Source organism: Arthrobacter sp. Leaf141, assembly GCF_001424565.1.
Classification (GTDB): Bacteria; Actinomycetota; Actinomycetes; order Actinomycetales; family Micrococcaceae; genus Arthrobacter.
Genome location: NZ_LMOL01000005.1, coordinates 872,187 through 929,857, shown reverse-complemented (window position 1 = coordinate 929,857; position 57,671 = coordinate 872,187). Strand labels below are relative to the sequence as shown.

48 protein-coding genes and 3 tRNA genes (1 of these 51 only partly in view) are annotated in these 57,671 nt (G+C 66.6%); 12 read left to right on the top strand and 39 right to left on the bottom strand.

Features of this window, described 5'->3' with window-relative positions; translation table 11 throughout:
* The 12 genes in view from ASF72_RS06790 to ASF72_RS06735 are tightly spaced (at most 32 nt apart) and all read right to left on the bottom strand, a layout consistent with a single transcriptional unit that may run on beyond the window.
* Positions 1–66, bottom strand: the 5' end (the start) of a protein-coding gene (locus ASF72_RS06790) for a hypothetical protein (protein WP_157370904.1). Its footprint begins 1,389 nt before the window's first position; the window shows 66 of its 1,455 coding nt (coding positions 1–66); it begins with the start codon at positions 64–66; its stop codon lies beyond the left edge, outside the window.
* Positions 63–989, bottom strand: coding sequence for a hypothetical protein (locus ASF72_RS06785; protein WP_050687008.1), 927 nt, complete (start codon positions 987–989; stop codon positions 63–65). Before ASF72_RS06785 ends, ASF72_RS06790 begins: the two co-directional genes overlap by 4 nt.
* A 23-nt stretch (positions 990–1,012) precedes the next feature.
* Positions 1,013–3,283, bottom strand: a complete 2,271-nt coding sequence (locus ASF72_RS06780; protein WP_056597358.1) for a glycosyltransferase family 2 protein — start codon at positions 3,281–3,283, stop codon at positions 1,013–1,015.
* A gap of 32 nt (positions 3,284–3,315) precedes the next feature.
* On the bottom strand, positions 3,316–5,178 hold the full coding sequence (locus ASF72_RS06775; protein WP_056597356.1) for a glycosyltransferase: 1,863 nt from the start codon (positions 5,176–5,178) through the stop codon (positions 3,316–3,318).
* On the bottom strand, positions 5,175–6,011 hold the full coding sequence (locus ASF72_RS06770) for a hypothetical protein (RefSeq protein ID WP_157370903.1): 837 nt from the start codon (positions 6,009–6,011) through the stop codon (positions 5,175–5,177). The genes ASF72_RS06775 and ASF72_RS06770 overlap by 4 nt, the downstream gene beginning before the upstream one ends.
* Positions 6,004–7,311: a UDP-N-acetyl-D-mannosamine dehydrogenase gene (gene wecC / locus ASF72_RS06765; RefSeq protein WP_056597353.1), complete on the bottom strand. Its 1,308-nt coding sequence runs from the start codon at positions 7,309–7,311 to the stop codon at positions 6,004–6,006. The genes ASF72_RS06770 and wecC overlap by 8 nt, the downstream gene beginning before the upstream one ends.
* 7 nt (positions 7,312–7,318) lie before the next feature.
* Positions 7,319–9,241: a glycosyltransferase gene (locus ASF72_RS06760; protein WP_056597351.1), complete on the bottom strand. Its 1,923-nt coding sequence runs from the start codon at positions 9,239–9,241 to the stop codon at positions 7,319–7,321.
* Positions 9,242–9,243: 2 nt separating this feature from the next.
* Positions 9,244–10,134, bottom strand: coding sequence for an ABC transporter ATP-binding protein (locus tag ASF72_RS06755; protein ID WP_050686996.1), 891 nt, complete (start codon positions 10,132–10,134; stop codon positions 9,244–9,246).
* The gene (locus ASF72_RS06750) at positions 10,121–10,999 is read right to left on the bottom strand and encodes an ABC transporter permease (protein WP_050686994.1); all 879 of its coding nucleotides are present in this window, start codon (positions 10,997–10,999) and stop codon (positions 10,121–10,123) included. Before ASF72_RS06750 ends, ASF72_RS06755 begins: the two co-directional genes overlap by 14 nt.
* Complete coding sequence (locus tag ASF72_RS06745) at positions 10,996–12,735, bottom strand: glycosyltransferase family 4 protein (RefSeq protein ID WP_056597349.1); 1,740 nt, start codon at positions 12,733–12,735, stop codon at positions 10,996–10,998. Before ASF72_RS06745 ends, ASF72_RS06750 begins: the two co-directional genes overlap by 4 nt.
* Positions 12,736–12,738: 3 nt before the next feature.
* Positions 12,739–13,992: a glycosyltransferase family 4 protein gene (locus ASF72_RS06740; RefSeq protein ID WP_050686992.1), complete on the bottom strand. Its 1,254-nt coding sequence runs from the start codon at positions 13,990–13,992 to the stop codon at positions 12,739–12,741.
* A 3-nt stretch (positions 13,993–13,995) separates the two neighbouring features.
* A complete protein-coding gene (locus tag ASF72_RS06735) occupies positions 13,996–14,400 on the bottom strand; it encodes a hypothetical protein (RefSeq protein ID WP_056597347.1) in 405 nt (134 codons plus the stop codon).
* A gap of 522 nt (positions 14,401–14,922) precedes the next feature.
* Here ASF72_RS06735 and ASF72_RS06730 point away from each other — a divergent pair.
* Complete coding sequence (locus ASF72_RS06730; RefSeq protein WP_050687237.1) at positions 14,923–15,423, top strand: DUF3515 domain-containing protein; 501 nt, start codon at positions 14,923–14,925, stop codon at positions 15,421–15,423.
* Positions 15,424–15,436: 13 nt separating this feature from the next.
* Here ASF72_RS06730 and ASF72_RS06725 read toward each other — a convergent pair whose 3' ends face one another.
* From ASF72_RS06725 to leuC, 6 genes are all read right to left on the bottom strand, one after another.
* Positions 15,437–16,585 (bottom strand): D-alanine--D-alanine ligase family protein, encoded by a 1,149-nt coding sequence (locus ASF72_RS06725; protein ID WP_056597345.1) that lies wholly within the window; start codon positions 16,583–16,585, stop codon positions 15,437–15,439.
* A 1-nt stretch (position 16,586) separates the two neighbouring features.
* Positions 16,587–17,621: an NAD(P)H-dependent glycerol-3-phosphate dehydrogenase gene (locus ASF72_RS06720; protein ID WP_056597501.1), complete on the bottom strand. Its 1,035-nt coding sequence runs from the start codon at positions 17,619–17,621 to the stop codon at positions 16,587–16,589.
* Between the two features lie 14 nt (positions 17,622–17,635).
* On the bottom strand, positions 17,636–18,409 hold the full coding sequence (locus ASF72_RS06715) for a lysophospholipid acyltransferase family protein (RefSeq protein WP_056597343.1): 774 nt from the start codon (positions 18,407–18,409) through the stop codon (positions 17,636–17,638).
* 10 nt (positions 18,410–18,419) lie between these two features.
* On the bottom strand, positions 18,420–19,745 hold the full coding sequence (murA, locus tag ASF72_RS06710; RefSeq protein ID WP_050687242.1) for a UDP-N-acetylglucosamine 1-carboxyvinyltransferase: 1,326 nt from the start codon (positions 19,743–19,745) through the stop codon (positions 18,420–18,422).
* A 191-nt stretch (positions 19,746–19,936) separates the two neighbouring features.
* Positions 19,937–20,542, bottom strand: a complete 606-nt coding sequence (gene leuD / locus ASF72_RS06705; RefSeq protein WP_050687244.1) for a 3-isopropylmalate dehydratase small subunit — start codon at positions 20,540–20,542, stop codon at positions 19,937–19,939.
* Between the two features lie 8 nt (positions 20,543–20,550).
* Positions 20,551–22,005: a 3-isopropylmalate dehydratase large subunit gene (gene leuC / locus ASF72_RS06700; protein ID WP_056597499.1), complete on the bottom strand. Its 1,455-nt coding sequence runs from the start codon at positions 22,003–22,005 to the stop codon at positions 20,551–20,553.
* Positions 22,006–22,118: 113 nt separating this feature from the next.
* On the opposite strand from leuC, the gene ASF72_RS06695 reads away from it, so the two are divergent.
* Both ASF72_RS06695 and ASF72_RS06690 read left to right on the top strand, forming a co-directional pair.
* On the top strand, positions 22,119–22,838 hold the full coding sequence (locus ASF72_RS06695) for an IclR family transcriptional regulator (protein WP_050687245.1): 720 nt from the start codon (positions 22,119–22,121) through the stop codon (positions 22,836–22,838).
* Positions 22,839–22,879: 41 nt separating this feature from the next.
* Complete coding sequence (locus ASF72_RS06690; RefSeq protein WP_056597341.1) at positions 22,880–23,431, top strand: DUF1697 domain-containing protein; 552 nt, start codon at positions 22,880–22,882, stop codon at positions 23,429–23,431.
* Between the two features lie 41 nt (positions 23,432–23,472).
* Here the strand turns inward: ASF72_RS06690 and ASF72_RS06685 are convergent, their stop codons facing one another.
* The 9 genes from ASF72_RS06685 to ASF72_RS06645 all read right to left on the bottom strand — a co-directional run bounded on the left by ASF72_RS06685 (position 23,473) and on the right by ASF72_RS06645 (position 31,593).
* Positions 23,473–25,089 (bottom strand): GTPase, encoded by a 1,617-nt coding sequence (locus ASF72_RS06685; RefSeq protein ID WP_056597339.1) that lies wholly within the window; start codon positions 25,087–25,089, stop codon positions 23,473–23,475.
* Entirely contained in the window at positions 25,086–26,852 is a 1,767-nt protein-coding gene (locus tag ASF72_RS06680) for a dynamin family protein (protein ID WP_056597337.1), read from the bottom strand. The genes ASF72_RS06685 and ASF72_RS06680 overlap by 4 nt, the downstream gene beginning before the upstream one ends.
* Positions 26,853–26,919: 67 nt before the next feature.
* A tRNA-Glu gene (locus tag ASF72_RS06675) sits at positions 26,920–26,992 on the bottom strand.
* Between the two features lie 127 nt (positions 26,993–27,119).
* Positions 27,120–27,191, bottom strand: a tRNA-Gln gene (locus ASF72_RS06670).
* A gap of 202 nt (positions 27,192–27,393) precedes the next feature.
* On the bottom strand, positions 27,394–28,131 hold the full coding sequence (locus tag ASF72_RS06665) for an HAD family hydrolase (protein WP_056597335.1): 738 nt from the start codon (positions 28,129–28,131) through the stop codon (positions 27,394–27,396).
* Entirely contained in the window at positions 28,131–29,645 is a 1,515-nt protein-coding gene (gene gltX, locus ASF72_RS06660) for a glutamate--tRNA ligase (RefSeq protein WP_050687256.1), read from the bottom strand. Before gltX ends, ASF72_RS06665 begins: the two co-directional genes overlap by 1 nt.
* 55 nt (positions 29,646–29,700) lie before the next feature.
* Positions 29,701–29,958, bottom strand: coding sequence for a hypothetical protein (locus ASF72_RS06655; protein ID WP_050687258.1), 258 nt, complete (start codon positions 29,956–29,958; stop codon positions 29,701–29,703).
* Positions 29,959–29,976: 18 nt separating this feature from the next.
* The gene (locus ASF72_RS06650) at positions 29,977–30,753 is read right to left on the bottom strand and encodes a fumarylacetoacetate hydrolase family protein (protein WP_050687260.1); all 777 of its coding nucleotides are present in this window, start codon (positions 30,751–30,753) and stop codon (positions 29,977–29,979) included.
* 39 nt (positions 30,754–30,792) lie between these two features.
* The gene (locus ASF72_RS06645; RefSeq protein WP_442854153.1) at positions 30,793–31,593 is read right to left on the bottom strand and encodes an MBL fold metallo-hydrolase; all 801 of its coding nucleotides are present in this window, start codon (positions 31,591–31,593) and stop codon (positions 30,793–30,795) included.
* 124 nt (positions 31,594–31,717) lie between these two features.
* Between ASF72_RS06645 and ASF72_RS06640 the strand changes: the two genes are divergently transcribed.
* Positions 31,718–32,314: a hypothetical protein gene (locus tag ASF72_RS06640; protein ID WP_056597332.1), complete on the top strand. Its 597-nt coding sequence runs from the start codon at positions 31,718–31,720 to the stop codon at positions 32,312–32,314.
* Between the two features lie 92 nt (positions 32,315–32,406).
* Here the strand turns inward: ASF72_RS06640 and ASF72_RS06635 are convergent, their stop codons facing one another.
* Positions 32,407–33,519, bottom strand: a complete 1,113-nt coding sequence (locus ASF72_RS06635) for a branched-chain amino acid aminotransferase (protein ID WP_056597330.1) — start codon at positions 33,517–33,519, stop codon at positions 32,407–32,409.
* A gap of 103 nt (positions 33,520–33,622) precedes the next feature.
* On the bottom strand, positions 33,623–34,675 hold the full coding sequence (locus ASF72_RS06630; protein ID WP_050687267.1) for a 3-isopropylmalate dehydrogenase: 1,053 nt from the start codon (positions 34,673–34,675) through the stop codon (positions 33,623–33,625).
* Between the two features lie 118 nt (positions 34,676–34,793).
* On the opposite strand from ASF72_RS06630, the gene ASF72_RS06625 reads away from it, so the two are divergent.
* From ASF72_RS06625 to ASF72_RS06610, 4 genes are all read left to right on the top strand, one after another.
* Positions 34,794–35,975, top strand: a complete 1,182-nt coding sequence (locus ASF72_RS06625; protein WP_056597497.1) for a sensor histidine kinase — start codon at positions 34,794–34,796, stop codon at positions 35,973–35,975.
* Positions 35,976–35,978: 3 nt separating this feature from the next.
* Positions 35,979–36,707, top strand: a complete 729-nt coding sequence (locus ASF72_RS06620) for a response regulator (RefSeq protein ID WP_197273608.1) — start codon at positions 35,979–35,981, stop codon at positions 36,705–36,707.
* Between the two features lie 167 nt (positions 36,708–36,874).
* Positions 36,875–37,651 (top strand): ABC transporter ATP-binding protein, encoded by a 777-nt coding sequence (locus tag ASF72_RS06615; RefSeq protein ID WP_050687269.1) that lies wholly within the window; start codon positions 36,875–36,877, stop codon positions 37,649–37,651.
* A 2-nt stretch (positions 37,652–37,653) separates the two neighbouring features.
* Positions 37,654–40,200 (top strand): ABC transporter permease, encoded by a 2,547-nt coding sequence (locus ASF72_RS06610; RefSeq protein WP_056597328.1) that lies wholly within the window; start codon positions 37,654–37,656, stop codon positions 40,198–40,200.
* A 72-nt stretch (positions 40,201–40,272) separates the two neighbouring features.
* Here ASF72_RS06610 and metG read toward each other — a convergent pair whose 3' ends face one another.
* The 9 genes from metG to ASF72_RS06565 form a co-directional block, all read right to left on the bottom strand.
* Positions 40,273–41,829: a methionine--tRNA ligase gene (gene metG, locus ASF72_RS06605; RefSeq protein ID WP_056597327.1), complete on the bottom strand. Its 1,557-nt coding sequence runs from the start codon at positions 41,827–41,829 to the stop codon at positions 40,273–40,275.
* A 34-nt stretch (positions 41,830–41,863) separates the two neighbouring features.
* Positions 41,864–42,619, bottom strand: coding sequence for an ABC transporter ATP-binding protein (locus ASF72_RS06600; protein ID WP_050687275.1), 756 nt, complete (start codon positions 42,617–42,619; stop codon positions 41,864–41,866).
* The gene (locus tag ASF72_RS06595) at positions 42,616–45,408 is read right to left on the bottom strand and encodes an FtsX-like permease family protein (protein WP_056597325.1); all 2,793 of its coding nucleotides are present in this window, start codon (positions 45,406–45,408) and stop codon (positions 42,616–42,618) included. Before ASF72_RS06595 ends, ASF72_RS06600 begins: the two co-directional genes overlap by 4 nt.
* 201 nt (positions 45,409–45,609) lie before the next feature.
* Positions 45,610–47,199, bottom strand: a complete 1,590-nt coding sequence (gene serA / locus ASF72_RS06590) for a phosphoglycerate dehydrogenase (protein WP_050687279.1) — start codon at positions 47,197–47,199, stop codon at positions 45,610–45,612.
* 129 nt (positions 47,200–47,328) lie between these two features.
* Complete coding sequence (gene ilvC / locus ASF72_RS06585) at positions 47,329–48,354, bottom strand: ketol-acid reductoisomerase (protein ID WP_050687281.1); 1,026 nt, start codon at positions 48,352–48,354, stop codon at positions 47,329–47,331.
* An 85-nt stretch (positions 48,355–48,439) separates the two neighbouring features.
* Positions 48,440–48,952: an acetolactate synthase small subunit gene (ilvN, locus tag ASF72_RS06580; protein WP_050687283.1), complete on the bottom strand. Its 513-nt coding sequence runs from the start codon at positions 48,950–48,952 to the stop codon at positions 48,440–48,442.
* A gap of 2 nt (positions 48,953–48,954) precedes the next feature.
* Complete coding sequence (locus ASF72_RS06575; RefSeq protein WP_050687286.1) at positions 48,955–50,862, bottom strand: acetolactate synthase large subunit; 1,908 nt, start codon at positions 50,860–50,862, stop codon at positions 48,955–48,957.
* 324 nt (positions 50,863–51,186) lie between these two features.
* Positions 51,187–52,908: a dihydroxy-acid dehydratase gene (gene ilvD, locus ASF72_RS06570; protein WP_056597323.1), complete on the bottom strand. Its 1,722-nt coding sequence runs from the start codon at positions 52,906–52,908 to the stop codon at positions 51,187–51,189.
* A gap of 93 nt (positions 52,909–53,001) precedes the next feature.
* Positions 53,002–53,976: a LysR family transcriptional regulator gene (locus ASF72_RS06565; protein ID WP_056597321.1), complete on the bottom strand. Its 975-nt coding sequence runs from the start codon at positions 53,974–53,976 to the stop codon at positions 53,002–53,004.
* A gap of 149 nt (positions 53,977–54,125) precedes the next feature.
* On the opposite strand from ASF72_RS06565, the gene ASF72_RS06560 reads away from it, so the two are divergent.
* The 3 genes from ASF72_RS06560 to ASF72_RS06550 all read left to right on the top strand — a co-directional run bounded on the left by ASF72_RS06560 (position 54,126) and on the right by ASF72_RS06550 (position 56,367).
* Positions 54,126–55,088, top strand: coding sequence for a sunset domain-containing protein (locus ASF72_RS06560; protein ID WP_056597319.1), 963 nt, complete (start codon positions 54,126–54,128; stop codon positions 55,086–55,088).
* A 10-nt stretch (positions 55,089–55,098) separates the two neighbouring features.
* Entirely contained in the window at positions 55,099–56,175 is a 1,077-nt protein-coding gene (locus tag ASF72_RS06555) for a PQQ-dependent sugar dehydrogenase (protein WP_442854155.1), read from the top strand.
* A gap of 116 nt (positions 56,176–56,291) precedes the next feature.
* Positions 56,292–56,367, top strand: a tRNA-Lys gene (locus ASF72_RS06550).
* A 170-nt stretch (positions 56,368–56,537) separates the two neighbouring features.
* On the opposite strand, the gene ASF72_RS06545 is transcribed toward ASF72_RS06550, so the two are convergent.
* Positions 56,538–56,990 (bottom strand): MarR family winged helix-turn-helix transcriptional regulator, encoded by a 453-nt coding sequence (locus ASF72_RS06545; RefSeq protein ID WP_056597317.1) that lies wholly within the window; start codon positions 56,988–56,990, stop codon positions 56,538–56,540.
* A gap of 96 nt (positions 56,991–57,086) precedes the next feature.
* Between ASF72_RS06545 and bcp the strand changes: the two genes are divergently transcribed.
* Positions 57,087–57,560 (top strand): thioredoxin-dependent thiol peroxidase, encoded by a 474-nt coding sequence (bcp, locus tag ASF72_RS06540; RefSeq protein ID WP_050685494.1) that lies wholly within the window; start codon positions 57,087–57,089, stop codon positions 57,558–57,560.
* Positions 57,561–57,671 lie beyond the last annotated feature (111 nt).

Sequence of the window (57,671 nt, the reverse complement as noted above, 5' to 3'; positions counted from 1 at the left end):
GCCGTTGCGGAAGTACACGCCGCCCTGGTTGCCAATGGCCCGTTCGTCAGATGTTGAAGACATCATCGATTTCCCAGGTCCTTTCCTTGAAGTGCTTCGGCCGGAATGATGGTGAGGTTCGTGCCAAAGAATTGCTGGTGTGCGTCGTCGATGTGCTTGAGGAAGCGGCCCCGGGACGGTGGGGCGTGCCCTTCCTCCTGGCGTTCAGCGTGGAAACTGATCCTGCCGTCGGCCGTGGATCCGCCGGTGTCCGGATCCACGCCCAAGGAAAGGGCAAAGGGTGCGTAGTGCGCCTCGAAGTGGAACCGGTCCCGGGTGTTCTGGACAAAGCGGACGTAGTTGGTATCCGCTGAGGCCTTATAAAGCTTACGCATGTTCACGCGTTCACCGAATTCCGCTTCGATGTCGTTGAGCGAGCCACGGTCCTTGAACGCAGCAGCCGTCAGGGCCCTTTTGTGGCTTGGGAGATACCCGGCGATGGACGTCTGCGGCGAAAACACCACAGCGGCCGAGCCGGCAATCTGCCGGGAGAGTGCCAGGGCGCCGAACCCGCCGGCACTGCTGCCGACGCACATCACCCGGGTGTATCCGCCGTTCCGGGCAATGGCCCGGACACTCTCGGCGTATTCGGAGATCAGGTCCTGCTGGGCGCTGCCGATGTACCAGCCGATCTCCAGCGAACCGCTCTGTTCCAGCGTGCTGTCGGAAAGGTACAGGCGGGCGCACTGCACCTGGTTCAGGGTCCGGCGCCACTCAAACCTGGGCACTTTGAACCGTCCCCGGTTCAGCGCCCCATGCAGGGAAACGATGAGGGTGCCGCTGTCGAACGGTTCGTAGAGCATCCGGCCGTGCAATCTTCCCGGTTCGCTGGGCTCAACAACAAGGTGCACAGGGTGGTCGGGGAGCTGCTCCGGGGCAGACTCGGGATGCCAGGAAAGGATCGGAGCGTTGTGCGCCTCATCCCAGGCGCCGGGGTCGTGGTCAGTCATTGGTGATTCCCCTGGTTGGTTGGTCATGCTGTCACAGCCGTTTGGTGGTCCGGGCGGAAAGCTTCGTCTTCGAACTCCGGCTCAGCGTACGGAACGAGTTCAAGGTCTGAGGCCCGCGCAAGGTTCTTCCCGATCGCTTCGTAGACTTCCTGCTCGGCTGCCGTCCACCGGACGGGCGCGCCGAAGATCTTCTCCACGTTGCGGGACACCACTCCGACTGAGTACCGCTGTTCCCGCTTTGCGCGGTTGTAGGGCGAGGCAGATGCGTGGACGACGACGGACTCCGCGGACTGCCCGCTGCGCAGCTCACGCGTGTATTCGAATGCCGTCGGGTCAAAAATGTGGACCACAGCGGAGGATACGGCGTCCGTGATTTCGACGCGGTGCAGGGTGCCCGCGTCGAATTCCTCCATGGTGGTTTTCGGGAAGGAAGCGTCGATGGAGAGGGTGTTGATGATGCTTGGCACGTGCATCACGCCCACCCGCTGGTTCTCCGCCCGGGCGTCCCGTACGGCGTTCCAAAGCCGGGCAGCCATGGGCTCCGGCGCGGCGAAATCGCCCACCACCAGGACCCCGAGGTCAAGGGTTCCGCCGCGGACGGGCAGAAACTTCGCCGGAGCGGGGAAACACCTGACGCCCGGTTCGAAGGTCATAAAGCCGCTGTGTTCGCCCTGTTCCACCTTCTCGTGCCAGTGCTCGTAGGCGGACCTGTAGGCTACCCGGTCCGGAGACCGGTAACCCAGCCTGAAATCGTCCATGGAGAGGTTGCTCGCGCCGACCAGTGAGAGGGTCAGGGGAACGTTGGTGACTTCCAGCGGTTCCTCACGGCTGACCAGCATCCTGTAGCGGAGGATGAATTCGGTGTCGGCTGCCTTCCGAACCGTGTCCCAGAAACCCAGCTTTTCCCGGATCACGTCCACGGGGAACATAGCCGAGACGTGCGCCGGTGTTACGTAGGCGCCCCGCCAGCCGCGGTAGTGGAACATCAGGTCCTGGTCCGCCCGTGCCCAGGGGGCGGAAACAAGGCGGTTGTCGGTCCGTTCGACGGCGGCAGCCACCAGCATCTCGATTTTCTGCGGGTGCTGCCAGTCGTCGCCGTCGAAGATGGTGAGGAACTGGCCGGTCGCGAGGGAATAGCCGATGTTGCGTGAGGTGTAGGCGCCGGAGTTGGGCGTATTGCGGATCACCTGGATCCGGCTGTCGGCTGTTTCCCATTTGTCCAGCCTCTGGGTGTACGGGTCGCCGGAACCGTCGTCCACGATGATGATTTCGAGGTTGCGGTAGCTCTGGTCAAGCGCCGACTGGATCGCGAGATCGGTGTACTCGTCCGGGCGGTAAACAGGCATAACCACGGTGACGAGGGGCCCGGTCTCCACTGCGTCCACGGCAGTGGCCGCGAGCCTGGCGAAAGCCGGTCCGGAGCCCGTGCGCAGCGCTATGGTGGCGAGTCCTGCGGATTCGTAGACCGCGTTGATCTCAGCCAGCCATTCCTCGCCGGTGTGGCTTTGGTGGCGGAACGGGTTCTTGGCGTTGGCACGGAACAGGTGCAGGTCGGTCGGGTTCAGCTTCTCCGCGTCGTACAGGCCCTGGAACTTGAGGGTCTGGTCGCCCCTGCCGGTCTGCGACAGTGCGTCCAGGTAGAACTCGCCGCGTTTTTTGCCCTTGAAGGGGGCTGCCCCAAGCTTTTGGTAGACAAACCGGTAAATGGTGACGGCGTTGAGCATGTCATCGGCCCGGAGATTCTGGCGGTAGCAAAGGTCGGCGATCAGGAGCAGCCGGATCTTGACGGTTGAGTCCAGGACCTTGGTGGCCTTTTTCTTTGCCGGTCCGCCCTGGCGGTACATTTCCAGCGCGGTTTCCAGGTCCTTCCAGTTCCACTGGCCGTTGGTCACCATCCTGACCAGGATGTCGCGGCCGTCGAGTGACCTGAGCTTGGTGAGCCGTTGCACCAGTTTTGCCGGCGTGAGTCTGGCGTCAGTGGCCCAGACGGAATCGGTGCCGAAAGAGGCTTTCGCCGGCGCCGGAGCCGGGGCCGGGACTGCCTGCAGGGCCAGGGCGCTCCGCCGGGCAGCAGTCCGCGCACCCTTCAGCAGCGCGTCCACCTTCAGCGCCGCTGCGGTGCCGCCGAGGAACAGGAGGATGAGCGCCGCAATGAGCACCACGGGGGCACGGAAATAGGCAGCGGCAATGCTCACCACAAACAGGAGGACGCCCGCAAGAACCGCCATCTTCTTCTGGCCGGAAAGCCTGCCGAAGCGGCGAATGAACTGCCGGACCGGAATCTTTGAGCCCAACGATTGATTGGTCTTTTGAGAAGTGATGTTGCTCATCCCCTGTTATCAGTACTGAAGTAGCTCGAAAAGTTTGCGCTGCGGCCAGCAAAGGCCTGCGGGCCGGCCTGAATCTGGGGCGGCGGAACAAACCCGTCCCACTGTTCGGCAACGCTTTGCAAAAAGGTGCTGTCGTCCGGGTTCCAGGTATGCCCGCCATGGCTGTCAACGGCGGAATGCCGGTGCATCAAATAGTTCTGCCCGTGGGACCGGTAGATGAGCCCGTCGGCTGCAAGGACGGCCTGCAGCAGGCAACGGTCAACGGCGCGGTGGACCGGGCGCCAGCCGCCCAGCCGGCGAAGGTCGTCGAGCCGCATTAGCATGGTGCCGCCGGCAACGTGGTCGGAGTACTGCTCCCCCAGCGGCGGCCGGCGGGTGGTGATGTCGAGTGCCTCCAGGTAGACGAATTCAACCTGTGCCCCCACCAGCTGGGCACCGCTGTACTCGGCGCTGCGCACGAGGTCCCGGATATGGTCCGGTCCGTACCAGTCGTCGTCGTCCATCTTTGTGAGGTAGTCACCCGCGGCAACCTTGGTTCCTGCATTCAGGACGTCGCCGAAGATCGTTTGGGAGGGCACCGACAGGACAGTCAGCTGGCCCTGGTAGCCGGCAATTGCCTGTTGGGCGGCGGGGTCGTACTGGTCGAAACCATGCAGGACCAGGACCACCTCGAGCTGTTGCCAGGACTGCCGGGCTATTTGCGCCAGGGCGGATCCCACCTTGTCGGGCCTTCTGGTGGCAAGGAGGACACTGACCGTCGGCTCGGCCGCCAGCGGAAGACCCAACCCTTGCAGGACGCGGTTCCAGCGCTGGCGCGGGGCGAATTCCTCGATGGCGGCGCGCCGGAGCTCGATCGATTTTGATTCCCGTTGCACGGGCGGGTCCGCGGGATCGAATGCGGCGATGCGGCGGACCAGCGTGTCACCGAGCATGGCTTCCACCCCGGCGGAGAGGTGCGATGCCAGCAAGGGAACACCGGCAACGCTCAGTTCCGCCACCCGTCGGGCCAGGGCCCGGTCCATGGCGGCGAATTGTGTTCCGTCGATGCTGACGTAGGCAGCGTTCCGGATTGAGGCCAGCTCGGGACCGGTGAGGGCCACTGCGTCCAGGGCTGCTCCTGCCGCGAGGTCAACGACCGGGCCGTCGGCGTAGGGGTTGAACCCTTGGGGGCTGATGACTGCAGTGTCGACCGGAGGCAGGTCGTGGGGGCGCGGGACCCAGGCCTGCGGGGTTGCCCGCCCTTTAATCCTCGGCAATGGCCTGGGCAGCTGCCCCACGATGACGTCCACGGCGAAGATGTCATCGTCGTCTGGATTAAGCATGTCAGGGGTTACCAGGCTTGCCAGGGTGTCCCCCGCGAGCCAGTTACGGTCGCCCGGTTCCAGCACACCGGCGCGGATTCCGCCCAGCACCGGCACGGGTCCGGCCGGGCCGGCTCCGGCCAGGGCAGCGGTGGCTGCGGCGTGGATGGGAACCCATTTTCCGCCTTCGATGACCGTAGCGAAGCCCAGGCCAGGCACAATCCGGCCGGCGGCCTGCGCCTTGGTTGCCAAATGCCTGCTGGTCCAGGCGGCGGCGTCCTGGTGGGGGGCGTGGCCTTCGATCACCAGGACAAACCGTTGGGCTTTGCCCTCGCTGCGGAGCAGTGGGAGCAGGCTGCGCGCTTCAGCCAGGGAGCGGGCCCGGACCAGGTAGGTGCCCCACCAGCGCCTGTCCAGGGGTACGTCATGGTGCCAGTTCCCGGCGTCGCCACTATCGCGCCGCTGCCAGGGCGTGGCGGCGTAGTCCAGCCCGAGTGCTGTCATGACGGGCGCGATGGGGGCAGTCCCGAAGCCGACGGCGACGCTGTCCAGCTTCATGAGTTGCGCGCCCGCCCGAGCATGGCTTTGGCCCGGGAGGTGATGTAGCCGGGACCCCGCCGGGCAACCGCTGCAAGCCGCGCAGCGCCCCGCTGCCGGGAGGTTCCGGCTTCCAGCCGACGGCTGTCAGCTTCCGCCCTGGCTACTTTGGCTTCAAGCTGCCTGATGCGCTCTTCGTAGTCCGCCCGGACAGCGGCGTCAGCGGCGTCCCGGACCAGGACGGTCAGGTCATGGCGGCCTGCAGCCCCTTTTCGCAGATGCAGGCGCGGCGCCGGTTGCCGGACGTCATGGACGCCAACGGAGCTTCCAGAAACCCACCGTTCTCCCCCGGCGGCGCGGACCGACTTTTCCGGATCTCCACCGGTGCTGGTCTTGTTGAGCACTGCGCTGTCCCAGAATTCGACGGAATCAGTCCGGCCGTCCACCAAGGCGCGGATCAGTTGGGCTCCTGTGGCCTGGGCTGCATCCACGAGTGCTTCGATGGAGAAGGTTCCCAACCTGGTGCCCGCGGGAAGAACCAGGGTGTAGGTCGGGTCATGCAGGCCCGTGAGGGGGCCGGGCTGCCAGCTGAACCTGGCGTCAGAACCGAGCCACGCCCGGGTACCGGCCATACCGGTCCCGGGCACCCCGACGATCGCCGCCGTAAAATCCTGGCAGGCAGATGCCAGGAGGGACGCGGCGGTTGCTGCCACGTCGAGTTCGGCTGCGGAGCCTGCAGGGATGACGACGCTGACCAGCCCGGACGCCGTACGGGGCCCGTGGACAGCCTTGAGTTGGATGCCGATGGCTGCCAAATCGGCGGTAACCGTGTCGGCTTTATTGTCCCTAACCAACGGAGTCCGCGCCCGCCAGGACGGGCTGCACCGGGACTGCAGCCTGCCTGTCGTTCCAGATTCCCTTGGTGTCGATGACCAGCTTGCCCTCGAGGTCCTGCGGTGTGACGGCGAGGAACTGGTCGTGGTCAACCAGCAGCAGGACAACGTCGGCCGTGGCCAATGCGTCAGGGAGGGAATGCATTGCGGTGATTCCGGTGTTTTCCAGTGCGGCAGGAAGATCTTCGACATGGGGATCCACCGGGAGGATGGTGGCCAGCGGCAGCCTGCGTGCGAGTTCCTGGACGATCGTCATGGACGGGGATTCCCGGACGTCGTCGATGTTGGCCTTGAAGGCCAGGCCGAGTACGGCCACCGTGGCGCTTTCCCGGTCGGTGAGGAGTCCGGTCACGCGGTCCACCACGTGGTGCGGCTTGGCGTCGTTGACCTCGCGGGCGGTGCGGATCAGGCCGGACTCCTGTGGTGCGGCGTCAACAATGAACCACGGATCCACGGCAATGCAGTGCCCACCCACGCCGGGGCCGGGGCGCAGCACATTGACCCGGGGGTGGTGGTTGGCGAGTTCGATGAGCCGCCATACATCGATGCCAAGTTTGTCGCAGATCACCGACAACTCGTTGGCAAACGCAATGTTCACGTCGCGGAAGGTGTTTTCCACCAGTTTGGTCATCTCGGCCGTGGTGGCGTCGGTGAGAAGGATCTCGCCCTGGCAGATGACTTCGTACAGCTTCTTGGCCAGTTGCGCGCCCTCATCTGTGAGGCCGCCGATGACACGGTCGTTCGTTGCCATCTCGATCATGATCCTGCCGGGAAGGACGCGTTCCGGTGAGTGCACCACGTGGACCTGGGCAGCGCCTTCTCCGGCGCCGGACCACAGGTCCGGCCGGACCCGGGCCAGGTGTGCGGCCAGCCGTTCGGTGGTGCCTGGCGGTGACGTCGATTCCAGGATGACCAGTTCGCCGCCGCGGAGTTTCGGGGCCAGTGCCTCCACGGCGCTAGTGAGGTAGGACATGTCAGCCCCTTTGCCTTCGGCCAGGGGCGTGGGAACGGCAATGATGTAGGCGTTGGCGTGCGGAACCTCGGTCATGGCCACCAGGTTGCCCAGACTGACTGCGCCGGAGACAACAACGCCCATATCAGGCTCAACGAACGGGACTTCGCCGCGGTTTACAGCGTCAACGGTGGCCTGCTTAACGTCCACCCCGGCCACCAGTTTGCCTTTGGCGGCAAAGATGGCTGCGGTGGGCAGCCCGATGTAGCCAAGTCCGATCACTGCCAGGTCATAAACTGTCGTCTGCATGGTTCCCCTAAACTACGATGTGGTCTTCGGGCGGGCCGAAGAACTGAATCTTTGATGACGCCATCAGCTGGTCGTTGGTGATGGACCAGGTATGCGAGGCAGCGTCACGCCCGCGCATCTGGCAATAGTTGAACCGGTCCGCGGAGTAGATCCCGGCGCCGGCTTCCACCGCGTCGCGGAGGAACTGCGTATCCTCGCCGGTCTGCACCGGTTGGAACGGAAAACGGCGGAACGTGTCCAGGGCCGCGAAGATCGTGGGCCCGGAGACGGCGGTAACAAACCGGTGCTCCAGCTGCGGGTTGCGCAGGATGGTCGCATCGGGCCCGGCCAGGTGCATGTAATGTGCCCGCTTGCCCACAATTGCTGCTTCGGAATACATCATGGCGTGGGCGAGGTCCCCGAGGTACAGCGGCGCGTACAGGTCATCGTCGTCCCACTTGGTGGCCAGCTCGCCGTCCGCACCCTCGACCAGCGCATTCAGGCAGGCCCCCAGCGGGGTGCTTTCCGGCTTATGCAGGAGGACGGCATCCGCCAGGCCCGCCTCATTGCACCGTTCCCGGAAAAGCCGCTCATCGACGTCGAACCCGTGGGCCAGGTACACCAGCTGGACGTCCACTCCCTGCTGCGCCGCCACGCCGTTGATCACGTGCTCCAGCTGGTGGGGGCGGAAGCTGGATACCAGCGCCGAAATCCGGGGGCGGGGCGCAGGGACCGCCAGGTCCGCCCTGACGGCGGCAGCAATGGTGGCGGCGCGGTGGCTGAAGGTATGGCCGGACCAGATCCGGCGCTGCGCTTTATGCACCTGCCGCTGGGAATAGTCCGGGTTGGTGGCGATGGCCTTCAACAGTTGCACGGCCTCGTCGCGGGACGAAGCGACGGGGATTTCCCCGTCCGGGAAGAAAGCTCCGATCGCTTCGCTGGGGCTGGACACAACGCAGGTGCCCGCCGCCGTGATCTCGAAGATCCGCCTGGCGCACATGGACGGCGAGTCGGTGACGGAATTGACGTTCAGGAAAACCTTGTACGCCTTGTAGGCCGTGAGCATCTGCGGATAGCTGAGTGATCCCACCACGTGCTTCTTCAGGTCGCCGGGAAACTGGTACTGGGTTTCCTTGCCAAGCTGGCGGGAGAAGATTTCGAAGCCGGCCTTCGTCCCGGCGGCCACGTCTGCTGCGGCGCCGAGGAGGTAGTCCATCTGGCGGCGGCGGTCCTCGTACTTGTGTGCGAAGTACATTCCGGCGAAGGCGACGTTCCGGGCATGCCACCCGTGATGCGGACGAACCGGGTTGTGGATCCTCGGCTGGGCAGCGAATGGCAGCACGGACACGCGCTGGTGCCCCAGGTCCCTGTGGTAGTCGGGCAGCTTGTTGGCGTCAGTGGTGAAGACATGGTCAAAAAGCCGGGCAGCGGGGAGGAAGTCGTCATAGTGCGGCGGATCCTCCTTGTTCCAGAACACGGACGGTATGCCGGCGCTCCGGCATGCCGCAACAAATCCCACCAGGGCAGTCGAGGGGCCGTCAGTGCCGGTGATCTTGCCCCGCCACGAGCCGCCGTTTCCGGCCCACGCGGATTCGACGACAACAAAATCAAGCCGGTTATCACGGAGCTGGGACTCCCAGTCCTGCGGGCTGATGGCCAGCACCGACCATTCGGAGGCGAAGGCCGCAGCCGAAAAGTCATCCATGATGATGCCTACTTGCAGGTCTGGTCGCCGCGGTGCCTTAACGGCGGGCGGCGCCTCCCGGAAAACGAGCCGGCGTTTGCTGCCGAAACCGCGCCAGGCCCCTTCGGCTCCCCGGACGCCGGCAAGGCTTGCCTCATCCCGCTCCGGTGAGCTCCGGTGGAGGTAGCTCCTGGCCTGCTGCAGGCCGCCCCGGCGGGCGTGCCACAGTGCGCGGCGCCAGTAAGCCGCCTGGTCACGTAGTCCCATGGTTACCTGGACCGCTTCCAGCCGTTGGGAAGGAGCGTGGTCCGCATGGCAGGCAGGCTGGCCATGAGTTCGGCCCGGATCTTGCGGCCGTAGTCGGCGTTGCCTTCGTTGATGCGCCAGATGAAGCTTTTGTACTGTTTGGCAACTTCCTTGGGGGTGCCATCCATGATGAAGTCGCCCTTGTCGATCCAGAAAGCCCGGTTGCATGTGGACACGATGGTCTCGATGCTGTGGCTGACGATGAAGACGGTTCCTGCCTGGCTGGTGACCTGCTTCATCCGGGCCTTGGAACGCTCCTTGAACTGGGCGTCCCCGGTGTTGAGGGCTTCATCCACCAGCAGGATCTCAGGATCCACGGCCGCGGCGATGGCAAAGCGGAGCCTCGCTCCCATGCCGGAGGAGTAGGAATTCATGGGGTGGTAGATCTCATCTTCCAGCCCGGACATTTCAACAATGTCGTTGAACTTCGCGTCAATCTGCGCGTGGCTCATCCCCATGGCCAGGCAGCCCAGCCGGATGTTCTGGGCCCCCGAGATGGAGGAGATGAGGGCGGCGTTGACGCCCAGGAGGATGGGATTGCTGGCTGCATAGACCGTTCCGGCATCAGGGATGATGAGGCCCGCCAGGACCTTCATCAGGGTGCTCTTGCCGGACCCGTTGCGGCCGATCACCCCGATGGAGTCACCCTGGTTGGCCACAAAGGACACGTTCTTGAGCGCGGTGGTGCGGACCGGGCTGCTGGTGGCCTTGCCTTTGCGGAGGGCGCCGAGCATGGAGGTGCGGGACGTGGTCCTGCTCCCCGACTGCTGCTTGGTGCGATACACCACAGAAATGTCATCAACGACGACGGTGGGCTCGGCCAGGTGGATGCCGGGGTTTCTAGACGCGTCCATAGGATTCCTCTCCTCGCCAGAACACCAGGAGTCCGGCGGCTACTGCCACGGCGGCAAACAGCGCCAGCACCGTCCAGTCGCGCAGTGAAGGGCTGGTGGCGTACAGGACGGAGTTGCGGATGCTTTTGATGACCAGGTAAATCGGGTTGAAATCCATGATGGTTTTGATGACCGGGTAGTTATCGAACCGGTGGTCCGAGAAAAAGACCGCCGAGGCGTACATCCAGAGGCGCATCAGGAACGACAGCAGCATGCCGACGTCGGGGATCTTGAGGACCAGGGGTGCCAGCAGCATGCCGATACCGAGGTTGAACATGAACTGCAGGAAGATGGCCGGCAGCACCAGGAACCAGCGCCAGGTGATTTCTTCTGCCGGTGCCGTGAAGATCACGAAGAGCAGCATCACGATGGTGACCGGAACGTTGGACAGCAGTTCGCGTACGTTAATGGCGATGGGCAGCGAAGCCCGCGGGAACTGGAACGCCCGGATCATGGCCGTGTTGCCGGTCAGGGATTTGGCCCCGGCCACGATGGCCCTGGTGCTCATCTGGAAGGTGAAAACCCCGATGATCAGGTAGCCGATGAAGTTTTCGATGCCGCGGCTGGTGTTCAGCAGCAGCCCAAAGATCAGGTAGAACGTCAGGCCGGACAGGACAGGAGTCAGGACCAGCCAGGCGCTGCCGAGGAGGTTCTTTTCGTTGCCGCTCTGAACCCTTGCCCGGGCGTCGAAGAAAATGAAGCTTCGGCGGTCCCACAACTGCACCAGGTAGTCAAGGAAATCGGGGCGTTGCCCGATCCTGGTGAGCCGCTTGAGGTTGATGGGGACAGTGACCGCGGGCATCTCCGTCTTTTCTTCAATGCTCATCCGTTGGTGACTCCCAGTTTTTCCAGCTCTTTTGACAGGGCGGCAGCGTTGGCTGCCCACGTTCGTTCGTTCAGGACCCGTTCGCGCCCGGCCCGACCCAGTTCCGCGGCCAGCCCGGGGTCATTCAGGAGGGTGCGCAGTCCGGCGGCCAGCGCCCCGGGGTTTCCGGGTTCCGTCAGAAGGCCTGTGACGCCGGGTTCCACGATCTCCCGCAGGGCGGGCAGGTCTGTGGCAACCACAGGCCTGGCACAGGCCATGGCCTCGACGGGCTTCAAGGGCGTAACGGAGCGGGTAACCTCAAGGTCCTTCCTGGGCACGGCGAAAATGTCGAGTGCCTGGTGATAGCGGACCGCAAGCTTCTGCGGGACCCGGCCGGTAAAGATGATGCGGTCCGCGAAGTCGCTTTGTTCCGCCTGCGCGCGGAGGGACGGAGTGGATACGCCGTCGCCAACGATGAGCAGATTAAGGTCAGGATGGTCCCCGGCCAGCAGCACAAAGGCCTGCATCAGCTCGTGGATCCCTTCATAGGGTACCAAGCTGGAGACTGTGCCCACGTATTGGCCGGCCACGGGGAGACCCAGCTCACGCCGGGCATCGGCCTGGCTGCGGGGTTCGTCAAGGAAATCCCCGCCGACTGCGTTCGGCATCAGCAGCACCTTCGCCGCCGGCACGCCTGCCGCCACGATGTTCGATTTCATGGCCTCGCCGAGGGTCAGCACCAGGCTGGCGGACAGCATGGCCTCCCGCTCGCGTTGGCTGAAAAGGCGGTACTTCTCGCTCTCCCGGGCTTCCGGCCCGCGGACAGAGGCCCAGGTATCAGCCAGCTGGCCCCGCACTTCGTAGACCCACGGAATACCCAGGGCATCAGCAACCGCACGGACCACCATGCCGTTAACGTAGTGCGTCGTGGTGTGCAGGACGCCGGGCCGGAACTCCAGTGCCACTTTCAGGAGTTCCTCGGCCTGCTGCTGCAGCCTGGCGTCCACCGTGGCGGCCATCCTGCCCGGCAGCAGCCGCCGGTATGTGATGCCCTCAACAACGTCTTGGCCCTTGGCCAGGACCTTGCCCACCTGGACGGGGTACCCCATCCGCGTGACGGCCAGCACTTCCTTGCCGCCGGCCTGCTGGGCCAGCAGGGTGGAATGCGACCTCTGCGCGTACCCGCTGGCCGTGTGGGGCAGCGAGTTTGTGAGCAGATGCAGCACCCTGCCCTCGACCGGCTGGAACGGCACGGAGGCCAGGACCGGGGCGGCGCCGCGCAGGACTGCCGCTTCGGCCTTCAACCGGCGCTGCTGCAGGGGTTCCGGTCCTGACGCTCCATCCCATACCGCCAGGGCGTCTGAAACAGCACCGTCGTGCCACAACCTGCGGGCCGCCGTCGCCCGGCCATTGCGTGCTGCGCACGCGCGGTCCATCAGGAGGTCCGCAAGGTCGGGCCGGTTGGCGGCGAGGGCAATTTCCGCCAATCTGCGGGCCTTCGGCCCCGGGACTGCCGCGGCGGCTGCCAAGCGGATGCGCCGGTCCATCTCCGCGTCGTTGCCGCTGACCAGCGCGAGGAAGGACACCAGGCCTGCTGTGGAGCCGACGGGCCACTTGCGGACCACTGCGCCGGCCAGGGGGCGTACGGCAGCAGGCAGGCGCCGGGACAGTTGCAGGAAGAGGACCATCGGGTCCTCGAGCAGGTGCTGCTGGATGGTTGCGGCAGTCAGCCGGGCATTACGTAATAGCTGGATCATGGATCAGGCGGACTTCTCCGAGACGAGGTCCCTGATGATTTCCATGTATTGGACCGAGAGAAGGTCGTAGTCCGCGTGCGTCTTCACCCATTGGCGGCTGTCGGAGTTGCGGATCAGCCGGCCGCGGTCCGCCGCCAGGCCGGACCACAGGGCAGCGAGGGCCTTGGGATCGCTGGCCACAATGTCACCTGCGTCGGCGTCTGAAATGATACGGGCCGCCTCCCCGCGGACCACAGCCGTCACGTGGCGGCCGATGGCCAGGACCTCATAGGTTTTGGAGGGGACGGTGGTCTCGAAGGACTTCCAGTCGTCCCGGAGCGATACCAGGCACGTGTCAGCCGAAGCATACCGGGCAAACATGTCATCGCCGGTGAGCGGGGCGTGGAAGGTTACCGGGGCACTAAGCTCCCGGGCGAGCTTTTCCAGGGCAGGCCGCTGGGTGCCGTGCCCCACGAGGTGCAGGTGCATGGACTCCCCCACCAGCGCCGCAGCACGGATGGCGACGTCCAGGCGCTGGCTTTCGCCGTGGTTGCCCAGATACAGCGCCTCGAAGACGGGGCGGTCCAGGGGCGGCGGGTCCAGGACAGGAATGGCTTCAAGGTGGATGCCGTTGGTCACGGTCGCGACGTTCCGTACACCGCGTGCGCGCAGCGTCGCCCCGAACCCCTCGGTGACGGTAACCACCAGGTCCGCGCGGTGCTGGACAAAGTCCACAACGTGCTCAATGACGCTCTTGACGTTGCCCTGGACCACCCTGGCGTCGCGGGCCAGGTCCGGCCAGGCATCGCGCATTTCCACCACCAGCGGGACGCGGCGCAGTTTCGCCAGCGCGTAACCCGCTGCCAGCGACGGCAGGCCGGGTGCGGTGACAATAACGACGTCGGGCTTGCGCACCATCATTCCGGCGGGCACCGAAAGTGCAGCGGAGTAGCACTGGTCCAGGAGCCTTGCGATGCGCGAGGTCCCGTGGCGGAGATAGGGCACGTGCATGATTTTTTCGGTGAACTGGCCGTTACGCAGGTGAAACGGCCGGCCTGACATCCACCGAGGCAGTTGGCGCCGGCCGAACGGGTAATGCGCCACGGGTGTAATGACGTCAACACCCCAGCCCGCGTGCGAGAACTCCTTGATCATGGCGGTCCACCGCCGCTGCGGCGGGCTCTGCTCAGGCCAGTATGAGTGCGTGATCAGGGTGACCTGCAGCTTGCCTGGTTCCGGCGGGCCGCTCCTGCCGGAGGCCGAAGGTTTTCCTCGCATCCCTTAGGACTTGCCCGGCTTTGGTGTTCCCATCACCCGTTTTGAACCCAGGAACCGGAAGTAGGCATAGCCAAGTCCCAGCAGGAAGACAACCACCGCAGCCTGGACGCCGACCGGGCTGCCCGTCGCTGCTGCAACGACGGCCTGGACTTTGGCTTCGATGACGGCGGTGGGCTGCTCAGCGCTGGCCACGGCCGCCGCTTTTACGGGCACGGCCGGCTCGGGCACCGCAGGCGGGGTGGGTTCCGGCGCGGGTTCCTCAACAACCGGGACCACCGCGGCGGGGGCGGGCTCCTCAATGGGAACCTCGGGTTCGAAAACCACTTCCGGGGCCGGGGCCGGCACCACGGGTTCGATCGGGACCGGAACGGGTGCCGGTGCCGGGGCCGGCTCAACAGGAACGGGCACCTCCGGAACGGGGATTACAGTTCCCGGATCGGTCGTGCCTGGATCCGTTGTACCCGGATCGGTCGTTCCTGGATCCGTTGTACCCGGATCGGTCGTTCCTGGATCCGTTGTACCCGGATCGGTCGTACCGGGATCAGATCCCCCTGGAACTTCGGGTTCTCCGGTAGGGTCACTGGGGCCTGGGGCCGTGGGGGCTCCAGTCGCCGGAGGCAGTGTCGGAAGCACGATGTCCGTGGCGAAAGCTCCGCTGACCGGACCAGCCAGGAGGATTGCAGAGACAGACAGCCCCGCAATTGCCCGCCCGGCATTTCTTTTCACGCCACAAAGACCCATCGGATTTCCTTCCCCCCAAGTTCATCGATCCGCTGCCGGATGCAGCTGCGAAGACCTTGCATATTCGTGGCGCCAACGGCACCCAACCTCGTCAGTCTACTGGAAGGTGACTCCCAGCAGCATATGTTATGTCTTTGGGCCCGGCCGGAACCCGAAAACCAAACGTAATTCCCCGGCTAGGCTTAATCAATGCCTGCCCCCCGCCGAATCCCGTTTCCCCGCACCGCGACAGCCTTTCTGTGCGCCATGGCGGCGCTCCCCCTGGCAGCCTGTGCCCCGGCCGTCGACGTCGCAGCCGCCGGTGACGCCGCAAATCCGGCCTGCGCACCGATGATGGTCGCGCTTCCGGATGCGATCGGCGATTCCCGGCTGCGCCAGACGAACAGCCAGGCCACCGCGGCCTGGGGCGATCCGTCACAGGTGATCCTCCGCTGCGGGGTCAACGTGCCCGGCCCCACCACTGACCGCTGCGTCACTGTGAACGGCATCGACTGGGTGATCCGGGAAGGTGACCCGGTCTGGACCCTCACCACGTATGGCCGCGAACCGGCCACGGAGATCCTGATGGATCCGGACAAAATCAGTTCCGCTACCGTACTGGCGGATCTTTCCACCGCCGCCGGCAAGGTCCCGGCCCAGCGCAATTGCGTGGGCCAGGAGGAACTGCAGAATTTGCCAAAGAGCCAGTAGGCCCCGGGGGCGGTTAGCGGAGGCCCGTTTTCCGGTTCAGGGCCAGGTGGATCAATTCATCGATCAGGTCGGCGTAGTCCAGCCCGGACGCGGCCCACATCTGCGGGTACATGCTTTTTGGCGTAAAACCGGGCATGGTGTTGATTTCGTTGATGATCAGCTCGCCCTGGCCGGTGTAGAAGAAGTCCACCCGGCTCAGGCCCTCGGCGCCCACCGAGTCGAACGCCGCTGCGGCGAGTTCCCGGACCCGGGCAATCGCCTCGGCGGGGATCTCCGCGGGACAGCTCAGCGCGGCCGCGTCATCCTCCACATATTTGGCGTTGAAGTCGTAGAACTCGTGCGTTCCGCCGGCCACGGAAATCTCGCCGGGCATGGACGTCCGCGGCGCGTCAGTTCCCCGTCCTTCCAGCACGGCGCACTCGATCTCCCGGCCAACAATCCCGGCCTCTATGACGAGCTTGAGGTCATGCCGGCGGGCTTCGTCGACGGCGGCATCCAGGTCCGCCAGTGAATCGACTTTGGAGATCCCCATGGAAGACCCGGCGCGTGCCGGTTTGACGAAAACGGGGAAACCAAGGCGGTCCACCTGCTTGCGCACGGCTTCGGGATCGGTCAGCCACTGCCGGTCGGTGACGGCGATGTAGGGGCCCACCTGGAGCCCGGCGGCTTCGAAGACCACCTTCATGTAGTGCTTGTCCATGCCCACGGCGGAGGCCAGGACACCGGCGCCCACGTAGCGGGTGTCCGAGAGTTCCAGCATGCCCTGGATGGTGCCGTCCTCCCCGAAGGGTCCGTGCAGCAGCGGGAAGACCACGTCCACTGTTCCCAGTTCCCGGGGCACCTCGTTGGGTGAGGCAACGATCAGCTGGTGTTCGCCGCCGATTTCAGCGAGGGTCACCGTCTCCAGCGACGCAGCGACTTCAGGCAGGGACTCGTCGGCCAGGGACCACTGCGCGGTATCCGTGGACGCCAGGACCCACTGCCCGGACTTGGCGATCCCGATGGGGATGACCTCGTATTTATCCTTGTTGATGGCGCCCAAAACGCCTGCCGCGGTGACGCAACTCACCGCGTGCTCACTGGACCGGCCGCCGAAGAGGACAGCAACCCGGGGTTTGGCCCGGCCCGCCGTTTCCCCTGCTGTCAGTTTGTCGTGGGACATGTCAGTAATCGCCTTCAGGTTTGAGTTCCCGGGACAGCAGCACCGGTCCCAGTTGGTCTACGGACAGCCTGCCCGCCAGGACAGCCACCACGGCGGCCGTGATGGGCATGTCAACGTTCAGTTTGGCGGCCAATTCGTGCACCGCCTGGCCGGATTTGATGCCTTCTGCGGTCTGGGTCATTTTCCGGCCCACCTCGTCAAGGGTCAGACCCTCGCCCAACAGCCGGCCGGCGGTGTGGTTCCGGGAGAGCGGGGATGAGCAGGTGGCAACGAGGTCACCCAGGCCTGCCAATCCGGCCATGGTCTGCGCATCGCCGCCCAGCGCCAAGGCAAGGCGGGACGTTTCCGCCAGTCCGCGGGTGATGACGGACGCCTTGGTGTTGTCGCCCATCTGCTTTCCTTCGCAGATCCCCACGGCCAGGGCGATCACGTTCTTGACGATCCCGCCGATCTCCACCCCCACCACGTCAGCCGTGGTGTAGGGCCGGAAATACGGCGCCGTACAGGTCCGTGCGATCCAGCCGGCCACAGCGGCGTCGGTGCAGGCCACCACCGACGCTGTTGGCTCCTCCCTGGCAATTTCCATCGCCAGGTTGGGGCCGGATACCACGGCGATGCGTTCGGGTGGCAGGCCGAGTTCAGCGCCGATGACCTCGCTCATCCGGGCGTCGGTGCCGAGTTCGAGGCCTTTCATGAGGGAGACCACCACTGCACCGGGCCCGATCATGCCCGCCCACTCCCGCAGCTGGGGCCGCAGCGACTGCGCCGGGACGGCGAGGACCACAAGGTCCGCGTCCCGGAGGACCTCCCGGACGTCAACGGATGCCGTGATGGTCGCGGGCAATTCGACGTCCTTGAGGTACTGCGGGTTCCGGGACCGGGAGTTGATCTGGTCCACCACTTCGGGGCGCCGTCCCCAGATGCGGATGCTCCGCTCTTCCCCGGACGCCGCAGCGGCATCAGCGAGGATCTTGGCGAAGGTTGTCCCCCAGGAGCCGGCACCCAGGACCGCTACGGAGCGGGCAGAGCCGGCCATCACACGTTCAGGGGTCACGGATTTTCCGTTCCTGCGCCGGACGGATCCTGGCCCCGGTCCTTGAACCTGCCGTGCCGGACCTGCTGCTGCTTGGCCGGATCCCAGCGCTCCGCCGGAGGCTCTTCGTCCCGGAGGGTGGCGAGCAGCTCCGTGATGGCGTCCATGATCGCCTCGGTGGCGCCGGAGAGGGTGGCTTTGTCCAGCGGCCGTCCTTCGAAGGCACTCAGGTCGACGGGGTCGCCCACCAGGACCCGCGAATGTTTCCGGGGAAAGAGGTGGAAGCGTTTGCCGTAGCGGGGGAAAACTTCGTGGGCGCCCCAGTGGGCAATGGGCACCACGGGGATGCCGCCCTCGAGGGCGAGCCGGGCGGCCCCGGTGTGGCCCTTCATCGGCCACAGGTCGGGGTCGCGGGTCAGGGTGCCTTCGGGGTAGATAACAATGGCCCCGCCCTCGGCGACAACTTCCTGGGCGACCTGCAGCGAGCGGTTCGCGCCCGCCGTCGAGCGTTCCACGGGAATCTGTTTGGTGGAATGCAGCAGCCAGCCCAGCGCCGGGACCTTGAAGAGCCCGGCCTTCGCGAGGAAGTGCGGCGCCCGCTTCCGGTTATAGAGCATATGCCCCACCACCAGCGGATCAATTTCCGTGCAGTGGTTGGGCGCGGCGATGAAGCCGCCCGCCGGCAGCTTCTCCGTCCCTTCCCATTTTTTGGCCATCATGACGTTCAGGAGGGGACGGACCACGCCGGCGATGAAAATGAATGTGGCTCTGCTGAGGGCCGGTTCCTTCACGGTGGCCCCGCTACTTGGTGGTGGTGATGTCGAAGTCGGCGCCCAGGCCGGCGAGCTTTTCGGTGAAACGCTCGTAGCCGCGGTTGATGATGTCGATGCCGGTGACACGCGAGGTGCCGGTGGCCGCCAGCGCCGCGATCAGGTGGCTGAAACCGCCACGGAGGTCCGGAACGTCGATATCTGTTCCTGTGAGCTGGGTGGGTCCGGAAATCACGGCGGAGTGCAGGAAGTTCCGCTGGCCGAAGCGGCAGGGCACGCTGCCCAGGCATTCGCGGTGCACCTGGATGCTGGCACCCATGCGGATCAGCGCATCGGTGAAGCCGAAGCGGTTTTCGTAAACGGTCTCATGCACAATCGAGACGCCTTCGGCCTGGGTCAGGGCCACCACCAGCGGCTGCTGCCAGTCGGTCATGAAGCCGGGGTGCACGTCGGTTTCCAGGACCAGCGGGTTCAGTTTTCCGCCCCGGTGGTAGAAACGGATGCCGTCCTCGCCGATGTCCATTCCGCCACCCACCTTGCGGTAGGTGTTCAGGAAGGTCATCATGTCCCGCTGCGATGCGCCTTCCACAAAAATGTCGCCGCGGGTGACCAGCGCCGCGGAAGCCCACGACGCCGATTCGTTGCGGTCCGAGAGTGCGCGGTGGTTGTAGCCGCCAAGGTCACGGACGCCCTCGATGCGGATGGTGCGGTCTGTCTGGACGCTGATGATGGCGCCCATTTTCTGCAGCACCGCTATGAGGTCGATGATTTCCGGCTCGGTGGCCGCACCGGAAAGCTCCGTGATGCCCTCCGCCCGGGTTGCGCTGAGCAGCACCTGCTCCGTGGCGCCGACGGAGGGGTACGGCAGGGAGATCTTGGCGCCGTGCAGGCCCTTGGGGGCGGAGATGTGGATGCCGCCGGGTCGCTTCTCCACGACGGCACCGAACTGGCGCAGGACGTCCAGGTGGTAGTCGATGGGCCGGTCGCCGATCTTGCAGCCGCCCAGGTCGGGAATGAAGGCCTCGCCGATCGCATGGATCAGGGGCCCGCAGAGCAGGATGGGAATCCTGGAGTCGCCGGCGTGGGCGTCAATGGCGGTGCTGGAAGCTGTCTTGGCAGCTTTGGGGTCCAGGGTCAGGTCGCCCGTCACCGGGTCCTTCGCGACCGTGACGCCGTGCAGCTGCAGGAGGGAGGTCACCACCTCCACGTCCTTGATCTCCGGTACGTTCCGCAATACGGAGGGTTCGTTTCCCAGCAGCGCAGCCACCATCGCTTTGGGGACCAGGTTCTTGGCCCCCCGGACGGTGACGCGGCCTGTAAGCGGGACGCCGCCGCGGATTGTCAGAACACTACTCATTTACCGGTTTCCTTACGATCACTCGCCCCCAAGTCCTTGCAAAGGCTCCCACCAAGCATAGGAGGTGGCTTTACCGAACCGAAATAAGCGGGGCCGAAAGCAGGGCGTGGCGGTAAACACCACGGCAACAAAAAAGGGGTGGCACCCGTCCTGGACTGCAGGACGGGAGCCACCCCGCTGTGAGGCGGGAGCTACTGTGACAGCCGCGCCGGAAGGGTTTTCGGCTTGAAGACCGGCCGGGTGGCTTCGTAAGCGGTGATGTCTTCCTCGTGCTGGAGGGTCAGGCCAATGTCGTCCAGGCCCTCCAGTAGGCGCCAGCGGGTGTAGTCGTCGATTTCGAAGGGCGCCACGATGTTGCCGCACACCACGGTCTTCGACTCGAGATCAACCGTGACCTGGGTTCCGGGGGCGTTCTCCAGTTCTTTCCAGATCAGCTCGATGTCATCCTGGGCAACCTCGGCGGCCAGGAGGCCCTGCTTGCCGGAGTTGCCGCGGAAGATGTCCGCGAAACGGGATGACAGGACGGCTTTGAAGCCGTAGTCCTTCAGGGCCCAGACGGCGTGCTCGCGGGAGGACCCGGTGCCGAAATCAGGGCCGGCCACCAGCACCGAGCCGGTGTTGTAGGGCTCCTGGTTCAGGATGAAGGCGGGGTCCTTGCGCCAGGCGGAGAACAGGGCGTCCTCGAACCCGGTACGGGTGATGCGTTTGAGGTACACCGCGGGGATGATCTGGTCCGTGTCAACGTTGCTCTGGCGCAGCGGGACGCCGGTGCCGGTGTGCTTGGTGAACTTTTCCATGGCGTGTCCTAGGCTGCGTCGATCTGGATGGCGGCGGATTCGGGGGCCGGCTCAAGGTCCGAGGGGGAGCTGAGCGTGCCGCGGACTGCGGTGGCTGCAGCGACCACCGGGGAGACGAGGTGGGTGCGCCCACCCTTGCCCTGCCGGCCTTCGAAGTTGCGGTTGGAGGTGGAAGCGCAGCGCTCCCCCACCTCGAGCTGGTCCGGGTTCATGCCCAGGCACATCGAGCAGCCGGCGAACCGCCACTCGGCACCGAAGTCGGTGAAGACCTTATCCAGGCCCTCGGCTTCGGCTTCGAGCCGGACCCGGGCCGAGCCGGGTACCACCAGCATCCGGATGTTCGGATCCTTGACCCGGCCGCGGACGATGTCCGCGGCCGCACGGAGGTCCTCCATGCGGGAGTTGGTGCAGGAGCCCAGGAAGACCGTGTCCACCCGGATGTCCTTCATCGGCGTGCCGGCGGTCAATCCCATGTACTGCAGTGCGCGTTCCGCGGCGGCCTTGGCGTTTTCGTCGCCGAAGTCCTCCGGGCGCGGCACGGACTGGGACAGCGAGACGCCCTGGCCGGGGTTGGTGCCCCACGTAACAAACGGCTCCAGCGTGTCGGCGTCAAGGTCAACGCTGACGTCGAAGGTGGCATCGTCGTCGGTGCGCAGCGTGTTCCAGTATTCGACGGCGGCGTCCCAGTCCGCTCCTTCGGGAGCGTGCGGGCGGCCCTGCATGTAGGCGTAGGTGGTTTCGTCCGGAGCGACCATGCCTGCGCGGGCACCGGCCTCGATGGACATGTTGCAGATGGTCATCCGGGCGTCCATGGACAGCGCGCGGATGGCGGAGCCGCGGTACTCCAGGACGTAGCCCTGGCCGCCGCCGGTCCCGATCTTGGCGATCACGGCCAGGATAATGTCCTTGGCCGTGACGCCGGGACGCAGCGTGCCTTCAACGTTGATGGCCATGGTCTTGAACGGCTTCAGGGACAGCGTCTGGGTGGCCATCACGTGCTCCACCTCGGAGGTGCCGATGCCCATCGCCAGCGCACCGAAGGCGCCATGGGTGGAGGTGTGCGAGTCGCCGCACACTACGGTCATGCCCGGCTGGGTGAGGCCCAGCTGCGGGCCCACCACATGCACAATGCCCTGTTCGGCGTCGCCCAGGCTGTGCAGCCGGACCCCGAACTCCGCGCAGTTGTTGCGCAGTGTCTGGATCTGGGTGCGGCTGGTCAGGTCCGCGATAGGCTTGTCGATGTCCAGTGTGGGGGTGTTATGGTCCTCCGTGGCGATCGTCAGGTCCGGACGGCGCAGCGGCCGGCCCGCCAACCGGAGGCCCTCAAAAGCCTGCGGCGAGGTAACCTCATGCACCAGGTGAAGGTCGATGAAAAGAAGATCAGGCTGGGCGTTGGCTCCTTCGCCGTCCCCTTTACGCACCACATGTGCGTCCCAGACCTTCTCGGCCAATGTCTTTGCCATGGCCATCTCCCTTCACTGCTGTTTGGCTGAATAGCTCAACTGAATCAGTACGGCTCTGCAATCCGCCAGCCGAAAGATTTGCATCTCAGATAATGAGACGGCAATATCATTACATGGACAATTCTAGTGGAGTCGGCGTCATTGATAAAGCGGCCCATGTACTTGACGCGCTCGAGGCCGGCCCGACCACCTTGGCGCAGCTTGTGGCTGCCACGGGACTGGCCCGTCCCACGGTTCACCGCCTGGCCCTGGCCCTGGTGCACCACCGGCTGGTCAGCCGCGACATCCAGGGCCGGTTCGTGCTGGGCAGCCGCCTCGTGGAGCTCGCCTCCGCCGCCGGCGAAGACCGCCTGATCGCCTCTGCCGGCCCCGTCCTGATGCAGTTGCGCGATGCCACCGGCGAAAGTGCGCAGATTTTCCGGCGCCAGGGTGACTGGCGCGTCTGCGTGGCGTCCGCTGAACGGCCCATCGGCCTGCGCGACACCATTCCCGTGGGCACCCAGCTGTCCATGAAGGCCGGCTCAGCCGCGCAGGTCCTGCTCGCCTGGGAGGACCATGACCGCCTCCTTGAAGGCCTTCAGTCGGCCCGTTTCACGCCCACGGTCCTGGCGGGCGTCCGCCGGCGGGGCTGGGGGCAGAGCCTCGGCGAGCGCGAGCCCGGGGTCGCTTCCGTCTCGGCACCGGTGCGCGGCCCGTCCGGCCGGGTCATCGCGGCCGTCTCCATTTCGGGCCCGATCGAACGGCTCACGCGTCAGCCCGGCAGGTTGCACGCCGAAGTGGTTTGCAACGCAGCCCGGGTGCTGACCGAGGCACTGCGCAAAAACAACGACTGAGCCCTCCCCCGCGGGCGCGCCGGGCCGCTAGGCTTTCGGGCATGGGCAGCTACGCAGTTTTTCTCCGCGGCATCAATGTAGGCGGGATCAACATCAAGATGGCGGACCTCCGCAAAGCCCTGGTGGAGCGCGGCTATCCAGACGTGCGGACGCTCCTGGCCAGCGGCAACGTGGTGCTTTCCAGCACCTCGGCCGCAGCGGACGTCAAAAAGGACATCGAGGAATGCCTGCGGAAGGCCTTCGGCTATGACGCCTGGGTGGTGGTCCTGGCGGCCGGCAGGGTTGCCCAGCTGGTGGCCGCGTGCCCTTACCCCGAGCACGACAAGTCCACCCACACGTACGTGACCGTGTCGTCGGAGCCGGCGGCACTGGACGACCTGATGGCGGCAGCTGCAGACCTGCCTGAATCCAGCCGGCAACGCCTTGCCCCGGAGGCCGTTGCGTGGCTGGCTCCTGCGGGCGGGACCCTGGACAGCCCGTTCAGCAAACTCACCGCCAAACCAAAATTCAAATCGGCCACCACCACCCGGAACCTGCGCACCCTCATCAAGGTGCGTGACGCCGTCGCGGTGTTACAGGCCGCAGCGCAGTAGCCTGCGCCCGGGCCGTAAACGCGCGGCCGGCTCTGGCTCCCCTACCTGGCTGAGGCCTTCTTGAGGGCCGCAGCGAAGGCTGCGGACCGATCCACCGCCCGCTCCACCGGGCCCACCACCTGCTCCTGGGCCACGGCAGCCACCGCCATATGGAGGCGGCGCCGGGCCGTGGCCGCCCGCGCGGCTGCTGCGCCGGCCGCGAGGAACCTCCCGGCGAGGGCCAGGAAAATCCCCAGGACCACACCCAACCCGATCAACACCGTGGGGACGGGCCAGCCTTCCACCCGCGGAACCTCCGGCACGGGCAGTTGCAGGTAGCCCAGGCCGGCCAGGACCGCCAACCAGCCAAGTCCCGCCGCGGCCGTGAGCAGTGCCAGCCATTGCACCGCATTGAACACTCCCCACCACCAGGACCTCTTGTTGGCAGCGAGGTCTGTTCCCGCAATGGCTTGGTCCAGCGCGTCAGGCAACCGGTCGCGTGCCTCCCGGGCCGCAGCCCGAATGGCCGCGCGCCACGGACCCGGAGCCCCCGCGCCGGCGGCATCAGCAAATGCGCGGACCGCAGCGTCAGTGCGTGCCTGTTCCGGAGCTCCGGCCGGGGGCAGCGACGTCCGGTTCACTTCGGCAGGGGCGCTGCTGCGCAGGTTGAGCCGGCGCAACGGGTCAGGCCGGAACCTCGCCAGCCAACGGGTGACGGGCCAGCCGGTCCTGCGGGTTGCCTCCAACCGGTAGGAGCGGGCCACGGCGCGCACCACCACCGGGACGTTCGCCGCGGCGGCCAGTTCCGCCGCCAGCTGCTTCCTGGACGCCGGCTGCACTCCAGCGGCCCTGCCGGATCCGGACACAGCAGCCAGCTCCTCTGCCGCCCTGGCCACATCCGCAGCCAGCCGCTGTCCTTGTGCCCTGCGTTGCACGGCAGCGGTGCGGATGGCCGTCCGCACCGCGTCAACGCCTTGTCCGGTCACCGCGGATGCAGCCAGCACCCGCACCGCGCCCAGTCCTTCACCGGAGAGGATGCCACGGAGTGATTCGAGGACCGGTGCCACATCGGGCGACGGCAATCGGTCCACCTGGTTCAGCACCACCAGGGTCACGGCGCCGTGGGCTGCCAGCGGTGCGAGGAAGCCCTGGTGCACTGCTGCATCGGCGTATTTCTGCGGGTCCAGGACCCAGACCAGCACATCCACCAAGCCCACCATCCGTTGAACAACGGCGCGGTTGGCTTCCCTGGTCGAGTCGAAGTCGGGCAGGTCCAGCAGGATCAGCCCGGTGGACTCGTCCGCGAAGCCTTCCACGGGATCTGCCCGGTGCCGCTGGCCCACATCGAGCCAGTCGAGGATCGGTCCGCTGCCGTCCGCACCCCAGACGCCTGCCAGTGGTTCCGATGTGGTGGGACGGCGGGCGGCCGTCATCGCGATGGCTGCGCCACTGACGGCATTGAACAGCGAGGATTTCCCGCTGCCCGTGGCGCCGAAAAAACCAACCACCGTATGGTCGGCGGACAGCGAGCGGCGTGAGCTGGCACGCGCCAGGACCTCCAGCACTGCCTGCAGCGGCGGCTCGGGAAGGACGCCGGCCGCCGCGTCAACGGCGTCGTGCAGCGCCTGCAGCCTGCGGTCCAGGCTTGAGAACTCCCTGGCCCCGCTATGGCGGCTCACGCCTGCTCCGCGAGCCGGAGCAGGTCCCGGGACTGCGCAGCAAGGGCCTGCGTGGCGGCGTCCCCGGTTTGGGGCAGCAGGCTGAGGAATGTCTGCTGCTCGTCCGCCAGGAGCCGCACGCAGCGGGCGGCGAGGTCCTCCCGTGCCTTCTCCGCCATCCGGCGCACGGCATCCTCACCAAACACGGCTTCAAGCAGCCGCTGGCCCACCACGGCCGTCCCGCCGGCTACCCCCACCTCAAGTCCGGTGAGCCCGGCGGTCATGGAAAAAACCACAATCATCAACGCGGCGCCGAGCCCATTGATGCCGAAGGAAAGCCACCGCGCCTGTGTCCGCTTCCCCTGGCCCTCAGTCCGGATGAGCTCCATCAGGGCTTCCTGCCAGGCCCGGATTTCGGCCGAAGCGCGGGCACCGAAGCCGGGCGAGGTGGTGGACAGGTCCGCGGCCCCGAGGAGGTGGCGGCCGGCAGGGTCGGAGCGCCACCACTGGTCTGCCTCCTCGGCGGCCTTCGCTGCCTGGTCGGTGATGACAGCAAGCAGGCCGGTTTCGATGGCAGCTTCCACTCTGACCGCGGGCTCCGGTTCGCCCCGGAAAAACGCACCCATGCGGTCCCGGAAGCGGCCCACATTCTGTTCCAGGGTGCGGAAGAACTCGCCGGTGCCCACAAAGTCCTGCCACCGGGCCAGCACCTCGCCCCGAAGCAGCGCGCCGTCCCTGCTCGCCTCGAGGATCCGGGCCGCGGCATTGCTGTAGGCAGCCTCAGCACCGTCCGCCAGCCGTGCCGCGGCGTCCCGCTGTTCGTCCGACGCCTGGGCGACAACGGAAATCCGGGCCGCCAGCGCCCGGACTGCGCCGTTCAGGGTGCGCCGGGCAACCCCGGCCCGGCCGGCGGCATCGGCAGCCAGTTCTTCCAGCCACGTCCGCAACGGCCCGACCATCCCGGCGGGGAGCATGCCCAGGACGTCAGGGCTGGTCTCGGGGATCACAAAAAGCCGGGCGGCGCCGAGGCCTTCCCGGTCCAGGAGGGAACGCAGGTCCGCGCTCACTTCGTCTTCGGCGCCGGGCGGAACACGGTCCAGCACCACTGCCACCATAATGTCCCGCGACGCTGCATTCAGGAGCAGCTGCCAAGGCACGGCATCGGCGTACCGGTTCGCCGTAGTGACAAAGATCCACAGATCGGCGGCCGCCAGCAGCTGGCCCGCCAGGGCACGGTTCCCGTCGGCGATGGAGTCCACGTCCGGGGCGTCGAGGAGGGCGATCCCTTGGGGGACCGCGGGGTCAGCCAGGAGCTCCAGGGCGGGCGCGGTAGCCGGGCTGCCCGGATCCGGTGGCCCCGGGGTGTCCGCCAGCGGGCCCCTGATCCGGCCCAGGCCCGGCAGCACCCGTTGGCCGTCAAACCAGCGCCCTTCCGAGGGGTGGTGCAGAAGGACGGGCTGGCGGGTGGTTGGCCGGATGGCACCGGAGCGGGTGACGGGATGGCCCACCAAGGCATTGACCAGCGTGGATTTGCCGGCGCCGGTTGATCCGCCGACGACGGCCAGCAACGGCGCCTCCAGGCTGCGGTAGCGGGGAAGGATGTAGTCATCAAGCTGGGCGACGGCATTGGCGGCATCCCGGCGGGCCTGGCCGGCGGCGGGTAATTCGAGTGGCAGGGTCACCGCGGCAAGGCCACTGCGGACGGCTTCAAGCAATTGCACCGCGGCGGAATCGTGCGGTCCCTGCGCTGGGACCGTGGTGTGCGGCTCGTTCCGGGTGGTCACAGGACCATCATGCCAGTTTGGTTAAGCAAAAATGGTCCCGGGCGGATGCCCGGGACCATTTCATGTGTGACCCCAGCGGGATTCGAACCCGCGTTACCGCCGTGAGAGGGCAGCGTACTAGGCCGCTATACGATGGGGCCAAGTACTTCCGTCCCGCATTCCTGCCGGACAAGCTCAGTGATTATTTCATACACTTTGCTTCCGTTTCAAATCGGCGGACCGGATGAAACGTTCTGGGTGAACAGCTTTTCAGCCTTCCAAACAGAGCTGGGATACCAGGACTCGAACCTAGAATGACGGTACCAGAAACCGTAGTGTTGCCAATTACACCATATCCCAATGATACTTTGGGGCCGGAATTCCGGGCTTTCGCCCCGCTCCGTGCGCCTCAGCACGAGAAATTACTCTACCCGAGTCTCGCGGCTCGCACAAATCGGCGAGCTGCCGTGTCCTGGGCCGCCTTCAGGGCAGGAAGGTCCCGGACAGGAAAGGTCCGTCAGCCGCAACTGACGGACCTTTCCTGATGGCAGGAACCCAGCGGTCAGGGAACCAGTTCGGACAGGGACTGGACCACGGGACCGCTGTAGCCCGCGCCGGGCTCCCCTGTCCTGTTGAGCCAAACGCCCAGCAGGCCTGCCGCCGTCGAGCCTTCCGCGTCCAGGAGCAGGTTGTCGCCCACGTAGAGGGTCCCGCCTGGCTCCGTGCCGAGGAGCCGGACACCCTCGAGGTAGATGGCAGGATCGGGTTTCACAACGCCCAGCGTGTCTGTGCCCACCAGCGTGCCAACGCGGGACAGCCCGGCGCTGTCCAGCTTGGCCCGCTGGTAGTCGTGGACGTTGTTGCTGACCGCACCGTAGGGAATCCCGGCGGCGTCCAGAGCGTCCAGGAGCGGCAGCACATCCGGAAACGGTTTGACGTAGGTCGGCTGTTTATCGGCGTAGGCCATCAGCCAGCGGTGGGATTCGACCTCATCCACCAGGTCCACCCCGAAGTGGCCCAGGGCCGCGCGTCCCCGCAGCAGCCGCTGTTCGTTGAACGTCAGCTCCCCGGCGAGGTAGGAATCGTAGTAGTGGGTGCTTTCGTGGGTAAAGATCCGGCCGAAGCGGTCCCAGCCGGCCTGGTCAAGGCCCGGCAGGAGGTGCTCGCTGACTTCGCGCAACGCGGTGGTCATGGCGTACCCCAGATCCACCAGGGTGTCGTCGATGTCAAAGAGGATGCCCGCGACGCGCCCGAACGGCGTCGCCAGGGCCCGGCCCTGCCCGGTGCCTGTGCCCGGCATCAGCCGCCGAACATCCGGAGCCGGCGGAGCGAGGATTCCTTGCCCAGGATTACCATGGATTCAAACAGGGGCGGGGAGATCCGGCGGCCGGAAACAGCAGTGCGGACGGGGCCGAACGCCAGGCGGGGCTTGATGCCCATGCCTTCGACCAGGGCTTCCTTCAAGGCTGCCTGGATGCTCTCCGGTGTCCAGTCCTGGACCGGCTCGAGGGCGGCAATGGCGGCAGCAAGGACCTCCGCCAGGTTTTCGGGCAGCCCCTTGCGGGCATCGTCCGCAACGTCGATGGCGTCGTCGGCCTTGAACAGGAAGGCCAGCATCTCCGGCGCCTCGCCCAGGAGGGTGATGCGTTCCTGCACCAGCGGTGCGGCCTCCGTCAGGATCTGTTCCTCGCGATCCGTGAGGATCTCCCCCACCAGGCCGGCGGTGCGGAGGTAGGGAACCAGCCGTTCACGGAACACCTCGGGCGGCAGCAGGCGGACATGGGTGCCGTTGATGGCTTCGGCCTTTTTCAGGTCGAACCGGGCGGGGTTGCCCAAAACATCGTGGATGTCGAAGTTCTCCACCAGCTGCTCCACCGTAAAGATGTCCTCGTCCGCGCTCAGCGACCAGCCCAGCAGGGACAGGTAGTTCAGCAGGCCCTCGGGGATGAAGCCCCGTTCGCGGTGCAGGAAGAGGCTGGACTCGGGATCGCGCTTGGAGAGCTTCTTGTTGCCCTGGCCCATAACGTACGGCAGGTGGCCGAACTCCGGCATGTATTTGGCCACACCCACCGCGTACAGCGCGCGGTACAGCGCGATCTGGCGGGGTGTGGAGCTGAGCAGGTCCTCGCCCCGCAGGACGTGGGTGATCCCCATCAGGGCGTCGTCCACCGGGTTGACCAGGGTGTAGAGCGGTGCGCCGTTGGCACGGACCACGGCGAAGTCGGGCACTGATCCTGCGCGGAAGGTGATCTCGCCGCGGACCAGGTCGTTGAAGGTCAGGTCCTCGTCCGGCATCCGCAAACGGAGCACAGCCTCCCGGCCCTGGGACTTGAAGTCAGCCACCTGTTCCGCGGTGAGGGAACGGTCAAAGCCGTCGTAGCCAAGCTTCGGGTCCCGGCCCGCGGCGCGGTGGCGGGCTTCGATCTCGTCCGGGGTGGAGAAGGATTCATAGATGAAGCCCCCCTCCCGCAGCCGGGCGATGACGTCCTGGTAGATGTCGCTGCGCTGGGACTGGCGGTAGGGTTCGTGCGGGCCGCCCACCTCGACGCCCTCGTCCCAGTCGATGCCGAGCCACTTCAGCGCGTCAAGAAGCTGGTGGTAGCTTTCCTCGCTGTCCCGGGCGGAGTCGGTGTCCTCGATCCGGAACACCATGGTGCCCTTGGTGTGGCGTGCGTACGCCCAGTTGAAAAGGGCGGTCCGGATGAGGCCCACGTGCGGGGTACCCGTGGGTGACGGGCAGAAACGGACCCTGACGGGCGTATCCGCGGTGACGGACGGGATGGAGGCAGCATTTGACGCGGGAGCAGTAGTCATAGTGGCTTCAACTTTACCGCCTGCCACCAGCCCCGCTACGAACCGGCCCCGCGTCTCAGCCCCGGCTGCCGCCCGGCCGGGACCGGCGCCGCAGCACGCGCACCAGATAGTAGCCGGCCAGCAGCACGCCGAGGCCAAGGAAGACCAGCACCAGCCAGACCGGGCCGCCCAGCCAGTGCACGGCGCGCCCGGCCATGGCGAAGGTGCCCACACACGCCACGGCGTACGTCAGGAAGGACCGGACGGTGCGGGGGCCGGTCAGCAGCCGGCGGGTGGCCTCCCACTGGCCGGCGTCGGCGGGTACCCTGCGCAACGCTCCCCCGGGCCGGACTTAGCGGCGGACGATCGGGTTGGACAGCCGGCCGATACCTTCGATTTCCACCTCGAAGCGGTCCCCGGCCGTGACAAGACCCACACCGGCGGGGGTGCCGGTCATGATCACGTCGCCGGGAAGGAGGGTGAACGCCCGGGACACCACAGAGACGAGTTCGCGGACGCCGCGGATCATCTGGCTGGTGTTGCCGTCCTGGCGCAGTTCACCGTTCAGGCGGCCCTGGATCTGCAGGTCCTCGGTGTCCAGTTCGGTTTCGATCCACGGCCCCAGCGGGGCAGAGGTATCAAAGCCCTTGGCGCGGGCCCACTGAAGGTCGGTTTTCTGCACGTCCCGGGCCGTGAGGTCGTTGCCGCAGGTGTAGCCGAAGATCACGTCGTCAACCCGCTCCTCGGGGACGTCCTTGCAGATCCGGCCGATCACCACGCAGAGTTCGGCTTCAAACGAGATTTCCTCGGAGAATTCCGGCAGCACCACGGGATCGTTGGGACCCACCACGGCGGTGTTGGGCTTCAGGAACAGCAGGGGCTGTGCCGGCACTTCGTTGCCCAGTTCCTCGGCGTGGGCGACATAGTTCCGGCCAACGCCGATGACTTTGCTGCGCGGGATGATCGGGGCCAGCAGCCGGACGTCCTCCAGCTTGTGGCGGACGCCGGTGCGCTCCACCCCATTGAAGAAGGGGTCACCCTGGATGACAGTGACTTCCTCACTGCCGGCATCACCTTCAACAACGCCGTAGAGGGGATCGGAATCAACAACAAACCTGGCAATACGCATGGTCCCTAGCCTACCGTCCCGGCCGCGCCACTCCGTCGGCTACTGTCCGCCGCCACCTTCGCGGAGGTAGTGGAGCTGGGCAGCGACGGACAGTTCCGCCGCCCGCCGGACGGAACGGTCGACGTCGGCATAAACAGCGTCCGCCACCGCACCGGCGGTGGCGTCCTGGCCCAGCCGCTGCAGCGCGGCGCGGACCTGCACCAACCTGCCCTGCCGGTGCTCCCGGTAGGCAGCGGCCGCCGCCGCCATCGACGGCAGAACCGGACCATGCGCGGGCAGCACCGTCGCCGGACCAAGCTCCGCGAGCCGGTCCAGGCTGGCCAGGTAATCCCCCAGCGTGCCGTCCGGGAAGTCCAGCATGGTGGTGCCACGGCCCAGGATGGTGTCGCCGGTCAACACCGAACCGGTCCCGGCCTGGTCCGCCGGCAGGTGGAAGCAGACCGAATCCGAGGTATGGCCGGGCGTGGCAAGGACGGTGATGTCCACACCGGCGGCCAGGATCACCTCATTGTCCCGGAGCGGCGGCCCGCCGTGGCAGTGTGCCGGGAGGGCGGCCCGCACCGGTGCGCCGGTGAGTTCCTGCAGGCGGCGCGAACCCTCGGTGTGGTCAGCGTGCCGGTGGGTCACCAGGATCAGCACCACCCGCCCTTGCCCGGCCAGGGCCTGCAGGTGGCCTTCGTCCGACGGGCCGGGATCCACCACCACCACGTCCGGAGAGCCCGGCCGCCGGACCAGATAGGAGTTGGTTCCGTCCAGGGACATGGGCCCGGGGTTCGGGGCCAGGATGGACTGTGTCAGCGGGGAGGTGCGCTGCGGGGCGGGTCCGGAAGCGTGTGTCACCACACCATCCTTGCACCGGCCGGGCATGCCGACCGTCGTCGCCGCCGGAATAGAACCGGGAGCGGCAGCCGTTGACCACGGGTGAAGACCACTTGCAGTCAACCAGGAAGCCGGAAAAGACACCATGAGCAGCACCACCACCCTTGCAGGCATTCTCTCCGAAGCGGATGCGGCCGGCCACGACCACGCAGCGACCGAAAAGAACAGCGGACTCCAGCACATCCACAACCACGCCACCGGGAGCATCGTGTGGTTCCCCACCTGGAAGAAGTTCCGTGAGACCTCGGACTGGACCGACGCGGTGCAGGCCGCGGCAGCGGAGCTGAAGGCATCCTCCGCACCCTTGGAGGAAGCTGCGGCCGCCCTGCTTGCCGCCGACCTTGAAGCCCTGCTGGCGCGGGCTGCTGAATCGGCCGACGCCAACGTCTTCGTCCAGGAAAACCTGACCCCGCACCTTACCCGGACCTGGGCCGTAGGGGACGCAGCAGCGCAGGCCGCCGGGACGGACCTTCCCAACGGCGGCACCACACCGGCCGTTTTTGCCGCCTACCCGTACGATGCCTATGCCCAGGACGGCGGCGCTTTCGCCACAGCCCTCTGGAACGATGTCATTGACGCCCGCCGGGACCATGCACTGGCTGAGGAAGCCGCGCGGAAGGCACTCAAGCCGGTGTCCCGCAAAGCCCTGAAGAACGCAGCCCGCAAGGCCGCACGGCGCTAACGGGCCGCCGTCGGGCGTGTAAAACACCCGGGAACAGAAGCAGCGCCCGCCGGGCCAAGACCCGACGGGCGCTGCTGCGCTGTGTGAACCGGTTACGCCAGGCGGGTGAGCCAGCCGTGCGTGTCCGGGACGGCGCCGGTCTGGATGCCCAGCAGCTGGGTCCTGATGGCCATGGTGGTTTCACCGGCTGTGGCGTCCTCGGAACCGATGAATTCCGTGGCGTCGCGGAGCACACCGATAGGGGTGATCACGGCCGCTGTTCCGCACGCAAACACTTCGGCGATCTCGCCGGAGGCCACGCCGTCGCGCCATTCGTCCAGGGTGATCTTGCGTTCGCTGACCTCGCGGCCCATGTCCTTGGCCACCTGGATGACGGACATCCTGGTGATGCCTTCGAGGATGGTGCCGGTGAGCGCGGGAGTGACCAGCGAGCCGTCCTTCATCACAAAGAACACGTTCATGCCGCCGAGTTCTTCAACGGCATTGTCGTTGGCCTGGTCCAGGAACAGCACCTGCTTGCAACCGTTGGCTTCCGCCTCCTGCTGGGCAATGAGCGACGCGGCGTAGTTGCCGCCGCACTTGGCTGCACCGGTGCCGCCGCGGCCTGCGCGGGCGTATTCGCGGGAGATCCAGATGGAAACGGGCTTCAATTCGCCGCCGAAGTAGTTGCCGGCCGGCGACGCGATGACCCGGAAAGAAACTTCGCGGGCTGCCCGGACGCCCAGGAATGCCTCTGTGGCGATCATGAACGGCCGCAGGTAAAGGGCTTCGCCGTCGCCGCCGGGAACCCACTCACGGTCCGCGGACACCAGTTCCCGGATGGCACCCAGGAAGTATTCTGCGGGCAGTTCGGGCAAGGCCAGCCGGCGGGCCGAGCTGTTCAGCCGCGCGGCATTGGCTTCAGGCCGGAACGTCCACACGGACCCGTCCGCGTGGCGGTAGGCCTTGAGGCCCTCAAAAATCTCCTGGCCGTAGTGCAGCACCGCCGCTGACGGGTCCAGGCTGATGGGCCCATAGGCCTCAACCCGTGCACTGTGCCAGCCGCCGTTGCCGCTTTCGTCCACGCTGTAGTCGACGACGGCGGTGTGGTCGGTGAAGTAGTTGCCAAATCCCGGGTTGGCCAGGATGGCAGCACGCTCTTGCGCAGACTTCGGGTTGGCCGAGGGCTGCTGGCTGAATTCGACGCCATGGGCAGTCTGAGTCATGGTTCCTCCACGATCGGCCGCCCTCTGTTCAGCACTGGACGTCGGGCGGCATTTGGTGATTCGGATCAAGCTTACGCCCGAAGACGAACGCTCCGGAGCGGCTTCAGAGCCCGGCAGCGATGGCGTCGCCCACGGCGCTGGTGGAGCGCGCGGCACCGTCCCGGCGTTCGACGTCGGCAACCACCGCCGCCTCGATCCTGCGGGCCGCCGCGGTGAAGCCGAGGTGGTCCAGCAGGAGGGCTGCGGAGAGGATGGCGGCGGTGGGGTCGGCCTTGCCCTGGCCGGCGATGTCCGGAGCCGAGCCGTGGACGGGTTCGAACATGGAAGGCGCCGTCCGGTCCATGTTGATGTTTCCGGAGGCGGCCAGGCCGATGCCGCCGGTGATGGCCGCGGCAAGGTCGGTGAGAATGTCGCCGAAGAGGTTGTCGGTGACAATGACGTCGAAGCGGGACGGGTCCGTGACCATAAAGATCGTGGCGGCGTCCACGTGCAGGTAGTCGTGGGTGACCTCCGGGAATTCCTGCGCCACGGCCTCCACCGTGCGCTTCCAGAGGTGCCCGGCGAAGACCAGCACGTTGTGCTTGTGGACCAGGGTGAGGTGCTTGCGGTCGCGTTCGCTGGCCCGGCGGAACGCGTCCCGGACCACGCGTTCCACGCCGTGCGCCGTGTTCAGGGACACCTCGGTGGCCACTTCATGGATGGTTCCGGTGCGCAGGCTGCCGCCGTTGCCCACATACGGCCCCTCGGTGCCTTCGCGGACCACGATGAAGTCGATGACTCCGGGGTTGGCCAGCGGGCTGCCCACGGTCCCGTACAGGCGGGACGGGCGCAGGTTGACGTAGTGGTCCAGGCTGAACCGCAGCTTCAGCAGCATCTCGCGTTCGATGATCCCGGACGGAATCCGGGTGTCACCGGGTGCCGCGCCCACAGCGCCGAACAGGATGGCGTCCCGGGTCCGGAGATCGGCCAGGACCTCATCCGGGAGGGTTTCCCCGGTGGCCAGCCAGTGCTCGGCACCGAGCTTGTATTCGGTCTGCTTGAGCTCCACACCTTCGGCCGCAACGGCCTTCTCCAGGACTTTGAGGGCCTCGGCAATGACCTCGGGGCCAATGCCGTCGCCGGGAATAACTGCCAGATCAATGGAGGATGCGCTCATGGTTTCAGGGTAGCCAAGTCATCCATATGGTGGTCAAGCCGTCTCATTATCCGAACACCCGGCGATATCCACCCAGGGCATGAGGCGGCACTGTCCGGCGGGCGCATAGAGTTCCATGGTGGACAGACGGCACAGCATGTACAACTGGCTCCGGGACAATACCTTCAAGGTGGACCTCGTGCTGATGCTCGGCATCCTCCTGTTCTGCGGGCCGGTGTACCTCCTGGCGGACCGGCCGGACCACTTCATCCTTTCCACGGCCATGGTGGTGCCGCTGGCCTGGCGGCGCAGCCATCCGGTCCGCGCAGCATCGGTGATTGTCCTGGCCTGCCTGGTCCAGTGGTCCCTGGGCCTGGAGCCGCTGGCCGGACTCGTGGCCGTCCCCGTCATCATCTATGCCGTGGCAGCCTATGGGCCAGCCTGGGCCAGCCGCTCCGTCCTGATCCTGGGGCTGGTGGGCGGCGTGATGCTGACCAGCCGGAACTTCAGCGGCACCGCCGAAACGGGGGTGCTGGGCCTGACCATCAGCGCCGTCTATGCCGTCCTGATCTGGATGCTGGTCCTCTTCAGCTGGACCCTGGGCGACCTCACCCGGGTCCGCAGGCTGCAGCTCCAAACCCTCTCGGACCGGGCCCGGCGGCTGGAAACCGAGCAACAGCAGGAACGGTCACTGGCTGCCGCTGATGAGCGGGCCCACATCGCCCGGGAAATGCACGACATTGTGGCCCATTCGCTGTCGGTGATCATCACGCAGGCGGACGGTGCCCGGTATGCTTCGGCCGCGGATCCGGCCATCGCCACCGAAACCCTGGCAACCGTTGCGGCCACGGCCCGCGGCTCCCTCGCGGAGATGCGCCGGCTGCTGGGGGTGCTGCGCCAGGAGGATGGCGCCTCCACCCGGCCCCTGCCAGGACTCGCGGACCTCGATGACCTTTTCCTCGGCTTCCGCGCCACCGGGATGCGGCTGGAGTCCGGCCAGGACGGCACTCCGCGGCGCACCCTGCCGCCCGGGGCCGAACTCACCGCCTACCGGGCGCTGCAGGAAGCGCTGACCAACGTCCTCAAGCACGCCGGGCCGCAGGCCGGCGCCAGGGTGCTGCTCAGCTGGCAGTCCCGGGGCCTGCAGCTGGACGTGCACGACGACGGCCGGGGCGCCGCTGCCGATCCCACCGACGGCGCGGGCAACGGCCTGCGGGGAATGCGGGAGCGGATCAGCCTTTACGATGGTTCGTTGACGGCCGGCCCGGCCGCCGGCGGAGGCTTCCACGTCTCCGCGTTCCTGCCCTACACGGAAGCCTGAGCGATGACCGACCCCCTGGAAGCCCCGCCGGCCGGCACCATCAAGGTGGCCCTGGTGGATGACCAGCGGCTGGTCCGCTCCGGCTTCGGCATGCTGATCAACTCCCAGCCCGACCTGGAAGTGGTGGCCGAAGCGGGCAACGGCATCGAAGCGCTGCAGGCGCTCTCCGCGGTCTCCGCGGACGTGGTGCTGATGGACGTGCGGATGCCCGGCATGGACGGCATCGAAGCCACCCGCCAGCTGATGGAACGCGCCCTGGCCGCACCCGCCGGGTCCCGGCGGGCCAACATCCGGATCGTCATGCTGACCACGTTTGACCTCGATGAATACGCGCTGGCCGCCATCCAGGCCGGCGCCAGCGGTTTCCTCCTCAAGGACGCTCCGCCGGAGGAACTGCTGGAAGCCATCCGAACGGTGCACCGGGGCGACGCGGTGATTGCCCCCTCCACCACCCGGCGGCTCCTGGAACACGTTGCCCCGCTGCTCCGCGCCCAGGCACCGGCGCAGCCGGAACACGACGCCGCGGTGGCCCGGCTGACCGCCCGCGAGCGGGAGGTCTTTGAACTGATCGCCCAGGGGCAGTCCAACCCTGAAATCGCTGTGGGCCTGTTTGTCTCCGAGGCAACCGTCAAAACCCATGTGGGACACATCCTGGCCAAGCTGGGCGCCCGGGACCGGGTCCAGGCCGTGGTCATCGCGTACGAAACGGGAATCGTGGTCCCCGGAAACTAGGCCGCGGTCCGGCGCGGCACCTGGCAGCGATCCGTGGCAACGGCACCTGGCAGCGACGTGGGTGGACAGGCCCGGGCCGGGCGTCCGCCCACGGTATGAGGGACCGGCCGTAAAGGACCAGCCCGTCGGCCGATCCCGGATCCGGCGCCGGCCCATAGCGTGGAACCATGACAACTTCCCTGCATGACCATCACTCCCCCGCCAGCGGCAACCCGGCCGCCGGCCCGGCCGTCCAGGCCATCTCCCTGGCCAAGACCTACGGCCGCGGCGACACCCGCGTCAGCGCCCTGCGGGATGTCAGCGTCAGCTTCGAGGCCGGCCGCTTTACCGCCATCATGGGACCCTCCGGTTCCGGTAAGTCCACCCTGATGCACTGCCTGGCCGGCCTGGACTCAGCTGACGCCGGGCAGATCCTGGTGGCCGGGACGGACATCACGGCGCTCAACGACAAGCAGCTCACCGCCCTCCGGCGGGACCGGATCGGCTTCGTCTTCCAGGCCTTCAACCTGGTGCCCACGCTGACGGCCGAACAAAACATCACCCTTCCGCTGGCCCTGGCCAACGCCGCAACCGACAAGGAATGGTTCGACTATGTGGTGGCCACGCTGGGGCTCAAGGACCGGCTGCGCCACCGCCCGCACGAACTCTCGGGCGGCCAGCAGCAGCGGGTGGCGGTGGCCCGCGCCCTCCTGACCCGCCCGGACGTGATTTTCGGCGATGAACCCACCGGCAACCTGGATTCGACGGCGGGCGGCGAGGTCCTGGCCCTGCTGCGCCGCAGCAGCCAGGAGATGGGCCAGACCATCATCATGGTGACCCATGATCCCGTGGCGGCCAGCTACGCGGACCGCGTGGTCCTCATGAGTGACGGCAACCTGGTGGGCGAGATCCACGAGCCCACCGCCGACTCCGTCCTGGCAGCCCTCGGCAAGCTGGGGGCATAGCCGTGCTGCAGGTAGCCCTCTCGCAGTTCCGGACCCACAGCAGGCGCTTCATCGCCGTGGGGCTGGCGGTCATGCTGGCCGTCGCCTTCCTCGCCACCACGCTCATGGTGGGCGCCAGCACCCAGGCCTCGCTGGGCGCCAGCCTCGGTGAGTCCTACAACAAGGCCGATCTGATCGCCACCCCCGGTCCCGGCAACGGCTCCGGCCCGTCGGGGTTCAGCCAGGCCGCGGTTGACGCCGTGGCTGCGGATCCGGCCGTCAGCGCCGTCTACGCCCAGCAGACTGCGTACGCCTACATCGGCGTCAACGGCCAGGAAATCTTCGGCAAGGTCCGCAACCTGGCCCCCGCAGCCCTGGAACCGGCTTCCCTGGAATCCGGTTCCCTCCCGGCTGCTGCCAACCAGGTGGCCGTGGACAGGACCACCGCGGACCGTTACCGGCTGAGCGCCGGGCAGGCCCTGGTAGTGGCCACCGGCGACCAACGCACCACCGTGTCCCTGACCGTCTCGGGGATCCTCCGCGCCAGCAACGACCCGTTCGCCAGTGCCACCGCGCAACTGGTGGCCCTCTCACCCACCGTGGGAACCCTCACTGCCAACAGCGGACCCGATGCCGGCCCGGCCGGCGCCGAGGGCCTGCAGCTGGTCCTGGCGCCCGGCACCGACGCCGCCGCCGCGCAGGCATCGCTGGCCGGCGTGCTGTCAGCGGCCGGGGCAGCCGACCCCACCGTCCGGACCGCCCAGGAGGAAGTGACCAGCCAGGTGGCCGCCATGACCGGCGGCCAGGACCAACTCACCGTCGTTTTGCTGATCTTTGCTGCCGTGGCATTGGTGGTGGCCGCCCTGGTGGTCTCCAACACGTTCGCGGTCCTGGTGGCACAGCGCACCAGGGAGCTGGCGCTGCTCCGCTGCCTGGGCGCCGGCCGGCGCCAGGTCCGCAATTCCGTGCTGCTGGAGGCCCTCGTTGTGGGCGTGGTCGCCTCGCTCCTGGGCGTGCTCGCCGGTACCGGCCTGATGGCCGGCCTGATCGGCTGGGCCAGCTCCCAGCCCAACTCGACGTTCGCCACCCTGGCCGTGCCGCCGTCGGCCATCATTTCCGGCCTGGTGGTGGGAGTCCTGCTGACCCTGGCCGCGGCGCTGGTTCCTGCGCGCGCCGCCACGGCTGTGGCCCCGCTGGCCGCGCTGCGCCCCGCGGACGACGCTTCGCTGCGCAACACCAAAGGCCGGGTACGCCTGGTGCTGGGTATCGCCGCCCTGCTGGCCGGCGTTCCGCTGCTGGTGTGGGGTGCCCTCGAGGTCCAGCTGGTTCCGGCGTTCGGCGGCGGGCTGCTGAGCTTCCTTGGTGTGCTGCTGAGTTCCTCTCTGTTCATTCCCGCGCTGGTTTCGCTGGTGGGCAAGCTGGCGGCGGCGGCCGGCGTCCCGGGAAAGCTTGCGGCGCTGAACGCCGTCCGCAATCCCGGCCGGACCTCGGTCACGGCCGCCGCGCTCCTGATCGGCGTCACCCTGGTGACCATGATGATGACGGGAGCCGCAACGTCCCGGATTGCCTTCGACAAGGCCCTCGCGCAGAACTATCCCGTGGACATGGCAGTCACCGCCCCTGGCGCCGGTGCCTTCGGCGGGCCTGCTGCAACCCAGCCCCCCGGTGCGGCGGCCGGTTTTACCGAAACGCAGCTGGCGGCTGTGGGCGGCCTCCCCGGAGTGGAGTCCGCGGCGGCGCTGCCGGCAGTGGGCTCGGCGGACCTGGACGGGTATCCCAGCGAGATCCTGGCGCTGCCGGCAGGCCAGGCCGCGGCCATCCTCCGGGATGCCGGCCTGGTCCTGGAACCGGGAAAGATCTACCTGCCGGAAGGCTCAACGCCGGGCACTGTGACCGTCACGGGCACCGCCGGTACAGCCAATCTCAGCGCAGTGGTGCTGGAAACCCGGAACATGCCGCCGCTGGTCAGCACCGAGACAGCCCAACAGCTTGGGACACCCACGGTGGGCCAGGCCGTGTGGCTGCGGCTGGCTGACCCGGCAGGCGGGACGCTGTCCGGGGACGATGTCCGGACTGTCCAGCAGCAGGTGGCGGAGGCGCTGGCAGTGCCCGCAAGCGCGGTGAGCGGCGCGGCCATCGAACGGCTGACCTTCAACCAGGTGATCGATGTCCTGCTCCTGGTGGTCACGGCGCTGTTGGGGGTGGCCGTGCTGATCGCCCTGATCGGCGTGGCCAACACCCTCTCGCTCTCCGTCCTGGAACGGACCCGGGAGAACTCGCTGCTGCGGGCATTGGGCCTGACCAAGGGCCAGCTGCGGGGCATGCTGGCCCTTGAAGCGGTACTGGTGGCGGCCGTCGCCGCCATCATGGGAACGGTCCTGGGGGTTGCCTACGGCTGGCTGGGTGCCATGTCCGCGCTTGGCGGCGTGGTCGATGTGTCGCCGGCGATTCCGTGGCTGCAGCTGCTGGGAGTGCTCGCTGTGGCAGTCATCGCCGGCCTGCTGGCCTCGGTGGTCCCGGCGCGGCGCGCGGCGCGGCTTTCCCCGGTGGCGGGGCTGGCCACGACGTAGCCCCCGCCCAACTGACTCGCAGTTGTTGTCGTTTTGAGGGCTCAGAACGACAACAACTGCGAGTCAGTTGGGTCAGGCGGCGGGTTCCTCGAACTTCGGGAAGACCGGTGCCGGCGCGGGCAGGACGGTACCGGCCACGATCGGTGTGGCCAGGGCCGTGAACTGCCGGGCGTCGCCGTCGGGCTGGCCCAGGGTGTCCAGGAGTGCAGCGGTGGCGGTGGGCATCACCGGCTGGGCCAGGATCGAGACAATCCGCAACACCTCCAGTGTCACGTACAGCACGGTGTTCATGCGCTCGACGTCGGTCTTCCGCAGCACCCAGGGCGCCTGGTCGGCGAAGTACGCGTTGGTGTCGCCCAGGACAGTCCAGATGGCTTCCAGCGCACGGCTGAACTCCTGTTTGTCAAAAGCTGCGCGGGCCGCCACCAGCAACCCGTTGGCCTGCGCCAGGATGGCGTTGTCCGCCTCGGTGAAGTCTCCCGGCGTGGGGACCATGCCCTCGCAGTTCTTGGCCACCATGGACAGCGACCGCTGGGCCAGGTTGCCGAAGTTGTTGGCCAGGTCCGAGTTCATCCGGCCCACGATGGCCTCGTGGTTGTAGCTGCCGTCCGCGCCGAACGGCACTTCCCGGAGGAAAAAGAACCGGACCTGGTCAAGGCCGTACTGGGCCACGAAGTCGGCCGGGGCCACCACGTTGCCCAGGGACTTGGACATCTTGACGCCGTTGTTGTGCAGGAAACCGTGGATCATCACGCGTTTGGGCAGCTCGATCCCGGCGCTCATCAGGAACGCCGGCCAGTAGATGGCGTGGAAGCGGGAGATGTCCTTGCCGATCACGTGGACATCCGCGGGCCAGAACTTCCGGAACGATTCCGAGTCCACGTCCGGGTAGCCCACACCGGTGAGGTAGTTGGTCAGGGCGTCAACCCACACGTACATCACGTGCTTGTCGTTGCCCGGGACGGGGACGCCCCAGTCGAACGTGGTGCGGCTGATGGAAAGGTCCTCCAGGCCGCGCTTGACGAAGCTGATGACCTCGTTGAACCGTGACTGCGGGGCGCCGAATTCCGGCTGCTCGCCGTACAGGGCCAGGAGCCTGTCCTGGTAGGAGGACAACCTGAAGAAGTAGCTCTCCTCAGCCGTCCACGTCACCTCGGTGTCTGTCTCTTTCGAGTAGCGGACGCCGTCGTCCTTCACGGCCGTCTCATCCTCGCCGTAGAAGGCCTCGTCCCGGACGGAGTACCAGCCCTCGTACTTGTCGAGGTAGATGTCGCCGTTTGCTTCCATCTTCTTCCAGATGGCCTGCGACGCGGCGTAGTGGTCCTCATCAGTGGTGCGGATGAAACGGTCATACGTGATGCCCAGGGCGGCGTGCGCTGCCTTGTAGACCTCTGCGTTCCGGTCCACCAGTTCCTTGGGCGTGACGCCTTCCTTCTCGGCCGCCTGGGCGATCTTCATCCCGTGCTCGTCCGTGCCTGTCAGGAACATCACGTCGAAGCCGTCCAGCCGCTTGAACCGCGCCATGGCATCCGTGGCGATGTACTCGTAGGCGTGGCCGATGTGCGGCACACCGTTGGGATAGGTGATGGCCGTGGTGATGTAGAACGGCGTTTTCTCGGAAGCAGTCACGGTTGGAGCGTTACCTTCGGTGCGGAGGGACAGGCTAGATGAGTTCGGTCAGAGTGTCGCTGAGCCGGACCAGTTCGTGGTCGTGGGACGCCACCAGCACGGCGATGCCGTCGGAGGTGGTGTCCTTGAGGATGCTGATGATGCGGTTGGCGGAGGCACGGTCCAGGCTGGCCGTGGGTTCGTCCACCACCAGGACGCGGGTGCCCAGGATCAACGCACGGGCGATGGCCACCCGCTGGCGCTCACCGCCGGACAGCTGCGCGGGACGGTGCCGCATGCGGCGGCCCAGCCCCACCAGGTCCAGGAGGTCCTTGGCCATGTCCCGGCGCTGGTCCACTTCGCCGTCCGGAACGGCAGGGAGCAGGACGTTCTCCAGCGCGCTCATGCCGTCGATCAGGGCACCGCCCTGGTCGACGTAACCGATCAGCGCCCGACGGCGGTCGGCAATTTCGTCGTCGCCCATGCTTTCGAGCGAATCGCCTTCCCAGAAGACCCGGCCCGACGTCGGCAGCGTCAGTCCGGCGCCGACGGTCAGGATGCTGGTCTTGCCGGAGCCGCTGCGGCCGGCGACGCAGTGCATCTCACCGGCGTGCAGGGTCAGGTCGAAGCCCTCCACCACGCTGACGGCTTCGGCCCCGCCTTTGCCACCGCCGTAACGGATGGTGATGTCGCTCAGTTCCAGCGGGGTGGCGTGGTCGGCGGCCTTGACGATGGTGTTCGCGCGGGTCTGCAGGGGCACCTCGCCGGCGCCGCCCCTGCGGCTCCGTTGGACATTCGTCGGGTTTGTCATTGGACCACTTTCGTTGCAATAGGTATCCAGCAAAGTACAGCCACCAGGCCGGCCACGCCGGCCCAGAGCGCGGCGTAGGGGGCCAGCAGCAGGCCTATCCCGAGAGCGCCCAGCACACCCAGGGGCAGGGCCACGGTTCCCACCAGGGCATTTTCGAACAGGCGCACCTGGCGGAGCATGTCCGGGTTCCAGCCCATGGCCGCAAGGATGCCCAGGTACTGCCGTTTGGCGTTCAGTTCGAAGCGTCCGGTGACCAGGGTAAGCACCAGGCCCACGGCCACCCCGGCGACTGCCAGCAGGATGCTGGGAAGCGCAACGCTGGCTGCTGCCAGCCCGCTGAGGGCGCTGGCGCCCGCGGCCCGGGGGATGTCGATCAGGAGTGAGATCAGGCCGCCCACAGCGGCGCCGAACACGCCCACGGCGATGGCCAGCGACAGGGTGTTGAACTTGTTCGTTGCGAGCTGCCGGTTGGCGAAGGTCAGCGGTGAGTCAACGGGGATGAGCCGTTCGTCGTGCTGCGGTTCCTGGTCCACCACGTCCCGGTGGCGCAGCTGCTGCGCGGCAAACAGCGCAGCGCCGGCGTAAAGCACCAGGACGGCGGCCGTGACCAGGACCGTGGTGAGGCTCCAGCTGAGCAGGCTCAGCAGGGCACCGGCGGCGGCCAGGAGGATGGCTCCCACACCGAATTCGGCGAGCACCCAGCTGCGGATCCTACGCTGGGTCCAGCCCATGGCGCGGAGCGTGCCTGCCTCGGTGCGGCGCTTGCGGATGTAACTCACCGTGGATGCGCCGGTCAGCAGGGCTGCCCCGCACAGGGTGAGGAAGAGGAGGGTGATGTTGGTTCCGGACAGGGAACCCGTCACGGCGTCCGCGGCGTTCTGGCGGACCCACGACTGCTGGACGGTGCCCAGCGCCGATTCCTTGCCGGCGTCGTCCTTGGAGTAGCCGGGGACGAAGATGCTGGCGTCCTCCCGCGCGGAGCCTGCCACAACTGTGGCTTCCAGGCCCATGCTGCGGATGTCGGCGGCAAGCTTCTCCACCTCAGGCTGGGCTTCCTTCCAACTGCCCGGAGCGGTGGCCCGGACCCGGACGGCATCGATCACGGCGGCGTTTTCGGTGTAGCCGCGGGCGGCGGCCAGGCCGTAGTAGTCGGTGATGGCGCCGGCGGACTGGCTGGCCAGTCCCGTGGCGCTCAGGGAGGGCTGCAGTTCGGCGTTGGCAGCCTTGCCCTCTGCGTCCTTGACCAGCGAGAACGGAGTGGGGTCATAGCCGCCCAGGGGCAGCTTGTTGACGTCGCCGGCGGCCTGTGACACGGCGGCCGGATCGAAGGTGCCGTAAACCATGGCCAGCGGTGCTGCCAGCTTCTGGCCGGTGGCTACGCTGTCCCGGTAGGACCGCTCGTCCACGGGTTCACGCTGGGTCTGGTCCACGGGACCGCCGGTGGCGCTCTTCTCGGGCAGCCGGTTGACGGTGACCCACTCCCCCGGCACCGCGGTTTTGCCCTCGGCGCCGTTGGCGGCAGTTTCGCCGTCCTGGTACTTGGGGGCTGCCGAGAAATCGGTGCTCCACTTCGCCGGTGTGTAGAGGCCCTGGTTGAAGTTGCCGTTGCTGCCCAGGAGGGAGGAATGGTCCGTCGAACCGGGCCAGGAGAGAACAAACGGGTCCTTGGACACAAACGGGAGGTAATCCTTGCCCAGGGAGCGCGAAACGGTGCCGACGTCATTGACCACCTTGCCGGCGTCGTCGATCTCCTCGATCTTGACGTTGTAGGTCAGGTCAAGGGACGTCCCGGACCGGACCACCAGCGGGATGGCCTGTGAGTCGCCGGTGAGCTCGCCGGTGCGCTTGGCCTGCTGGTACTGGGTCATCAGGGGCGCCCAGTACTTGAGCTTCACACCCAGGAAATCGGGGCCTTCTTCAAGTTCGGAAAGGTCAATGCCGTTGGTGAAGAGGCCTTCAAAGTAACGGCCCACGGCGCCGGCGTTGCGCGCGTCGGCGGGCGGGGCCTTCTCCAGCGGTGCGAGGAAGTCTCCCGCGGTCCCCAGGAGGGCGCGTTCGGAGGCAGGGTCGACGGCGACGACGGACTCTGTGACTTCGGGTGCCATGGGCAGGGCAACGGAGAGGTTGAAAAGGTTGTGTTCCGAGCCGCCGGCCGGGGACGGGAACTTGATGCCGGTCTCGTCCTCGGGCGCGGCGATGCGGATGCTGCTGCCGCCGCCGGCCTTTTCCTCGAGGAGCTTGGCCTTGCCGAGGGTGCCTTCAGCGGAGGATTTGAACAGGGTCTGCTCGGAGACGCCGTCGGAGCTGACGGCGCTGGCGGTGAGCCGGTACTTTTTGGCTTCGTCCGTCAGAACGGATTCCGCGGCCGGCCATTTGTCCGGCGCGGTGGCGCCGGTTGCCTGGTCAGCGGTCGCGGTGCCTGCCAGCCCGGAGTTGTAGCCGAGGAAGTCCATGGCATCCAGGCGCGGCGTTTCGAGGTTCTGGGTCACGCGGGACACCAGGCTGATGGGAGCCGCCACGGCCGTGCCGGACAGTTTCCTGATGGCCTCCAGCTGGTCGAAGCCGATCCCGCCGGTTCCGGTGGCGATCTCCGGCTGCAGCAACGTGCCGGAGGACGCCTTGGCCTGGACCAGGACGTCGTAGAGCCCCCGCGAATTTTCATCCACTGTCCGGTTAAGGGCCGCCTGCGATTGGCTTTGGACGAGGACCGACAAGCACATGGCTGCGATCAGAATGGCAGCGGTCAACAGCAGCACTTTGCTTCTGATGAACCTCTGGACGGCGTTCATGGAACTCCCTGAAACCTGGATTGCGTACGCACACATATGTCCGCCCGAGCCGGACATGGTCCATCGAGGACGATGTGCAAAAGGTATTGGCCGGCCTGCCGGCGCGGTCCTGAACCAGGACCAAGCCATTGTAAGCAGACCGGCCAATCATACGTGGCCCCGCCGGGGCGCGCCCAAGCGGAGCGGGAGCTACGGCGTTTCCTAGTCCTCGAGGTCCACTTCGCGCACCATCTCGGCGCCGATGCCGGCCTTAATGGCGTCCAGGACCTGCTGAGGCACGGAACTGTCGATGGTCAGCAGCGCCAGCACCTGCCCGCCTTCGTCGTGGCGGGCCACCTGCATGCCGGCAATGTTGATGTTGTTCATGCCCAGGATGTGGCCGATCGTGCCGATCACACCGGGACGGTCGGTGTAGGCAACCACCACCAGGTGCTCGCTGATGGGGATCTCCACCTCGAAGCCGTTGATGCCCACCAGCTTCTCGATCTGCTTGGGTCCGGTCAGGGTGCCGGCCACGGAAATCTGGGTACCGTCGCTGAGGGCGCCGCGCAGGGTCAGGACGTTCCGGTAGGACTCCGTCTCCGCCGTCGTGATCAGCCGCACGTTGATGCCGCGCTGCTCGGCGATGACGGGGGCGTTGACGTAGGAGACCTGCTCGGTCACAACGTCGGCGAAGATGCCCTTGAGTGCGGCGAGCTCGAGGACCTTGACGTCCAGGGAGGAGATTTCACCGGCAACTTCCACGTCGAACTGGGTCAGGGAGGCGTGGGTCAGGGCGGTGAAGATGCGGCCCAGCTTCTCGATCAGCGGGATGCCCGGGCGGACGTCGGGGGCGATCACGCCGCCGGCGACGTTCACGGCGTCGGGGACCAGTTCGCCGGCGAGTGCCAGCCGGACGGACTTGGCCACGGAGACGCCGGCCTTTTCCTGGGCCTCGTCGGTGGAGGCGCCAAGGTGCGGGGTGACCACCACGTTGTCGAGCTTGAAGAAGGGCAGGTCCGTGCTCGGTTCCTTAACAAAAACGTCGACGCCGGCACCAGCGATGTCGCCTGCCTGCAGTGCGGTGTAGAGGGCTTCCTCGTCCACCAGGCCGCCGCGGGCCACGTTCACCACGTAGGCGGTGGACTTCATCTTCTTGAACGCGTCCGCGCCCAGCATGCCCACTGTTTCGGGGGTCTTGGGCATGTGGATGGTGATGAAGTCGGCCTGGGCCAGGAGCTCATCCAGGGTGACCAGCTGCACGCCCAGCTGCGCGGCGCGGGCGGAGGTGATGTAGGGGTCGTAGGCAAGGATCTTGGTGTCGAAGCCCTTGAGCCGGGCAGCGACGAGGGCGCCGATGCGGCCCAGGCCGATGATGCCGATCTTCTTTTCGAAGAGCTCAATGCCGGTGTACTTGGAACGCTTCCATTCGCCATCTTTGAGGGCGGCGCTGGCCTGCGGGATGTGGCGGGCCAGGCTGAGGATGTGGCCCACAGTCAGTTCAGCGGCGGAGACGATGTTGGACGTGGGTGCGTTCACCACCATCACGCCTGCCTGGGTGGCGGCTTTGATGTCCACGTTGTCCAGGCCTACGCCGGCGCGGGCAATGACCTTGAGGTTCTTCGCCGCCGCGATGGCTTCGGCGTCCACCTGGGTGGCGGAGCGGACCAGGATCGCGTCGACGTCGGTGATCGCCGCGAGGAGCTGCGCGCGGTCGGCGCCGTCCGTCTGGCGGATTTCAAAGTCCGGGCCGAGGGCGTCGACGGTGGCGGGGGAAAGTTCTTCGGCGAGCAGTACTACGGGTTTTGACACGGCTGATCCTCTGCGTTGCAGTCCTGGGGATGGGAACAAGTCTAGGCGGACGGAAAGGCCGGGCTCACATTGTTAAGTGTGAACCCGGCCTCACCGTTGAAGGGATGTGATGCTCAGGTGGCGGCAGCCTTAGCGGGCTACGGAGCCGTCCACGTAGTCCTCATCCTGCTGCTGCCAGGCGAAGAGGGCGCGCAGTTCCCGGCCCACACCTTCGATGGGGTGCTGCTCGCCCTTGGCGCGCAGCGCCTTGAACTCGGGGCCGCCCTTGTCCTGGTCCTCGATGAAACGGGTGGCGAAGGCGCCGGACTGGATGTCGGCCAGGACGGCCTTCATGTTTTCCTTCACCTCGGGGGTGATGACGCGCGGGCCGGAAACGTAGTCGCCGTATTCAGCGGTGTCGGAGACGCTCCAGCGCTGCTTCGCGATGCCGCCCTCCCACATGAGGTCAACAATGAGCTTGAGCTCGTGCAGCACCTCGAAGTAGGCGATCTGCGGCTGGTAGCCGGCTTCGGTCAGGGTTTCGAAGCCGTACTGGACCAGCTGGGACACGCCGCCGCAGAGGACGGACTGCTCACCGAAGAGGTCGGTTTCGGTTTCTTCGGTGAAGGTGGTCTTGATAACGCCGGCGCGGGTGCCGCCGATGGCCTTCGCGTAGCTCTTGGCCAGGTCCCAGGCTGCGCCCGAAGCGTCCTGTTCGACGGCGATGATGTCCGGGATGCCGCGGCCGGCTTCGAATTCGCGGCGCACGGTGTGGCCGGGAGCCTTCGGGGCGATCAGGATGACGTCGACGCCCTCGGGTGCCTGGATGTAGCCGAAACGGATGTTGAAGCCGTGGGCGAAGGCGAGGGCCTTGCCTGCGCTCAGCTTGTCCTTGACGAAGTCGTTGTAGATGGAGCGCTGGTGCTGGTCCGGTGCCAGGATCATGATGACGTCGGCCCATTCGGCGGCGTCTGCAACGGTCTTGACGGTGAAGCCGGCTTCTTCGGCCTTGGCGATGGACTTGGAGCCCTCCTTGAGGCCGATGACAACCTCGACGCCGGAGTCGCGCAGGTTCAGCGCGTGGGCGTGGCCCTGGGAGCCGTAACCAACGATGGCTACCTTGCGGCCCTGGATGATCGACAGGTCTGCATCGTCGTCGTAAAACATTTCAGTCACTTGCGTAACTCCTCTTGAGTGGTTTTGGTGGATCGGTGTTTACGGTGCTGCGGTTGCGGGCGGAGCGTCAGTCCCAGGCGGGTGCCTAGGCTGAACGCAACGCCCGGTCACTCATGGAGCGGGATCCCCGTCCAACGGCCAGGGTGCCGGACTGCACAATTTCGCGGATGCCGAAGGGCTCCAGCACTGAAAGCAGTGCCGTGAGCTTTTCGGGATGGCCGGTTGCCTCAATGACGACGGAGTCGGTGGAAACGTCAACCACTGAGGCGCGGAACAGGTCTGCAGCCTGGGTCACCTGCAGACGAGTGGCGGCATCCGCACGTACCTTGACCAGGATGTGGTCGCGCTGTACGGAAGATTCGGGGGTGAGTTCAACAATCTTGATCACGTTGATCAACTTGTTGAGCTGCTTGGTGACCTGTTCGATCAGGTCACCGTCGGCGTCGACCACTACCGTCATCCGGGAGATGCCCGGGACTTCGGTGGGGCCAACAGCGAGGGAATTGATGTTGAAGGCGCGGCGGGCGAAGAGGCTCGCCACGCGGGTCAGTACGCCGGGCTTGTCTTCGACCAGCACGGACAGTGTGTGACGGGTCATTGTCAGTCTTCCTCTTCCCAGTCCGGAGTCATGTTCCGGGCAAACTGGATCTGGTCGTTGCTCACGCCGGCGGGGACCATGGGCCACACCATGGAGTTGGGGCTCACCACAAAGTCGATGACCACGGGGCGGTCGTTGATCTCGAGTGCCTTCTGGATGGTGGCGTCGATGTCCTCGTCGCGTTCGCACCGGAAGGAGGCGCAGCCATAAGCATCGGCCAGCTTGACGAAGTCCGGAATGCGGACCGTGTCGTGGCCGGTGTTCAGGTCGGTGTTGGAGTACCGGCCCTCGTAGAAGAGGGTCTGCCACTGGCGGACCATGCCCAGCGAGGAGTTGTTGATGACCGCGACCTTGATGGGGATCTTGTTGATGGCGCAGGTGGCCAGTTCCTGGTTGGTCATCTGGAAGCAGCCGTCGCCGTCGATGGCCCAGACCACGCGGTCCGGGTTGCCCACCTTGGCGCCCATGGCGGCCGGCACGGCGTAGCCCATGGTTCCGGCGCCGCCGGAATTCAGCCAGGCGTGCGGGCGTTCGTACTTGATGAACTGCGCGGCCCACATCTGGTGCTGCCCCACGCCGGCGACGTAGACGCCTTCGGGCCCGGTGAGGGCGCCGATACGTTCAATGACGCGCTGCGGGGCGGACAGGCCGTCCTCGGGTTCGGTCCAGCCCAGCGGGTACGTTTCCTTGAGGTTGTTCAGGAACGCCCACCACGTGGTGGTGTCCGGGGTGCCCACGGCTTCGAACTGCGTCCGCACGGCCTCGGTCAGTTCCGGAATGATTTCCTTGACCGAACCCACAATCGGCACGTCGGCCGTGCGGTTCTTGGAAATTTCCGCCGGGTCGATGTCCGCGTGGATGATCTTGGCGTGCGGGGCGAAACTCTTCAACACACCGGTCACCCGGTCATCGAAGCGTGCGCCCAGCGTGATCAGGAGGTCTGACTGCTGCAGTGCGGTGACAGCGGAAACCGTGCCGTGCATCCCGGGCATCCCCATGTGCTGGGGGTGCGAATCCGGGAAGGCACCCTTGGCCATCAGGGTGGTGACCACGGGGGCGCCGGTTGCCTCGGCCAGGGCCATCAGCTCGGCGGAGGCGTGCGCTTTGACCACGCCGCCACCCACGTACAGGACGGGCTTGGATGCTGCGGCGATGAGCTTGGCCGCTTCGCGGACCTGCTTGTTGTGGCCGCGGGTCACGGGACGGTAGCCGGGCAGGTCCACCTTGGGCGGCCAGGAGAACGTCATCTGCCCCACCTGGGCGTCCTTGGCGACGTCGACCAGGACCGGTCCCGGACGCCCGGTGGATGCGAGGTGGAATGCCTCGGCCATAACGTGCGGGATGTCGTTGGGGTCGGTCACCAGGAACGAGTGCTTGGTGATGGGCATGGTGATGCCCACGATGTCAGCTTCCTGGAAGGCATCGGTGCCGATCACGCTGCTGGAAACCTGGCCGGTGATGGCCACCAGCGGTACGGAGTCCATGTGGGCATCCATGATGGCGGTAACGAGGTTGGTGGCACCGGGGCCTGAGGTGGCGATGCAGACGCCCACCCGCCCGGTAACCATGGCGTAGCCTTGCGCGGCGTGGCCGGCTCCCTGTTCGTGACGGACCAGCACGTGGTTCATGCTCGAGGCCATCAAGGGGTCATAGGTGGGCAGGATCGCGCCACCGGGCAAACCGAAAATATCGTCGACGCCGAGTTCTTCGAGCGAGCGGACAATAGCTTGCGAGCCGGACATCACCGTTGGGGGTACAACGGTGTTCGGCCCAAGGACAGGAGAGACAGCAGCAAGGTCAGCGACGACGGCGGCGTGATCGGCCGTCCGGTCGGCGCGTTCCGGAGCTTTGGGGGCTCCAGCGGACTTGGTAGCCATCAGCGAGGGGCTGATCGGCGATCCTTTGCTCATCGGACTCTTCCTTGTGGATCATGTGTGGTGCGTGGATGCTGCGGGAAATAAAAAAACCCCTCAGCCTGGTGGCTCTTCGAGGGGTTTGCGCGTGGCGGTTCGTTGCCGGGGCTAAGGTGCCACGCGCTTGGTAAGGACGACGACGGTAACGAAAGTCATGCGTTCAGTGTTCCCTCTGGTGGGATACGTGTCAACGAGCCGCTGACCGATCTCACCATGTGGACGTCATTGTCCACTTCCTGAACGCCATCCCAACTGACTGGCAGTTGTTGTCGTTTTGACGGCTCAAAACGACAACAACTGCGAGTCAGTTGGGTGGGGGTGCTAGCCGCAGTACGCGCCAGTCGAGGCGCTGTGCACCAGCTTGGCGTACTTGGCCAGGACACCCTTGGTGTAACGGGCCGGGAGCGGCTCCCAGCCTTCCTTGCGGGCTTCCAGCTCGGCCGGGTCCACCAGGAGGTCGAAGCTGCGGGCTGCGATGTCCACGCGGATCCGGTCACCGTCCTTGACGAAGGCGATGGGGCCGCCGTCCACGGCTTCCGGTGCAACGTGGCCGATGCACAGGCCGGTGGTGCCGCCGGAGAACCGGCCATCGGTGAGCAGCAGGACATCCTTGCCCAGGCCGGCACCCTTGATGGCACCGGTGATCGCAAGCATTTCGCGCATGCCCGGACCACCCTTGGGGCCTTCGTAGCGGATCACCACAACGTCGCCGGCCTGGATCGCGCCCTTGTCGAGGGCCTCGAGGGCACCCTGTTCACGCTCGAAGACGCGGGCGGTTCCCTCGAAGACGTCGGCGTCGAAGCCGGCACTCTTTACAACGGCGCCTTCCGGGGCCATGCTGCCGTGCAGGATGGTGATGCCGCCGGTCTTGTGGATGGGGTTGTCCAGTGCGCGCAGGATCTTGCCGTCCACGTCCGGCGGGTTGATCGCTGCGAGGTTTTCAGCAACGGTCTTGCCGGTGACGGTGAGGCAGTCGCCGTGCAGCAGGCCGGCGTCGAGCAGTGCCTTCATGATGACCGGCACACCGCCGATCTTGTCGACGTCGGTCATCACGTAGCGTCCGAACGGCTTCAGGTCGCCCAGGTGCGGGATCTTGTCACCGATGCGGTTGAAGTCGTCGAGGGTCAGGTCCACCTCGGCTTCGCGGGCGATTGCCAGCAGGTGCAGGACGGCGTTGGTGGAACCGCCGAAGGCCATGGTCACGGCTATGGCGTTCTCGAAGGCCTTTTTGGTCATGATGTCGCGGGCGGTGATGCCCTTGCGCAGCAGGTTAACCACTGCTTCGCCGGACTTGCGGGCAAATTCATCACGACGGCGGTCTGCCGAGGGCGGCGCTGCCGAACCGGGCAGGGACATGCCCAGCGCCTCACCGATGCAGGCCATGGTGTTGGCCGTGTACATGCCGCCGCAGGCACCTTCGCCGGGGCAGATGGCCTTTTCGATGCGGGTGAGGTCCTCAAGGCTCATCTTGCCGGCGGCGCAGGCACCGACAGCTTCGAAGGCGTCAATGAGCGTGACTTCCTTTTCGGAGCCGTCTTCGAGCTTGACCCAGCCGGGCATGATCGAGCCGGCATAAAGGAAGACGCTGGAGAGGTCCAGGCGGGCGGCTGCCATCAACATGCCGGGCAGGGACTTGTCGCAGCCGGCCAGGAGCACGGAGCCGTCGATGCGCTCGGCCTGCATCACGGTTTCGACGGAGTCGGCGATGACTTCGCGGGAAACGAGCGAGAAGTGCATGCCCTCGTGGCCCATGGAGATGCCGTCGGAGACCGAGATGGTGCCGAACTGCATGGGGAATCCGCCGCCGGCGTGGACGCCTTCCTTGGCGCCCTGCGCGAGGCGGTTCAGCGAAAGGTTGCAGGGGGTGATTTCATTCCAGGAGCTGGCGACGCCGACCTGCGGCTTCGCGAAGTCGTCATCGCCCATTCCCACTGCACGGAACATGCCGCGGGCGGGGGCAGCGTGGATGCCGTCGGTGACGACGCGGCTGCGGGGCTTGATATCGGGTGTTTCCGTTGCTGCGGTTTGGGTGTCCTGACTCATGAGGAAAAGTCTATGACTCCCCGTGGCGGCGAAACGACCGGCCCGGCGGGTTTGTGCCCATTTTCCTCAATATTTCGATCAGATAGTGGACTTTCATCTCGCATTTTGAGACAAGGGTACCCTGGCCGCCCGCGCCAAGTGGCCGGAATCACTTTCGCGGGTACCGGTGGCCACCGCCTCCGCCTCGAGCACCAGCATGCTGAGCACGTCCCTGATGGTGGTGCGCTCGGCCACGTCGGGGCGGAGCAGCGCCACGATGCTCCGGCGCGCAGCCACTCCCACCAGCGGCCGAAGGACGAAGCCCCGCGACTCATTGCCGGCCGCGGTATAACGGGGCAGGAGCGACAAGCCGTGTCCGGCACTCACCAGGGCCTCAAGGACGCGCAGGTCCGGATACAGCTGGGCGCGGACGGCCGGGGCGCCGGCCTGCTTCTCAATCTGCTTCAGTACGGCGTCAAACGGGAACCCTTCCGGAACCCCGATCCAGGGGTAGCCCACCACATCCCTGGCCGTGACCCTGCTCCTGGCCGCCAGCGGATGCCCGGCCTGCATGGCCACGTCCAGGGGCTCCTCCAGCAACGGCACCACCACCAGCCCGTTCCGGGCGAAGACCTCCGGTCCATCCACGCTGTGCGCCAGGACCAGGTCGTAGTCCGCGGCCAGGCCGGCGAAGCCGGCGACGCCCGGGTCCTCGAAGCACGCCTCCAGCCGCAGGCCCGGAACGGACTGGACCCGGTGCAGCAGTCCGGGCAGGAACATTTCGGCCGCACTGGGGAAGAAAGCCGCCCGGACGTGGGCCTGCCAGCCGCGGCGGTAGGTATCGATGGTGGCTTCAGCCCTGGCCATGGCCGTGGATACTTCCGCAGCCGCCGTCGCCATGGCCCGGCCCGCCTCGGTCAGCCGGACGCCCCGTCCCGATTTTTCCACCAGCACCACGCCCAGTTCGTCCTGCAGGGTGCGCAATTGCTGGGAAACCGCCGACGGCGTCACGCGCAGGGCATCGGCAGCGGCGCCCACGGTGCCGCGGTCCGCTACTTCCCGGAGGATCTGAAGCCGCTTGAAGTCCATGCCATGAGGCTACGGGACGCCTTGACTTTGCAGCCGTCGCGGAAACCCTGACGGGGTGCCCGTTGCGGCTTCACCAGTCTGGACAGCGGTGGTCCCCCAACGTAGCGTCAGGGGAAAGGCTCCATCCGTGACAGACCAAAGGATTTGCTGTGGACATCGTTTTCTGGATCATTCTGATTGTTGTCATCGTGGGCGTGGTCTGGTGGCTGATGAACCGGTCCCGGTCCTCCGGAGCCGCTTCCGACGCCCCGCAGCGCCCGGCAGACGGTGCCTTGTCCGGCGGCAGCTCAGCGGCTTCCGCTGCGGCCGCCGGAACCACGGGAATACCCACGGTGGCCGGGTTTGGCCAGCCTGCCGGGCCAGCCGCCCCCACCACCGCCGAAGACCCGGTGCCCACTGCCGGCGAAGCTGCAGCCCGCGAAGTGCAGCCTGCGACCGTTCCCGAGCCCGCAGTGGTTCCCGAGCCCGCCACGGAGCCCGCGCCTGCCTTGGCGCCCGAACCTGCTGCAACTCCCGAACCGGCTGCAGAGCCTGAACCGGTTGTAGTTCCTGAACCCGCTGAAGCCGCCGCCCACGCCAATGCCCAGGACGAGGCCGAATGGGAAACGCAGTGGTCGGAGGCCAGCCCTGCGGCCGGCTCGGAAGCAGCGGGCAGCCCCGCGCCCGAAGTCCCGGTAAGCGTGGCGCCGGAAGCAACACCCACCCACCATTCCGAATACACGGACCCGCACTCGCCCACGCTGCCCGGAGCAGAGTCCGGCGCAGGCGAGGATGCGGCAACGGATGCAGCCCCACCGGCAGCCGCCGCAGGAACAGTCCGGCCCGACGCGGCCGCCGCAGAGACGGCCGACAGGACAGCATCCTCGGCACTGGTGGAAAACGGAGCCAGCCACCAGCAGGCCGCCGGCGGGCCGTACGGCGAAGGATCAGCAGCTGCCGCCGGCGACGGCACCGGCCCCGGCGGTTTCACCGTCAAGGGGGATGGCGCTGCCATGACCTACTACGAAGAGGGACACCCTGAATATGAGGACGCTGCCGCCAGTGTCTGGTTCGAATCCCCCGCCCACGCGGAGGCTGCCGGTTTCCGCGCACCCCGGCGCCGCCGGCTCTAAGCCGCCACGGCTGCCGGCCGTCCTGGCCGGGCTGGCCTGCAGCCTGTCACTTGTCCTGGCGGGGTGCACCAACACCACTGACAACCGGCCCACGGTCAGCAGCACCGTCCCACCGGCCACAGCCGGCTGGTCGCCTGTTGTCGCGGAACGCCTCACTGTGGGACTGCAGACCCCGTGGGCTGCAGTTTTCCTGCCGGACGGGACGGCACTCATCTCTGAGCGCGACAGTGCCAGGCTCAAGGCCGTCCGCAACGGCGCCGTCACCGTGGTGGGCCAGGTTCCCGGCGTTGCCGCCGGCGGGGAAGGTGGCCTGCTGGGCCTTGCCCTCTCGCCCGGTTTTGCCGCCGACAGGTACCTCTACCTCTACCTCACGGGTGCCGAAGACAACCGGGTGGTCCGGGCGCGGGTGGAGGAAACGGCCGACGGCGGGCTGGCCCTGGGTGCCCCGGAGGCAGTTTTCACCGGCATCCCCAAAGCCGGCACGCACAACGGCGGCCGGATCCGCTTTGGTCCTGACGGCTTCCTCTACGTGGCCACAGGCGACTCCCAACGTCGGGACCAACCACAGGACCCCAATGCCCTGGGCGGGAAAATCCTGCGCCTGACCGCCGACGGACAACCGGCGCCGGGAAATCCTTTCGGCAACGCCGTGTACAGCCTGGGGCACCGCAACGTCCAGGGCCTTGCCTGGGACGGCTCGGGGCAACTCTGGGCCAGCGAGTTCGGTCCGGACAAGGATGATGAGCTGAACCTGATCCTCCCGGGCGCAAACTACGGCTGGCCCGAGGTCACCGGGGCACCGCAACGGCAGGGGTTCCAGGACGCGAAGGCCGTGTGGCCCAGCACTGCGGAGTCCTCGCCCAGCGGCCTGGAAATCATCGGATCGACGGCCTACCTGGGGGCACTGCGCGGGCAGCGGTTGTGGACCGTCCCGCTTGAAGGCAACGCGGCGGGAGATCCTGTGGCCCATTTCACACGGGAGTACGGCCGGATCAGGGATGTTGTGCGGGCGCCGGATGGACGCTTATGGCTCCTGACCAACGGCCAAAACCCTGATTTTGTGCTGATTCTGGCGCTCCAGGGCTGACCCGGGAGCTGCTCCGGACGCCGATTTCACATGCACCGGAAGTTCGTGTAGAGTTTCATGTCGTTGCGGAGATCAACCGGGAAAGAAAAGCCCGGAAAGATCAAGGCAAAGAAGATGCACCTCTAGCTCAATTGGCAGAGCAATTGACTCTTAATCAATGGGTTCCGGGTTCAAGTCCCGGGGGGTGCACCACTGGGAAAACAGCCTCCGGCTTGCGGAAACGCAAACTGGGGGCTGTTTTGTTTGTGCCTACAGCTGCCCGGCAGGCTGCCGGCCAGTCGACGGTCCGGGCACAAAAAAGCGGCCACAGCCCATGGGCTGCAGCCGCGCGCTTCCGGCTCCAACGGCCGGCCAGCAGGACGTTACGTCGTGTTGTCCACCAGCGCAGCGGTACTGGGCGCCACAGCGAACTGGCTGGCCAGTTCGCGGACCACTGCCTGAAGTTCCTGGCGGAGTACATCCGGGTCAATGGAGGCTGAGGCCAGGACGGAGCGTTCCATCTCAACTGCGGCGGAGACGGCTTCCTTGCCACGGTCCGTCAGCGAAACCACGTGGCTGCGGCGGTCCGAGGTGCTGCGGACCCGCACGATATGCCCGTGCGACTCCAGCCGGCTCAGCGTTTTGCCCATGGTCTGGGCCTGGACCCGGACGTATTGTGCAAGCTGGGCCTGCGTCATGGGGCCTTGCGCGTCCAGAACCTCAATGGCGATGACACCGGCGTGCGTCAGGCCGATGGCCGCGAGTTTCTCGTTCCATGAGTGTTCAACGAGGCGCGCGGCAGTGGACAAGAGGCGCCCCGTGGGCCAGTGATCCATATCAGGCATGGAATCAAGTATAACCAACCAGGGATTAGCACTGTCCCCCACCCGTTACTAGGCTGGTGTGTCCCGCACGCGACAAGGAGATAAACAGTGGCTGAAAGACTGACTGCCGGCGACAACGCGCCCGGCTTCACCCTCAAGGATTCCACCGGCAAGGACACGGCGCTGGCCCCCCGGCCCGGCCGGAACACCATCGTCTACTTCTACCCGGCGGCAGCCACACCAGGCTGCACCAAGGAAGCCTGCGACTTCCGCGACAGCCTGGCCTCCCTCCAGTCCGCGGGCTATGACGTACTGGGCATCTCCCCCGACCCGGTCGCCAAGCTGGCGGCTTTTGTCGATAAGGAAGGACTGACCTTCCCGCTGCTCTCCGACGCGGATCACGCGGTTGCCGAAGCCTACGGCGCGTGGGGCGAGAAAAAGAACTACGGAAAAACCTACGAAGGACTGATCCGGTCCACCGTGGTGGTGGACCCGGACGGCAAGGTATTGGTGGCCCAGTACAACGTCCGTGCCACGGGCCACGTCGCCAAGCTGCGCAAGGACCTGAAGATCGATTCCTGACACGTCGCGGCGGCCGGACACACTACTGCCGCGACGCTACAATGGAACGAAAGCCTCCACCGTCCTGCATTGCACCGCCTGTTGCGGCTAATGGAATTCGGTGGGAGGGCA

Excerpts from the sequence above, each read along its gene's own strand:
- ASF72_RS06690 (WP_056597341.1), top strand. The coding sequence starts at position 22,880 with ATGGGCAGCTACGCAGTTTTTCTCCGCGGCATCAATGTAGGCGGGATC.
- ASF72_RS06760 (WP_056597351.1), bottom strand. The coding sequence starts at position 9,241 with ATGGGACTACGTGACCAGGCGGCTTACTGGCGCCGCGCACTGTGGCAC.
- ASF72_RS06545 (WP_056597317.1), bottom strand. The coding sequence starts at position 56,990 with ATGGATCACTGGCCCACGGGGCGCCTCTTGTCCACTGCCGCGCGCCTC.
- ASF72_RS06755 (WP_050686996.1), bottom strand. The coding sequence starts at position 10,134 with ATGGACGCGTCTAGAAACCCCGGCATCCACCTGGCCGAGCCCACCGTC.
- murA (WP_050687242.1), bottom strand. The coding sequence starts at position 19,745 with ATGAGTAGTGTTCTGACAATCCGCGGCGGCGTCCCGCTTACAGGCCGC.
- ilvN (WP_050687283.1), bottom strand. The coding sequence starts at position 48,952 with ATGACCCGTCACACACTGTCCGTGCTGGTCGAAGACAAGCCCGGCGTA.
- ASF72_RS06620 (WP_197273608.1), top strand. The coding sequence starts at position 35,979 with ATGACCGACCCCCTGGAAGCCCCGCCGGCCGGCACCATCAAGGTGGCC.
- ASF72_RS06745 (WP_056597349.1), bottom strand. The coding sequence starts at position 12,735 with ATGATCCAGCTATTACGTAATGCCCGGCTGACTGCCGCAACCATCCAG.
- ASF72_RS06630 (WP_050687267.1), bottom strand. The coding sequence starts at position 34,675 with ATGAGCGCATCCTCCATTGATCTGGCAGTTATTCCCGGCGACGGCATT.
- ASF72_RS06615 (WP_050687269.1), top strand. The coding sequence starts at position 36,875 with ATGACAACTTCCCTGCATGACCATCACTCCCCCGCCAGCGGCAACCCG.
- leuC (WP_056597499.1), bottom strand. The coding sequence starts at position 22,005 with ATGGCAAAGACATTGGCCGAGAAGGTCTGGGACGCACATGTGGTGCGT.
- ASF72_RS06665 (WP_056597335.1), bottom strand. The coding sequence starts at position 28,131 with ATGCCGGGCACAGGCACCGGGCAGGGCCGGGCCCTGGCGACGCCGTTC.
- ASF72_RS06775 (WP_056597356.1), bottom strand. The coding sequence starts at position 5,178 with ATGAAGCTGGACAGCGTCGCCGTCGGCTTCGGGACTGCCCCCATCGCG.
- ASF72_RS06725 (WP_056597345.1), bottom strand. The coding sequence starts at position 16,585 with ATGTCCCACGACAAACTGACAGCAGGGGAAACGGCGGGCCGGGCCAAA.
- wecC (WP_056597353.1), bottom strand. The coding sequence starts at position 7,311 with ATGCAGACGACAGTTTATGACCTGGCAGTGATCGGACTTGGCTACATC.
- ASF72_RS06785 (WP_050687008.1), bottom strand. The coding sequence starts at position 989 with ATGACTGACCACGACCCCGGCGCCTGGGATGAGGCGCACAACGCTCCG.
- ASF72_RS06565 (WP_056597321.1), bottom strand. The coding sequence starts at position 53,976 with ATGGACTTCAAGCGGCTTCAGATCCTCCGGGAAGTAGCGGACCGCGGC.
- ASF72_RS06650 (WP_050687260.1), bottom strand. The coding sequence starts at position 30,753 with ATGCGTATTGCCAGGTTTGTTGTTGATTCCGATCCCCTCTACGGCGTT.
- ASF72_RS06640 (WP_056597332.1), top strand. The coding sequence starts at position 31,718 with ATGAGCAGCACCACCACCCTTGCAGGCATTCTCTCCGAAGCGGATGCG.
- ASF72_RS06635 (WP_056597330.1), bottom strand. The coding sequence starts at position 33,519 with ATGACTCAGACTGCCCATGGCGTCGAATTCAGCCAGCAGCCCTCGGCC.
- leuD (WP_050687244.1), bottom strand. The coding sequence starts at position 20,542 with ATGGAAAAGTTCACCAAGCACACCGGCACCGGCGTCCCGCTGCGCCAG.
- ASF72_RS06750 (WP_050686994.1), bottom strand. The coding sequence starts at position 10,999 with ATGAGCATTGAAGAAAAGACGGAGATGCCCGCGGTCACTGTCCCCATC.
- ASF72_RS06720 (WP_056597501.1), bottom strand. The coding sequence starts at position 17,621 with ATGGCCGGCTCTGCCCGCTCCGTAGCGGTCCTGGGTGCCGGCTCCTGG.
- ASF72_RS06600 (WP_050687275.1), bottom strand. The coding sequence starts at position 42,619 with ATGACAAACCCGACGAATGTCCAACGGAGCCGCAGGGGCGGCGCCGGC.
- ASF72_RS06595 (WP_056597325.1), bottom strand. The coding sequence starts at position 45,408 with ATGAACGCCGTCCAGAGGTTCATCAGAAGCAAAGTGCTGCTGTTGACC.
- gltX (WP_050687256.1), bottom strand. The coding sequence starts at position 29,645 with ATGACTACTGCTCCCGCGTCAAATGCTGCCTCCATCCCGTCCGTCACC.
- ASF72_RS06730 (WP_050687237.1), top strand. The coding sequence starts at position 14,923 with ATGCCTGCCCCCCGCCGAATCCCGTTTCCCCGCACCGCGACAGCCTTT.
- ASF72_RS06740 (WP_050686992.1), bottom strand. The coding sequence starts at position 13,992 with ATGCGAGGAAAACCTTCGGCCTCCGGCAGGAGCGGCCCGCCGGAACCA.
- ilvD (WP_056597323.1), bottom strand. The coding sequence starts at position 52,908 with ATGAGTCAGGACACCCAAACCGCAGCAACGGAAACACCCGATATCAAG.
- ASF72_RS06695 (WP_050687245.1), top strand. The coding sequence starts at position 22,119 with ATGGACAATTCTAGTGGAGTCGGCGTCATTGATAAAGCGGCCCATGTA.
- ASF72_RS06575 (WP_050687286.1), bottom strand. The coding sequence starts at position 50,862 with ATGAGCAAAGGATCGCCGATCAGCCCCTCGCTGATGGCTACCAAGTCC.